Origin of the sequence: Hoylesella marshii DSM 16973 = JCM 13450, from assembly GCF_000146675.1 — a bacterium.
Classification (GTDB): Bacteria; Bacteroidota; Bacteroidia; order Bacteroidales; family Bacteroidaceae; genus Prevotella; species Prevotella marshii.
In genome coordinates, this window is the sequence record NZ_GL397214.1 from 1792361 (window position 1) to 1843317 (window position 50957).

A 50957-nucleotide genomic window follows, 5' to 3' on the forward strand; every position below is an offset into this window, starting at 1 on the left:
TAATATCCAGCTTACGCTTGTTTGCAGGGTTTACAAGTTTCTGATGAGCTTTATAATTAGTCCACTTCTCAGCTAATGCGCCTTCGGGAATCTTAGAATCTATTTGTACCATATTATTATTTGTTTAAGGTATTAAAGTGAAGTGAGGATTAAACATAACAACAAAGGCTGGGTGCACATTTGCAAGCAAACGCCAATATAACGATGAGGAATCCTAACATGAGGAATGTGGTATAAACGATTCCTATCATCTTCCAGCGGTTGAACCAAACCTTTCCGCTTACGCCCAAAGTTTGCATAGAACTCCAGAATCCGTGAGAGAGGTGGAACCAAAGGGCTACAATCCAAATCACATAAAGAACGACATAAACAGGATTAGCGAAAGTGTCTTTGATGTAAGCAAAACCATCTGCGGGATGGAACTTTGCTTCAAAGCCTACAATCTCAGCAAACATCATGTTATACCAGAAATTGAATAAATGGAGCAAAAGACCCAAACAGATAATCAAACCCAGAACAAGCATGTTCTTAGATGCCCATTCTACTTTCGGGTCAGATGCCGTAATGGCATACCGTTCATTACCTCTCGCCTTACGATTTTGTGCCGTCAAGATGAAAGCATAAACGATATGAATGACCGTAAGTGCAGCCAATGCCAACGTAGCAACAACTGCATACCAATTAGCACCCAGGAATTCACAAACCATATTATAGGCTTCTCCCGAAAAAAGTGCCACGATGTTCATTGACATGTGGAACGTCAAGAACAGGATAAGCGCAATACCGGTAACAGACATCACGACTTTCCTACCAATAGATGAATTGATTAACCACATAAATGATTAAGATTTAAATATTTAAATGTTAGAAATTATTTTTATTTTCTATTGTCATCAAGGTTTCATCATGCGATTGTCAAAGGTGCGGAATACCTATTGTTAGGTATAGAGGTACTACGCAGACGCTGCAAAAATACTATATTTTAATGATAAATCAAAGCATTTCTAATAAAAATTCGATTTAATTTGTTACTTTTGCGGAGAAATATTTTGGTGTGAATGAAATTCTATTACGATGTCCTTGTTATAGGAGGCGGACATGCCGGCTGTGAAGCTGCAACTGCATCTGCCAACATGGGTGCAACTACATGTCTGATTACTATGGATATGAACAAAATTGCACAGATGAGTTGCAACCCTGCTATAGGGGGAATTGCAAAGGGACAAATCGTACGGGAAATAGATGCCTTAGGTGGACAGATGGGCTTGGTAACCGATGCTACTGCCATCCAATTCCGCATGCTCAACCGTTCTAAAGGTCCGGCGATGTGGAGTCCGCGTGCCCAATGTGACCGCGAAAGGTTTATTTGGGAATGGAGAAGCATCTTGGATCACACCCCGAACCTCGATATTTGGCAAGATCAAGCCGAAGAACTTATTGTAAAAAATCATACAGCTGTAGGCGTCCGTACAATGTGGGGTGCCGAGATGTTTGCCAAAAGTATCGTTATTACCGCAGGAACGTTTCTCAACGGTGTGATGCACATCGGTAAAACGCAGGTTCAAGGCGGACGTCTCGCAGAACCGGCAGTACTGAAATTCAGCGAAAGTATTACGCAACACGGCATTCGAAAAGGGCGAATGAAAACAGGAACACCCGTCCGTCTCGATAAGCGCTCCATACATTTTGAAGATACAGAAATACAAAAAGGAGAATCAGACTTCCATCAATTCAGCTTTATTGGCAAGCCCCGAAAATTGAATCAGCTGCCTTGCTGGACATTCTATACCACCCCTCAATCCCACGAAGTGCTCCGCTTGGGGTTAAAAGATTCACCATTATATAATGGACAAATACAAAGTATCGGCCCAAGGTACTGCCCTTCCATTGAGACAAAGCTCATCACATTTCCTGATAAACAACAACATCCGCTTTTCTTAGAACCCGAAGGAGAGACAACCAATGAGATGTATCTCAATGGTTTCTCATCTAGTATGCCCATGGAAGTACAGATTGAGGCATTGCACCAAATTCCCGCACTTCGCGAAGCAAAGATATATCGCCCGGGTTACGCAATAGAATACGATTATTTCGACCCAATTCAACTCACACACTCCTTGGAATCAAAGGTAATCAGCGGTCTTTTCTTCGCCGGACAGGTAAATGGAACAACCGGTTACGAAGAGGCGGGAGGACAAGGGCTTGTTGCCGGTATCAATGCAGCTATTCATTGCAATAATGGTACACCTTTTATTATGCATCGCGATGAATCTTATATTGGAGTGCTTATCGACGATTTAGTAACAAAAGGCGTAGATGAACCTTATAGAATGTTTACTTCGCGCGCCGAATATCGTATCCTTTTGCGACAGGACGACGCAGATGCAAGGCTCACGGAACGTGCTTATCATTTAGGAATAGCAAAGAGAGAACGATACGATTACTGGCAAGAAAAGAGAGAGAACATTCAAAAGATTCTCAGTTTCTGCGAAAAGACGTCCTTAAAAGCAAAAGATATTAACTCTGCCTTAGAAAGAATTGGTACAACACCCATTCAGAGAAGTGCTAAGATAATAGACTTAATCGCCCGACCGCAAGTAAGTTTGAATGCAATAGGAAGCATCATCCCGGAACTCAACGATATACTGAATGCACCGAAAAACAGAAAAGAAGAAATCATTGAGGCTACAGAAATTCAAATCAAATACAGAGGCTATGTGGAACGAGAGCGAATCATTGCCGAAAAGATGCATCGGCTTGAAAACATCAAGATCAAAGACAGATTCAATTATATGGAAATGAATCAACTCGCGACAGAAGCCCGACAAAAGTTACAGAACATAAATCCCGAAACGTTGGCACAGGCAAGTCGCATCCCGGGAGTTTCCCCCAGCGACATCAACGTACTGCTTGTGTTGCTTGGAAGATAAAAAGTACTATCACAAAAACACGGTTTCACGTGAAACAAAACCATCATAATCAAAAGTATAAAACATTGAAAATGAATAACAAAACATTATTAAAGAACTTGAGATGTATTCCCGACTTCCCTATCAAAGGTGTCAACTTTAGAGACGTGACCACACTTTTCAAGAGTGCGGAATGCCTTCGTATCATGAACGAAGAGCTTTACGAACTTTACAAAGACAAAGGGATTACAAAAATTGTAGGAATAGAAAGCCGCGGATTCGTCATGTCTTCCGCACTCGCTCTTAAGCTCCGTGCAGGCATTGTCTTGTGTCGCAAGCCCGGAAAGTTACCTTGCGAAACCATACAAGAGACCTATACCAAAGAATATGGTACCGACACGATAGAGATTCACAAAGATGCTATTAACGAAAACGACACCATCTTACTTCACGACGACCTGCTTGCTACTGGCGGAACAATGAAAGCAGCCTATGATTTAGTAAAGAAGTTCAACCCAAAGAAAATCTATGTCAATTTTATCATTGAATTGGTAAACGAAGATTTGAATGGTCGCGCTGCTTTTGATGCCGGCACTCAAATAGACACTCTTATTCAAATATAAGACAAAAGAAGTACCACACATGCTTATACACTCCTCCCCCACACCCTTTCCTCTGCACCTTTCTTATATAAAGAGAATGGAACATGGAAAGTGTTGTGAAGGGAAGTACATAATGGAATATATATAACGCCCCTACACGTTTCACGTGAAACAAGCAAATAGCTAACACGTTTACAGAAAGGGATTTAGCTGCAATGCCTCAAAAGGAAAAAGAGAATCGGCTGGAACGTCTGAGGGAAATCGTTCAGAGCTTACCCAACATGCCCGGGAGCTATCAGTTTTACGATAGCTCTCATACCATTATATATATAGGGAAAGCAAAAGATTTGAAGAAACGGGTGGCCTCTTATTTCCGCAAAGAGGTGGATCGGTACAAGACAAAGGTACTTGTGAGCAAGATTCAGGACATTAGTTATACGGTTGTCAATACCGAAGAAGATGCCCTCCTCTTAGAAAACAATCTCATCAAGAAGTACAATCCCCGTTATAATGTTCTGCTGAAAGACGGAAAGACCTATCCGTCCATCTGTATTACCAATGAGTTCTTCCCCCGAATCTTTAAGACTCGTACTATCAACAAGAAGCTCGGCACGTATTATGGCCCGTATAGTTACGTCGGTTCCATGCATGCCGCCCTTGACTTGATTAACAAACTCTATAAACCTCGTACCTGTCGATTCCCCATTACACAAGAAGGCATCCTCAAAAAGAAATACAAGCCCTGTTTAAAATACCACATTCAAAACTGCGATGCCCCATGTATTGCTAAGCAAACCCATGAAGAATATCTCGCCAACATTGCCCAAGCGCGGGAAATTCTCAAAGGCAACACACGTGAAGTAAGCAAATATCTCTACAACGAAATGCAGCAGAAGGCTTCCGAACTCAAATTTGAAGAAGCCGAAGAGCTAAAGAAGAAATATCTGATTATCAAGAATTTCTGTGAAAAAAGCGAAGTCGTGAGTCATACTATCACCGACATCGATGTCTTTTCCATTGCCAATGATACCAATAAAAAGAACGCTTACATCAACTACATACACGTAAAAAACGGTGTTATCAATCAAAGTTTCACCTTCGAATACAAACGAAAATTAGACGAAAGCGATACCCATTTACTGCTGATGGCCATTCCCGAAATACGCGAACGCTTCCACAGCACAGCACGAGAAATCCTCGTTCCGCTCGAGATAGATTGGAAAATAAAAGATGCTCTCTTCGTTATTCCAAAGTCAGGAGATAAGAAACGGTTGCTCGATCTCTCCGAAATGAACTGCAAGCAATATCAGTTCGACCGGCTTAAGCAGGCAGAGAAGCTCAATCCCGAGCAGAAATTAGTACGATTAATGAAAGAGTTGCAAGAGAAGCTCAAACTCCCCAACATTCCCTACCACATCGAATGTTTCGACAACTCCAACATTTCAGGAACCAATGCTGTGGCCGGATGTGTCGTTTTCAAAGGCTTTAAACCCTCGAAGAAAGACTATCGCCGCTACAACATCAAGACCGTAGAAGGTCCCAACGACTATGCTTCCATGCAAGAGGTGGTCTATCGGCGTTATTCCCGTATGCTCGAAGAGGGAAGTACACTGCCCCATCTTATTATTACCGATGGAGGAAAGGGACAGATGGAGGTCGTCAGAACGGTCATTGAAGACCAATTAGGCCTTTCCATTCCTATTGCAGGATTGGCAAAAGACAACCGCCACCGCACCAATGAACTCCTTTGCGGCTTTCCCCCGCAAACCGTTGCCCTGAAAGTAAACAGCGAACTCTTCCACAAACTTACACAGATACAAGACGAGGTTCACCGTTATGCCATTACCTTTCATAGAGAAAAGCGCAGTAAAAACGCTTTACACTCCGAACTTGACCAAATTAAAGGTATTGGCAGCAAAACCCGTGATGCCCTATTGGGGAGTTTGAGAAGCGTGGAAAGCATAAAAGAAGCAAATATTCAAACACTTACAAAGATTATAGGACAAGCAAAAGCCCACCTTGTCTACCAATATTTTCACGAAGAAACGGCAGAAACTCAATAAATTAAGCTATCTTTGTAAAATCATCATTTCGTCGTTTCATGTTCAATCACATAAAGAATATAAATCCATTCGTAAGATGGAGAATGTAAAAATACTTACACATTCCACAACATTCCCCACAAATCACCCCACCCGTCGCACCGTTGTAACCCATAGCAACTGCCCATCATGAGAATTGTCATTCAGCGCGTATCCCACGCTTCCGTAACTATCAACAGTCAAGAGCAAAGTGCCATTGGTCAAGGGTTGCTCATCCTACTCGGTATTGGCAGTGAAGATACCATAGAAGATGCCGACTGGCTTGTGAAGAAAGTGGCAACGCTGCGTATTTTCAACGATGCAAACAACGTGATGAACCTGTCGGTAAAAGACATCTGCGGCGAGGTTCTCGTTGTCAGTCAGTTCACGCTCATGGCCTCCTATAAGAAAGGCAATCGCCCGAGTTACATCCATGCAGCCCCTCATGAGCTGTCTATCCCGCTCTACGAGCACTTCTGTCGGCAACTCTCGGCAGTCCTCGGAAAAGATGTTGCCACAGGTATCTTCGGTGCCGATATGAAAGTAGAACTCCTCAACGATGGCCCCGTAACCATCTGTATGGACACAAAAAACAAAGCATAAGCAACCTTTCACCATCGCGCAACATGCCCACCAAAACCCAAATAAGAGGCAATGACGACATCACGAGTTATCCATCAAAAGAAAAGACAATACACACAAGTATGCAACCAGATAGACATCCATCCATAGAAACAATGCTTTCGGCAGAAGAAATCCAAGAAAACCGCTCGCTCACCATAGCTGATGCCCAACTAGAGGTAGACCATTGGGTGAAAACCTATGGCGTAAGATACTTCAGCGAACTGACAAACATGGCATGCTTAACCGAAGAAGTGGGCGAATTAGCTCGCATTATCGCCCGCCGATACGGAGACCAGAGCTTTAAAAAAGGCGAGACCGACAACATAGGTGAAGAGCTGGCAGACGTGCTCTGGGTACTTATCTGCCTGGCCAACCAAACCGGTACCGACCTCACAGCCGAACTCAGAAAGAGCATTAGCAAAAAGACCGCAAGAGACAAAGACAGACATATCAATAACCCTAAACTCAAATAATTATGGCAATAACAAAAAACATTGAACCCGAACACCACCATCACCACCATCACGCCCCAGAGAAGAGCAAGTACCAAGAGGCACTCTCGCTCTACAACACCGAGCTTTCCGATGACGACGTACAGCAAGCGGTAAGAAAAATTATTGCCGAGAAAGTGCACCAAAATGACACTCCCGAGGTCAAACGGTTTCTTTTCGGCAGCATCGAACTCACTTCTCTCAGCACCACAGACAGCGATGAAAGCATCCTTGCTTTCGTTGAAAAAGTGAACCGCTTTGATGAAGTCTACCCCGACCTGCCCCATGTGGCCACCATCTGCACTTACCCGTGTTTCGCTTCCATTGTAAGCGAGAGTTGCGAGATAGAAGGTGTGGAAACAACCTGTGTCTCCGGTGCCTTCCCTTCCTCACAAGCTGTTATCGAGGTAAAGGTGGCCGAGACGGCATTGGCTATCAAAGACGGTGCCACAGAGATAGACATTGTGATGCCGGTAGGTAAGTTTCTCAGTGGCGACTACGAGGGCGTGTGCGATGATATCAGCGAGTTAAAGCAGGTTTGTGGCAGTGTTCCCTTGAAAGTCATCCTCGAAACAGGCGACATTAAGACTGCTTCCAACATCAAAAAGGCATCGCTGCTGGCTATGTATGCCGGCGCCGACTACATAAAAACATCCACAGGAAAGGAGAAAATCTCTGCTACGCCGGAAGCGGCATACGTCATGTGTCAAGCCATCAAAGAGTATTACGATCGCACCGGCATACAGATTGGCTTCAAACCGGCAGGCGGCATCAACACCGTTATGGACGCTATCACCTATTACACCCTTGTAAAAGAGGTATTAGGCGACAAATGGCTCACCAACAAATGGTTCCGTTTGGGCACAAGTCGCTTGGCTAACTTACTGCTGAGCGAGCTTGTGGGGCAGGAAACCAAGTTCTTCTAACGCGGTTACTTACCGTATATCTTATAGCAAAGGGGATGGAAAATACGGTTCCATCCCCTTTTTTCGTACTGTCCTGACACAGCGTAAACGTCAGAATCGGATGTGGAAAACACTATCACCCCATAAGGGGACAAACATCTATGTTCACCCCCTCCCATGCAAAAGCATAGCTTTTACCACGCCATCTCATAGCTTTCACGTCGTTCGAGCATAGCTTTCAGGCGTTCAAAGCTATGCTTTCTCAACCTCTTCCTTATCTCATTGTTTTTCAACAACTTGCTGTGGATTTTCCAAACGCTTTTCTTTCCGTTGTCAATACGTGAGCCGGCTCAGTGCGCTTCCAGCCAATTTGTGCCCCAGCCACTGTCGGCCACGAGCGGCACACGTAAGGGATAAGCCTGCTGCATCTCCTCCATCACGATACGCTCCACCCGTTCTTTCTCTTCAGGAAATACGCTGAAATTCAATTCATCATGAACTTGCAGTATCATTTTCGACCGTATTCCCTCCTTCATAAACCGACGATAAATGCGTATCATAGCCACTTTTATGATGTCGGCAGCACTCCCCTGTATCGGCGCATTAATGGCATTGCGTTCTGCAAAGCCACGAACGGTGGCATTATGACTGTTGATGTCGGGTAGATAACGTCGCCGATGGAAGATGGTTTCCACGTAACCATGCGTCCGAGCCACCTCTTTTGAATGCTCCATATAGTCCTTTACCTGCGGAAACATCATGAAATAACCGTCTATCAACTGCTTTGCCTCATTGCGGTCGATGTCCAATCGCTCCGCCAAACCAAAGACTGTGATACCGTAAATGATGCCGAAATTGGCACGTTTAGCCTTCGTTCGCTCATCGCGGGTCACGTCTTCTACTGCCCGTCCATAGATTTTGGCAGCTGTAGCGGCATGAATATCGTAGCCCTCTCTAAACGCCTCTATCATATGAGCATCGCCGCTGAGGTGTGCCATCACACGTAGCTCTATCTGACTGTAATCGGCCGAGAAAAACAAACATCCCTCTTCGGGTATGAAAGCCTTCCGTATCTCTTTGCCATCCTCCCCTCTCACAGGTATGTTTTGCAAGTTCGGCTCACTCGACGACAAACGTCCTGTAGCCGTAACGGTCTGATTGAAAGATGTATGAATGCGTCCTGTACGGGTATTTATCAGTTTGGGAAGAGCATCAACGTAGGTTCCGAGGAGTTTTTTCAAGCCTCTGTAATCCAATATATCACCCACTATCTCATGTTTGCCTCTCAACTGCTGCAACACCTCTTCACTGGTAACATACTGCCCTGTCTTGGTTTTCTTGGGTTTATCTATGATTTTCATTCTTCCGAAAAGCATGTCGCCCACCTGTTTGGGCGAAGCTATATTGAACTCACCGCCGGCCAATTCATAGATACGGGCTTCCAAATCGTGCATGCGTCGGGTAAGAATATCCGACGTCTCTTTCAGCGATTGCGTGTCTATACGCACGCCGTTCATCTCCATTTCAGCAAGAACGGGCACTAAAGGCATCTCTATCTGATAGAACAACTCTTCTGCTTCCACTTCTCGTAGCTTAGGTTCAAGCACGTTTTTCAGCTGCAATGTAATGTCTGCATCTTCTGCGGCATACTCGTACACCTGAGCCGGCGATAGTTCGCGCATACTCTTTTGATGCTTCCCCTTTGCCCCGATGAGCGTATCAATGTGAATGGTTTGATAGTTCAAGTACACCTCGGCCATATAATCCATGTTGTGGCGAAGCTCCGGTTGAATAAGATAATGGGCAATCATGGTATCGAATAAAGCACCGCGAAGACAGACTCCGTAGTTTCTGAGCACCTCTAAATCGTACTTCATGTTCTGCCCTACTTTCATAATGGCTTCGCTTTCGTACAATGGTTTGAAAATATTCACGATTTTCTCAGCCTCTTTCCGGTCAGCGGGAACAGGTACATAAAATGCCTGTCGCTCTTCAACGGCAAAGCTCAAACCCACCAATTCAGCGTCCATAGCATAGAGAGAAGTGGTTTCTGTGTCTATACTTACAGTTTGTTTTGTAAGAAATAAATCACAAACTCTTTGCATTTCTTCCTCATTTTCAATGAGTTTATAGTCATGTTGCACGGTTTTAATCGTGTCATAATTCGTTTTTTCAGTCACGTCCGCATGCTCGGTCGTATTTACAGCAAAGAGATCGAGTTGTTGGTTGGTGTTTATTGGTTTCTTTTCACTTTTATTTAATATTCTGTCGGCAAAGCTTTTAAATTCTAATTCGGTAAAAATTTCAGTCAAACGGGTATGGTCGGGTTCCACCAACTTTAACTCATCGAGTTGCAAGTCGATGGGAACATCCGTCCGGATGGTAGCAAGAAACTTCGACATCTTAATGTCATCGAGGTGTGTTTCGACTTTTGTTTTCAACGCACCTTTCAGTTCCGATGTCCTCGCCATTAAGTCTTCCACGGTTCCAAACTCGTTTATCAACTTCACGGCGGTCTTCTCTCCCACGCCCGGACAGCCTGGGAAATTGTCGGAAGCATCGCCCATGAGTGCTAAAAGGTCGATAACAAGTTTCGGAGAGCTAATTCCATATTTCTCCATCACTTCTCTTTCGCCCATTGTTTCGTAACCTCCACCATGTCGCGGACGAAAGATAAACACATTGTCGCTTACCAATTGCCCGTAATCCTTATCGGGAGTAAGCATAAAAGTCTCAACTCCCGCGTCTTGTGCCTGAGTGGCAAGAGTGCCAATCACATCATCTGCCTCGAATCCATCTACCTGAAGAATCGGAATATGGTAAGCCTTCAGAATGTCTTTGATAAGAGGAACCGACTTCCTAATATCCTCCGGAGTCTCCTCCCGTTGTGCTTTATACTGCGGAAAAGCCTCGTTGCGAAAGGTCAGACCATGGTCGAAAGCCACGCCGATATAAGTGGGTTTCTCTTTGGTAAGCACCTCATTCAACGTATTACAGAAGCCCATAATGGCCGATGTGTTCAGTCCCTTGGAATTGATTCTCGGGTTTTTAATAAAGGCATAGTAAGAACGGTATATCAATGCGTAAGCATCTAAAAGAAATAATTTCTCCATTTCAAAGCTGTATTTACACGTAAAATTACTAAAAAAATATCACTAATCCCGATAAAATCACTAATTTTGTATCACATTCTCATGCGTATGGACCTTTTATCGCTCATCCAACAGCCCATTCAAACAGACCTTGCCACATTTATTTCAAGGTTTAATGCATCGCTCGAACATAGCGACGGACTGCTTTCCATGGCCTTGGAACATATCAAGCAGCGAGGTGGGAAACGCATGAGACCCATCTTAATCCTTTTACTTGCTAAGAATTACGGCACCATTACCGATGCTGCACACCATGCAGCAGTAGGTTTAGAACTCCTGCATACTGCGAGTTTGGTTCACGATGACGTAGTAGACGAGAGCAGCGAGCGCAGAGGTCAGTCGTCTGTCAATGCCACTTACAACAATAAAGTGGCAGTGCTTGTGGGCGACTATATACTTTCTACCGCCTTGTTGCACGTGGCTTATACCCAATCCGACTACATTATCAACAGCTTGGCGCAATTAGGAAGAACCTTATCAAAGGGAGAAATCCTGCAATTAACCAACATCCAAAACGAAGAAATCTCAGAGGAAGTCTATTATCAGGTTATCGAACAAAAGACAGCCGCTCTCTTTGAAACATGTGCTGCCGTAGCTGCCAAAGCTGCCGGTGCCAGCAACGAGAGTATAGAAGCCGCCCGAAAATTCGGTCGCGACTTAGGTACCATCTTCCAAATACGCGACGATATCTTCGATTATTACGACTCTCGAGAGATTGGAAAGCCAACGGGCAACGACATGGCAGAGGGAAAACTCACCCTTCCTGTTATCCATGCGCTCCATGTTACGGCAGACCCCGAGATGCTGAAGTTAGGCAAAAAAGTGAAAAAAGGTAACATTTCACCCGAAGAAATTGCTACTCTCGTGGCTTTTACAAAGGCGAACGGGGGTATAGAATATGCCGAACAACGCATGAACGAATACCGTATCTCGGCTTTACAATTTATAGACAACGAGGTGAAAGACCCCGACATACGCGCCGCACTCATAGCCTATATAGATTTTGTGATAAAAAGAAAGAGCTGAAATATGCACCCATTGCCGAAACACACCCCATCTATACGCCCCGAAACAGCATGTGCTTCGAGGCCTATTTATTCTGTTTTTCCATAAAACTAAAAAAGTTTACAATGATTGTTCCTTTCCTATCAATTCATTACTTTTATATCTCTTCCATATTTTAACTATAAAAAAGCAACACAATGAAAAAGACATTTATTATTCTCTGCCTGTCATTCGCCGTATTAACGGCCAAAAGTCAGGGAGTTATCGGTACATGGACAGGAAAACTGACGGTACAAAACATGCAACTGACCCTTACTTTCCATGTAAACAAAGATGCCGACGGAAAACATGTTTGCACAATGGACAGCCCCGACCAATCGGTGAAAGGCGTGCCCACCACTGTGAATCTGCTCACCGACGACTCGCTGAACGTCTCCATTCCTTCCATCGCCGGCACCTACGCCGGTAAGCTCGAAGGAAACATACTGAAAGGTACGTTCACGCAGTTCGGTTGCCCTTTTAAAATCGAAATGCAGCGCGGAGAGGAACGCCTCTCACGTCCGCAAGAGCCGAAACAACCTTTTCCTTATCTCACGGAAGAGGTGAAGTTTACCAACGAGAAAGCCTCTGCCACATTCGCCGGCACCCTTTGCTATCCCGTAGGTTACAATGCCAAGAGCAAAAAGAAAGTTCCCGTGGTGTTGATGGTTACCGGTAGCGGACAAGAAAACAGAAATGAAGAGATATTCGACCACAAACCATTTCTCGTTCTCGCCGATTTCTTAGCAAGAAACGGTATCGCCAGCCTGCGTTACGACGACCGGGGAACGGCCGAAAGCACAGGAGATGCTACCCACTCTACCATGTTCGACAACGCCGCCGATGCCCTTTCAGGATTCAAATATCTGCAATCGCTCCGCCGCTTCAGCACTATCGGCATTCTCGGCCACAGCGAAGGTGGCTGCATTGCTTTCATTCTTGCCGCTCAAGGCCATCCCGATTTCATCGTAAGTTTAGCCGGTGTTGGCACCAGAGGCGACAGTCTGCTGCTCAAACAGCTTTATCTTGCCCTCTCGGCACAGTCTCCCAAAGCTGTGATAGACGACTATTGCAAAGCCATGAAAGATGTTTATGCCTATAAAGAAGCCCATCCTCACGTGGAAAATGCCGAGCAGGCATTGACCGATATCTTACAGAACGCCGGTGTAACGATGAGCCAACTGCAACGCACATCACTCCTCGAAACGCTTAAAAACGAAAATGCATGGTGGTTGAACTTCATCTCTACCGACATGGGAGAATACGTAGCAAAAACACGGTGCCCCGTGATGGCCATCAACGGCGCGAAAGACTTACAAGTGACCGCTAAGGACAATCTGGATGCTATCCGGCGTTTGCTCCCCTCCAACAAGGCAAATCTCATCAAGGAATATCCCGATTTAAACCATCTTTTCCAGCATTGTACCACCGGCCAGATACTGGAATACCGGCAGATAGAAGAAACTTTCTCGCCCGAAGTCATGCAAGACATCGTGCAATGGATAAAAAACCTACCTGTAGGCCATAAGTAGTTCCTACTGAAAGACCCCGTTTAAACGGATTAACAACACATCGGGGACATATATCCATACATGCGGAAAAGGCTTCAATCCAAAGGGTTGGCTACATAAGCAGCAAGACATGTAAAAACCATGGCTTACCCCTCTGTTTCTCAAAGCTATCCTTTTACATCCTCAGAGCTATCCTTTTACACGCTCAAAGCTATGCTTTTATCCACTTAAAGCATAGCTTTTTCATTTTTCTATCTATCCTATTGAATACCAATTATTTATGATTGATATTCAGAAAAGCCGAACATTGAAAAATAAAAGTCATCGAATAAGAAGGAAAAAGTTTACCGAAAAACGCATGGTAAGCGAATTGGCACATGGTAAAAAAACAGGAAAAAGAGGTCTGTTTACAAAAGTTTGGCGTAACTTTGCAACTTAAACTACATTCAAAAAATGAGGCTGACAAGCATTGTAAGCAAATTTTTTCTGCAAAGACAGAAAGAGTTGGAACAGCACAACCATGCCGCCGAGGCATTACAAAGCGAGGTACTGACCCATCTTCTTTCGCGTGCTAAAGACACGGAGTATGGACGCAACCATCTCTTCGGCATGACAAAAAGTTACGAAGACTTTGCCCAAAATGTACCCGTAAACAGCTACGAGTCGCTGAAAGACGACATCGACCGCATGAGACACGGTGCATCAGACGTGCTATGGCCTGGTATCGTGCAATGGTTTGCCAAGTCTTCGGGTACTACCAGCGAGAAAAGTAAGTTTATTCCCGTATCTCACGAGGGACTGCAGCATATCCACTATGCCGGCGGAAAAGACGTCGTAGCCCTTTATCTTCAAAATAACCCGCAGAGCAGGCTATTCGATGGCAAGTCGCTCATTCTGGGAGGAAGCCATTCTCCCAACTATAACGTGCAGAATAGTCTTGTAGGTGATTTGAGCGCCATTCTCATAGAAAACATCCATCCCTTAGCAAATTGGGTAAGAGTGCCTAAGAAAGAGACGGCATTACTTTCCGATTTCGAGGTGAAACGCGAGCGTATAGCCCGTGAAACGCTTTCAAAAAACGTGACAAACATCTCCGGCGTACCCTCATGGATGCTCTCTGTGCTACTGAAAGTTCTCGAATTAAGTGGCAAAAAGCATATAGAAGAAGTGTGGCCGCATATCGAAGTGTTCTTTCATGGTGGCATTGCATTCACTCCTTACCGTAAACAATACGAACAAATCATTGCTTCACCCTCTATGAAGTATATGGAGACGTACAATGCAAGTGAGGGTTTCTTCGGCATTCAGAGTGATCCGAAAGATTCATCAATGCTCCTCATGCTCGATTACGACGTGTTCTACGAGTTTATTCCTATGGAAGATTTCGGCCAACCCCATGCTACGGCAGTACCATTGTGGGGCGTTGAGCTTCATAAAAACTACGCCATGCTTATTTCCACCTCATGTGGACTGTGGCGATACCTTATCGGCGATACCGTGATGTTTACCTCCCGAGACCCTTACAAGTTTGTCATTACAGGTAGAACGAAGCATTTCATCAATGCTTTCGGTGAGGAACTTATCATAGACAACGCAGAGAAAGGCCTGGCCTATGCCTGCCTTCAGACGCAATCAGAGGTCTCTGAATACACAGCAGCTCCCGTTTATATGGACGATAAGGCAAAATGCAGACATCAATGGCTGATAGAGTTTGCCCGCGAACCTGAAGACTTAAACGCATTTGCTAAGATATTAGACGACAAACTGCAAGCCCTCAACAGCGATTATGAGGCCAAACGCTTTAAAAACATCACGCTTCAACCACTCGAAATCATCAAGGCACGGCGCGGTTTGTTCAATGATTGGCTGAAAAGCAAAGGCAAATTAGGCGGACAGAACAAAGTGCCAAGGCTGAGCAACAGCCGCGATACACTCGAACAACTACTGAAACTGAACGCTTGCCAACCTATTCAAAAACTGTAAAAGAATGCATCTCATCACTCATATGCAAAGCTGTCACCGCTTTCTTTGCGGCAAAATACATACTTCGAGGTTGCTTTTCATAGCCTTGGGGGCTGTCTTGTTGCTCGTTGTCTCTTGTGCAAAGATGGGTAATCCCGATGGGGGATGGTTTGATGAGCATCCCCCTAAAATCATCGGAACTTTGCCACAAGATGGTTCTGTGAATGCTCATTCACGCAAAATAAGAATCCGTTTCAACGAATATATTAAGATAGAAAATGCTACGGAGAAAGTGGTTATCTCGCCACCGCAGCTTGAAATGCCCGAGATAAAAGGGCAAGGAAAAGACATCAGCATAGAATTGAAGGATTCATTGAAGCCCAACACCACTTATACCATTGACTTTTCAGACGCCATTACTGACAACAATGAGGGTAATCCCTTAGGAAACTACACGTATTCGTTTGCCACCGGCAGCGTAATAGATACATTGGAAGTGTCGGGATACGTGCTCGAAGCCGAGAATATGGAACCTGTGAAGGGTATATTGGTAGGCCTTTACGACGACAAAGCAGACTCCGCTTTCCTTCAAAAGCCCATGTTGCGCGTTTCAAGGACAGATAGTAGGGGACGGTTTGTCATCAAAGGCATCGCTGCAGGTAAGTATCGTATCTTTGCCTTACAAGATGCCGATGGTAACTACCTATTCAATCAGAAGAGCGAAAAGTTAGCTTTCAATCACGACACCATTGCTCCCTCTATACAATCGGACATCCGTCAAGACACCATTTGGGTGGATTCGTTGCATATTAAGGATATTCACAGAGTGGGATATACACGCTTTCTGCCCGATGATATAGTGCTTCGTGCCTTTACAGAGGTACAGACCGACCGTTATCTGCTGAAGACCGACCGACCGGAAGCCGACCGTTTCACCCTTTATTTCAGCTATGGAAATGAGCAGTTGCCCATCATCCGAGGTCTGAACTTCCGCGAAAAAGACGCTTTTCTCTTAGAGTCATCACCCAAAAAAGACACGCTTACTTACTGGTTGCGTGACACTTTGCTCGTTAAACAAGACACGTTAAGGTTTGAAATGCAGTACCTTTCAACCGATACTACAGGTCTTTTAACCCATAAAACCGATACTTTGGAACTATTGGCAAAAACTCCTTACGCCAAAAGAGTGAAGCAACAAGCCGATGAATACGAGAAATGGAAGAAAGAAAAGGAAAAGGCAACGAAACGGGGGGAGAAATATAATACCGTGATGAAGGGCGAAATGTTGGAACCAAAGTATGATATTTCTTCACAAACAGACCCCGATAAGCCCCTTTACATAGAGTTTCCAAGACCTCTGCGCTTAGCCGACAGCACCAAAATACACCTCTATTCAAAGATAGACACTTTGTGGTATCGTGCTCCTTTTGCTTTCCGGCAAAAAAAAGATGCAGGTATCAGGTACTACAAGCTGATGGGCGAATGGCGACCCGGAGTGGAATACAGTCTTGAAATAGATTCTGCCGCCTTTTCAGACATATACGGAAAAACAAACGGAGCTTTCAAACAAGGCTTTAAAGTGAAAGACCTGAAAGAATATGCCACGCTCTTTGTGCATATAAAAGGTACGCAAGACAGCAGTATCATAGCAGAGTTATTAGACGCATCAGACAAAGTGGTGATGCGCGTTGCTGCCCAAAATGGAACAGCAAAGTTCTTTTTCGTCAATCCGGGTACTTATTATCTACGGGCGTTTGTCGACCGAAATGGCAACGGAAGCTGGGATACAGGCAATTATGCAGCCAACCTTCAACCCGAACCCGTTTACTATTTCCACGATAAATTGGAATGTAAAGCCAACCGAGACATGACCAAAGAATGGAACTTTACAGCCCTTCCGCTCTACCGACAGAAACCTTCGGCCATTACAAAGCAAAAGCCTGATACTGAAAAGAAAATAAAACAACAGAATAAAAAACGAGCACAAGAATTAGGAATCACCTATATTCCACAATCCTAACATAACCTATCAAACCATTATGATGAAACTTTTAAAAAATTATATTACCGCTTTCGTACTTCTGTTCCTGCCTTTCGTTGCAAACGCACAGTGCAGTTTTCACAATGAAGCCTTTCAATCCGGCGAGTTTCTCTCCTATAATCTCTATTATAATTGGCAGTTTGTATGGGTGAAAGCGGGAACGGCTTCGATGTCTACTGTCACCTCTACATACAAAGGACAGAAGGCTTATCGCGCCAGTCTCATTACGCGTGGCAGTCAGAAGGTAGACAATCTCTTTGTTCTTCGCGACACCTTGCTGTGTTATTCCACACTTGATTTAGCACCGTTGTATTTCCGCAAAGGAGCAAGAGAAGGTAAGCGATACACTGTAGACGAGGTTTTCTACACTTATCCAAACGGTAAATGCTTCATTACTCAGCACCGCCAACATAACAACGGCTCGCATTCTTGGGAAAAACATACGCTGAATGACTGTGTCTATGATATGCTTAATATCTTTCTCAGGGCACGTAATTTCAACCCAAAGAATTGGAAAAGCGGTTATGTGGTTAACTTCCCGATTGCCGATGGCAATGGAACGACCCCAGCCATGCTAAAGTATCGCGGTAAAACCATTATCAAAGCCGATAATAACAAGAAGTATCGCTGCCTTGAACTCTCATATATGGAGAAAGAAGACGACGACTACAAGGAAATAGTACGTTTCTTTGTAACAGACGATGATAACCATATTCCCATCAGATTGGATATGTTTCTGAAGTTTGGAAGTGCCAAAGCATTTCTTGTAACGATGAAGGGAGCACGCAACCCGCTCACTTCTATCACAAAGTAAGAAAAGCTGCTGTTTCTTAACAGCTTTCTTCTTTATTTTTCAGAGCATAGCTTTTACACGGTAAGAGCTATCCTTTTACACGCTCAAAGCTATGCTTTAAGACGATGAAAGCATAGCTTTTACATTTTTATCTCTATCCTATTGGTTTTCAAATATTTATAATTGATTCTACTACAATATAAATATGATTTTTTCAAACGAATGGAATCATTATAAAAAAAGATGCCTTTTACACTTTAAGCGCTTGGCTTTGACGGTGTAAAAGGCATTTTCTGTATGTCTCTTTCGCCAATAGGCAAAGGGAGCATGCACTGCTTTATTTCAAATAATACTTCTTAACGAAGTTCAAATCGTCGTCGAATTCATAGACGAGCGGTGTGCCCGTAGGTATTTCAACGCTTACGATGTCGTCGTCGGAGATATTCTCAAAATGCTTGATAAGCGAGCGCAGAGAGTTTCCATGAGCAGCTATCATGACGCGTTTACCAGCCTGTATGAGCGGTTTAATGTCGCTTTCATAGTAGGGAACGGTACGTGCGATGGTATCTTTCAAACTCTCGCAAAGGGGTACTTCTTGTGTAGGAACATCCCGATAAGCAGGATTTTTGCGCGAATTGTAAGGGTTTGAATCTTCCATCATAGGCGGACGGACATCAAAACTGCGTCTCCACAGGTGCACTTGTTCGTCGCCGTATTTCTCTGCCGTTTCTTTTTTATTGAGTCCGGAAAGTGCTCCGTAATGGCGTTCGTTCAGCTTATACGATTTGATAACGGGCAGCCATTCACGGTCCATCTCTTTAAGTATGATTTGCTGTGTATTGATAGCACGTCTGAGATAAGAGGTAAAACACACATCAAAGTCTATTCCTGCTTCTCTCAAAAGCACTCCGGCATGCTTTGCCTCAGCCCTTCCTTTGTCTGAGAGTTCTACATCGACCCATCCTGTAAATAGGTTTTTCTGGTTCCACTCACTCTCTCCATGGCGGATAATCACTAATTTTTTCATCTTACTATATTTCTTTTAGTTTTCAAGTGTAAAGGTACGGCTTTTTTTTCACTTACACAATAACCGGAAGAAACTATTTTAGATTTTTCTCGGTTTGACTTAACCGATTGAGAAATAAACTTTTAGCGAATTATTTGAGAAATAGAGGTAACGATTTGGAAACTGTGCGAATTTCAGCGTTTTGCGTTGCTATGCTGTCAAATAACTCTTCTCACTGCAAAGAGAGTCAAATAACTTAAAACACTCAACTTATAGCAATAATTTTCTTGCTTATGAAGGCTATGGTATATAGCGATTGGCATTTTACGTATGTTCAACGATATTGTTGTATAGATTTCTCAAATTTTGTTCTCTAACTTTGGGTTTTAATTGGCATTGCCATACAACAGATACTCGATAGCCAAGCCTTTCTAATTCTTGCGTTTTACGTTTGTCCCTTTCTAAATTATCCGCAATCTTCTTCTCCCAATATTCCAAATTCGTAGATGGTAAATGAGCATATTTACATCCTTGATGCCCATGCCAAAAACAACCATTCACGAATATTACAGCCTTGTACTTTTGAAGAACGATATCCGGAGTTCCCGGCAACCGTTTTACATTTTTTCGATATCGCAGACCTTGAGCAAACAGATATTTTCGGACGATCTTTTCCGGTTTTGTTTCCTTTCCTGTGACATGAGACATTATTTCCGAACGCTTTTCTTTACCGACCGTGTCTGCCATCTCTACTTAATAACGATTCGTTCTTTAAGATGATCCATATTTTCTTTACGACTTTTCTTTGCATAGCCGAGCTTGTCGCAAGTCGCTTCTATTTTCTGGCAAAAAATATCGGCATTTAGTTTGGTCATACATAGTTCATCATTCTCGTTTCGTTCCGTACTATGCCATAAAGCTTCATCATTTAAGGGATGTTGCGGTCGGAATGGGGGAATATTAAAGATTCTATTATCTACTTGTGTGATCCAAGATGCTCCGATTTCCGTCATCGCACCCCATGCACTCGGGGTGTTATCACTCGTAACGAATATGACGAAGATTTTTTGATTAGAATAACTTTCCACAAAGAAATCCCGTAAATAGTTATATATCGATGCAGTCCCTTCGGGAATGCGGCTAATTTCATCGTCACAACTCGTGTATAAGATATCTTCGGGCGGAATGTTATTAAATACTAAAAATGAGTATATCAAATCAGCTAATGCTTTGTCTTTAGAAGCGTGACTAATCAGTATTTTCTTTTTCTGGGAATCCACTACGGTTTTTAATCCTAAAGCATTAGCATTATTATTGATCGCATCGGATATGACTTGTTCGATCGTTTCTCTCGAAGAATCTGGTGCTAATCGTCCTATACTTTCAGCTGCATTTTCACTCACTATATTTCTGAATGTGTCGACGGCTTCTCTAAATTTTGCTTCTGTATTTTTTTGTTCATTCAATTTACGTTGCTTCTTCTCTCTGTTCTGTTCATTAGAAAACAAACCTCTTTTCCGAAGAATATCCGGAAGTAGAATAGTTCGCACGTATTTTATAACGGCCTCATATCGTGGGTCGTCGGACTTATAACCTTGCCTATTGCTCAATGCCATATCTGGAAGTTCCGATAATTCGAACAAATCGATATATAGTTGTCCAACTACATAAACTTCATTCAATTTATTTTGACCGACTATCGGCAAAATATTGAACTCTCCCATTTTTTTATTCGCATATAAGGATATGAAGTTGTCGGGGAAATCGGTAAGTGCCGCTTTACGCCCTCTTGTAGAAGCGTATGCCCCGATCCATCCCATTATTTTAAGCGTATATTCATGATCTTTTCCTGCATTGTCTTTCAGATTGATTGGCTCTGTATACGGCTCTCTATGCTCAACTAATTCAGTTCGTTTTGCCGGATATTGGTTAGGAATATTTTTTGCTAAATCGGAAAAGTCATCCCCTAAAGATATAAATGCACATAACTCTTTTGCAATATTTTCGTCAAAGGTGTCTATTGTAACTGTTTCATTGCCTCTGATTATGTGTATTTTGAAATTATCGTTGACTAATGGGAATATTTTTAACAAATTCCGTTTAACCGAATCCATAGATTTATTCAATCTGTATTGAGGATTCCTCATTACGATCGCTGTTCCATGCTCTTGAATATATACGAATTTTATATCATCATCGGCAATAGGTCGTAACTTATTCCCGTCTATCGGTCTACGAGATAAAACAAAACCGGATTTCTCGTTATCGCTGATAGTCATTACATCAACGGATTCGGAAACAGACAATGCCGCCAACTTACCAACGCCTTTTCGTCCCATTTTTCGTCTCTCTCCGGAGCGTGTCATAGATTCTTCTTCTTTAACTCGAGAGACACCGGCTACGTTCAAGAACTTCTTTACTTCTCCATTCTGATAAGACATACCATGCCCATCATCTTCGATTCTGATATCGTCTTTATTAGAAATGATATATACATTATGTGCATCTGCATCATACGCATTAGCGACAAGTTCGGCCAATACATAATAAAGATTCGTATAAAGATTCGGTCCCAACAACTCTAAAATCCGAGGATCGACATTAAGCTGATATTCTTTCATATAAATATTCATGGAGTTAGTTGACAATTCGCGTCAAATGGTATATAATACTCTCGGCTATGACTTCTCCCAGTCTCGGTGGAACGGCATTGCCGATATATCTCGATGCTTTGGTAATAGCGACATACTCTTCGTCAGCGAAAAATTTATACGTCATCGGGAAAGTTTGTATAAGAGCAGCTTCTCTAATGGAAATAGCACGATCTTGTATAGGATGTCCGAATCTGCCGTTGCCTAAACCAGTGCATTGAGTTGTCATAGTAGGGGCTGGTTTTTCCCAAACCATTCTACCGTAGACACTACCAAACGAGCGTCCGTTATCGGTTTTATGACACCGTAATTGTAAATCCTTCGGCCAATCTTTCCAACTGCCTCCGTACGGAGTATGATGAAGACGTTCGATATTTAATGGCGATAATGCTTTGGCTCTATGCAATGAATCGTTTTTATCGGTTTCTCCGGCTTTGAGTTCGGGTAAATCTCCGATCGTTTCTTTCACCGTCTTGTACTCGTTAGGCTTATGCGTCGGGTTGATCAACTCGATATTTCCCAATCGCGATGCTAATAACACCAATCTTTTCCTAGTTTGCGGTATTCCGTAATCGGGGCAATATACTGGATTTACCCACACATGATATTCTTCATTTTTCAAAAGATTCTCGAAATCGGATAAAACGGGCTTTTCTTTGAAAGATAAGATTTGAGCCACGTTTTCCATCGTAACGATGTCGGGATGAACAGCCTTGACCAATCGTCCGAATTCATATAATAAATCGTATTTATTCGGATCTTTCTTTTTGTTTTTGAATGCATACGACGAAAACGGTTGACAAGGGGCGCATCCTGCCAACACTCTAATAGATCCTTTGCCGTAGGCTGTGCGGATTTCATCCGGAGACACCGTTTTAATATCCTTATATATGAATTTTGCATTGTTATTCGTTTCATAAGCATACCGGCAGGTCGCATCGATATCATACCCTGCAAGGATATTGAATCCCTTGCTTTTCATCCCGAAACTCAATCCGCCGATACCGCAAAATAAGTCGATAACTTCAATAGATGGGAGCGATTCGTTTTTGATATTCTTTCCTTTCATAATCCGATTTCAAAAACAGAGTGTACTCAATTCGACAACCGATCTATTTCGGATTGAATCTGACCTATAACCTCTTTATTGGCAATTTCTCCATCTAAGCTGAATACGATAAACACATTACCGCCATATTGTTCTTTGAACGATTCGAAACTCGCTTTCATTCGCTCAGTCAGCGAATAACTACCGAAATTGGCACTCGCTGTTATCGGTTTGATTTGTATGCCTATGGCTTTATCTCCGATTTTTGCGATATAATCAATATCTCCAGTATGATCCAATTCGGGATCGCTTTCTTCGAAGTTGATATTAGGAAATACTTTAACCAATCCGTCATTGATTACAGACTTTTCTCGTATATAACCGTCATAAGTACGATTTATAGTCAGATTGTATATATAGTCAATGCAGTCCTGTTCTGTCAATTCACGAAAAGCTGCTTCCCATTCCGGAATCACGACTTCCGTAATTTTTGCATACAACCGTTCACCCAATTCATGGAGACTTTCGACTGTGATTTTCGTCGGATTTTTTCCTGCGGTATGAGCATTTTCGAAATACCATGATTGCCATTCATCGAACGAAGAAGGTTGGCAATCGCGAATAAGAGCCATTACAGCACCTACTTTATTCGGACGGGATAATTGGTATGTTTGGCAAGCATAGTTCAGCACGCGTTCCTTTTTCCCGAAATTCATTGAATATCTATCCATAACGTTATAGGTTTATCAGTTTCTCGAATTTGTTTTTATATTTGAAATCAAAAGAATAGTCCACGTCTGCCAAACCGTTTTTCAGCATATGTGCATTTATAAAAGTTTTGTTGTCTAAGTATAAGTAGCACAACAACAAATCTTTATCATCATACTTTATGGCATCGTAACGTAAAAAGACCTTCCTTCCTTTTGTCTTTTCCGCAAGAAATTTTGTCGCATTACCATTGACAGATGGCTTTTCTTTGATTCCGAGCAGTCGTATGGTAAGTCCATTGTTCAATACAATAGTATTTGGTGACAAGATCGTTTTTACAGAAAAATACTCTTCCCGTTCTTTCTTGTCTTTATCTATCCGTGAACCGAATTGCAATTTCTTAATCTCGATTTTGCTTTCCATTTTGTGTGGGTCACTGAATATATAAGGCAAAGTTTTCTTCTTTTCGTCCATGTCGAAAACAGATCTATCGTTCCTGTATCTATATTCTACATTGCCGAACGAAAAGGATGAAGCGACCTTTTCCTCATAGTATTTTTTATAATCGGGATTTATTTCATACCCGATAGAATTACGTTGCAGATTACGCGCTGCGAAAGCCGTAGTCCCGCTACCCATGAATGGATCGAATACCGTTTCTCCAGCAAAAGAGAACATTTTTATCAAACGGTGCGGCAATTCTTCAGGAAATACCGCAATGTGTCCGTCTTGTTTAGCCCCGCCGAAATTCCAATGGGAAGCAAAAAATGTATTCCATTCATCTTTTGTCATTTCCGAATATTGCTTTTGCTCAATAGCGGGAACGGGAGCCTTACCTTGTTTTTTGAAAATTAGGATAAATTCGTAATCTATTTTCAAAATACCGTTTCGAGGATAAGGAAAACTACCCATAACAGCTCCTCCCCCTGTCGTATTCATCGTTGTTTGCTTCTGCCAAATTACGGCTCCCATATAATCCATTCCGAGAGCTTCGCAAAAACGTATGATTTCGGTTCTTATGGGAATCACTTTATAACGTCCGTAATAGACGGAACGAGCGAATTGGTCTCCTATATTTATGCACAAACGGCAACCGTCATGCAATACTCGATTGCACTCCGCCCAGACCATATTCAGATTGTTGATATAACTTTCGTAACTATCATGAAATCCAATTTGCCCATCACTCCCATAATCTTTCAATTGCCAATACGGGGGCGACGTAATGATCAGATGGACGGATTTGTCCGGCATAAGAGAAAGATTCCTGCTATCTCCGTTAATAAGCGTGTGTATAGTCTTTATTTCCATTTCTATTGTCAATTATAGTCTTCAATGCTTTATCTGCAATGTTTTTATCGTCTCCGATAATTGCATTTATCTTATCCGCAATCCAAAGGCTCAACAATTCTTCCCGTTCGATATTCAAGATATCCGAAAGCAATATTACTTGCTCCTTTTTAGCTTGTCTGTCTCCGCGTTCTATTCGGCTATACATAGGGACATCTATATTCAAAGCCGAAGCCAATTGCTTTTGCAACAATCCGCTTCGGACTCTGGCCGCTTTGATCTTTTGAGCGAATAACATTCGAATATTTTTTTTAATTTGTCATTATTTGGCAAATTTACTACTTTTATTTCGTTTATGCACTATAGCAAGCCAATAATTTGGTTGACTTAAATATAGCGATTGTAGTACAGCTAATTATTTAGCTATTTCCACTTAAATTCCCCTACCTTTCCTTTGCGGTTGTATTGGTCGGCGTATGTTCTGCCTTAACTTCTCGAACTGTTCCTTGAACCATTCGGCAATGGGTTTTCGGTCGATGGCAAGAACCAGTTTCGTCCCGTCGGTGGGGTCTTTCAGCACTTGAAACCCTACCTTTTCGGTCGTGAATTTCCGTCCGTGTTCCTCCGAATAGAGTTCCCCCGCATACTCCAACGACTTTCCCTTGACGAGCGTTGCGGTCTGCCTTTCATCGAACCCGACAAGGCGGCAGAGGTTTTCGATACGGAGCATTTCACGGAAATAGGGAAACCATGCCGCCACCCTTGCTATTACCGCTTTCAGAAACGATATTTCCTGCTTGTGCCTTATGTCCTCGTCTGCGCACAGCCTCACGGTGTCGGTCGGTTTCTTGCGGTATCGCTTATTCGTCTGTTCCTCCCTTTTCCTGCGCTTTCGCTCTCCCTTGACGATGGGGACGAGCGTGACGTGTATGTGCGGCGTTTCCTCGTCCCTGTGCAGGTGAGCCGCCACGATGTTCTCCTTTCCGAACGTGTCGACGAAGTATTTTAGATTGTCGGCGCACCACTCGTCCAAACGCCCCTCTTCCTCTATCCGCTTCATGTCCTCGTGCGTTCCCGACACGTTGATGCGGATTGCCCGTACTTGGTTGCTTCCGATTTTGCGTGTCAGCCCCGCTTCTTCCAGTCTTCTCTGAACAGCCGCCGAACGGTCTTTCACTCCGTCGGGGTAGCCGATGAGCCTGCGGTTCAGGTGGATGCGTGTGGGGTCGGCGTTCTTCGGAATGATGAAACGCTCGATATGTACGGTCGTTCCGCTGTCGCTGCCGTGCGCCTTTTCCATGTGTAAAACTACGAAACCTATATATTCTTCCTTTCTTTTTTGGCTTGTGAAACAATGATTTTTTGTATCTTCGGGAGCGGCAAATGCCGTCCCCGATGGGGTGTGCAGAGGGGCTTGCCCCTTGCCTTATTGGAGAATTTTCAGCGATACATAATATTGCGGCTCGGAAAAATTCCTAATAAGTTACGGTATTTTCTCCATAAATACCCTGCGGCGTGCCGTCCGTCTGCCTTTCGGCTATGGCTGTTCCTGCCGTCTGCTTGCCCGTGACCCTACCTTATTTTTTCCCTTTCGGTCGGTCGGTGGGTGGCGAGGCGGTCGGATATAAGGTTTTCCCAATAAATACGCTCGCAGCGAAGCGAGAGGAAGATTTATCGGGAAACGGCGCAGCCGCTTGACCTTTTATCCGACATAAAGCCCCGTGATTGCTTTGCCTTTGTAGACGGAAATGATTGCTCCGCTTTGCTGTGCTCGGAAAATCGAATCTGCGTATCTGCACATAGTCAGTTATTAATAGATTGACTGACTTACAGATTCAATGATTCCAATACGACAGTACGACACGACTTCATGACGATATGACTGCTGGACTGCCGACATTCAGCGAAAGAAAAATCATGCTGTTCTCTTTTCGTCCGTGCATAATCCTTTCCAACAACACTTTGCGGACTTTGCCGCCCCGAACGACTCGATACGGAAAGCGAGGGCGGCTATCGTTTCGAGGTTAATAGAAAAACAAAGCGTAACGAACGCTCTATCAGCTAATTCGCTACGCTTTGCCCAAATTTACTTTTTCGCTATGTTTTTATTTTAATACATTGTATTTGTTGCCATAGGAAAACAGCATCCATCAAATAGAAAGACGTAAAAGTTTTTCGTTTTCAGTTTCATATCATTTATATATTCCTCTTTTTTCTTTTATAAAATAAGAATAGTATGATGATGATAGGCTGTGGATTGGTTGATAAGTTTTGATGAAAAAGTTTGTTTATTTGTTTATCAACATTTTGTAAAGAGTTATCCACATTGCTTTCTTATTTTTATTGTTTGATTATCAAGCTGTAGAAGGAGTTATCCACTATTTTAAAAAGTGGTGGATAACCGGATTGTGGATAATTTTTTAAGGATAGAAAGTGTGGAAAAAGCGTGGAAAAAAGTTTTCATAACTTGGGCTTTTTCCCTATTTTTATGAGATGGGTTCTTTGTATGTGGATAATTAGATGACTTATTCACAGAGTTATCCACACTGTTTTCCACACTTTTGTGGATAACTTTTTTACCTTGTTTGCTATGAAAAGGAAGTTTAACAAAACTCTTTTCAAATAGAACTGTTTGTGCATTGTAACTTTATATATTTGCATTGAAATGACAGAATAAACAGCTGTTATTTCCAGGATAACAACCTTGCCTATGTGTGGCAAAAAGGAATTGTCGTGCAGTAGGCAAGGATTTTTAGTAACCTTATTAAAGAAATATGTATGATGAAAAGCAATGTAATGGAAAATGAAGTAAGAGATGAGGCTATGGAACGAATCTTTGTAGAGAAAGAAATGGAACGGGAAGTAAAATGGTTGCTGAGCATTCATGCTGACGAGGGATGGTATTGGACAGGTACAAAGACGGCTTTGGCGGGTCTTCTCTATCATGTTTTCAGTCGTGGAACGCTGTATGATTCGAGTGGCCGTTTGCTTTCTTTCAAGTCGATAGTGAGGCAGGTGTTTGAAAATCTTCATCTTTCTGTGCCTAAAAATCCTACTTCGTTTGCATTGAGGGCTTATATATGTAAAGGTATCAAACAGCTTCCGCTGTTGGAAAGTTATCGATATGCCATGTTTGAGAAGAATTGTAAGAATCCGTTAGCAGTATTTCTCAGACAGGAAAAGTGAGCGAATGAGCGGAAAACGGTAAAGGGATTTGGATAGAAAGGAAAGGGATTTTCCTATTGTTATTTAGGAAAAACACTTTTGAAAGGTATTTTCCTCACGCTATCTTTGCATCGTAGACATCGGAAAAGATAATTTTCTGTATGTCAATTCAATGAAGTTTAACCCTTTTAAAACCGTAGAATGATGAAAAGATTTTTAATGATAACAGTATTGGGAGTTGCCGTTCATGCATCGGTAAGTGCCATGAGTTACAGAGAAGCACGGCGGGAAGCGTTGTATCTCACAGATAAAATGGCCTATGAGTTGGGACTTTCGGATGAGGAATATGATGAAGTGTATCGGATTAATTTGAATTATCTGCGTCGAATCAATACTTATGATGATGCTTATACATCGTGTTGGGATTATCGGAACTCGGCTTTAAGGGCGATATTCACTGCCAATCAGTGGGGTATATATGTGAATGCAGATGCTTTTTACAGACCCGTTTCTTGGCGAAATGGTGGTTTCTATCATCGAATTTACAGTCGTTATCCGGATAGAAGCAGCATGTTTTACCATCGGTCGCCTGACATGATGGAGAGAAGACCTCCTGTAATCATACGTGAATCACGACCTATGATACCTCGCGAACGCAGAGGTGACCATCATTTCGGTGGTTTTCGTTACAACGGATATCAAGATATGGACAGAAGAGAACGTAGAGATTTCGACAGAATGCCTGATATGCGCTATAGCGACAGACAACCTTACAGGTCTTTTGAAAATGAAAGCAGGGGTTTTAACCGTGAACGCGAAGAGAGACCGATGAGAGGTTTTGGTCGATAGTGGACAAACGGCAGAGTTCAAAATAAAGGTCAATGTGTCGTATTCATGCTCCATTCACCGGCTTTGCTCTGCATGTTTACCATGTCGCGGTATAAGCCGTCTTCACGCAGAAGGTCGTTGGGATGCCCTTGTTGGCATACGCTTCCATCTTTTAGTACCACGATTTTGTCGGCACCAGCCACAGTTCTCATACGGTGAGCGATAACGAGTACGGTCTTGTTGCGTATGAGGTGGGAGAGTGATTCCTGAATCATCGTCTCGTTTTCCACATCGAGTGAAGCTGTTGCCTCATCGAGAAGAATAATCGGAGCGTCTTTTAATAAGGCACGGGCGATGGATATTCGTTGTCTTTCTCCTCCCGAAAGTTCGGAACCGTTCTCACCTATCAGGGTATTCCAGCCTTGTGGCAGGCGTTCGGCAAAGACATCGCAATGCGCCATACGTGCCGCTTCGAGCACTTCTTCGTCAGTGGCATCCTTACGACCGATGCGTATGTTCTCCATCACAGTATTGTTGAAGAGCGTTACATCCTGAAAAACGATGGCATAGAGCGACATCAACGTCTCGGGATCGACTGTGGAAATGTCTGTTCCACCCACAGTGATGGTACCTTCGGAAATGTCCCAGAAGCGTGCTGCAAGTCTGGAAACAGTGGTTTTTCCACCACCTGACGGGCCGATAAGGGCTGTTACTTCTCCCTGTCGGGCTATGAAAGAGACGTCTCGAAGCACGGTTTCCGAGGTATCGTAGGCAAAGCTCACGTGGTTGAAAGCAATGTCGCAGCCATTGTGAGAGAAAGCGTCGGAGCCTTGTTGGATGGGATGTTCGAGAATGGTGTTCATCCTATCTGTCTGTACATTGAGCATGATGATGGCCGTAAGGTTCTGTAAAGCCGTCATCATAGGGTCGTAAATACGGGATGCTACGAGTAGAAACATAAAGAAACCGATGAGACTTAACGTGCCGTTTATCAAGAAAATGCTGCCGGCAAGAGCTACTGTGGCAATGCCGAATTTGAGCACTAACTGAACAGAACCTACGAAAACGGCCGTTCCAGCCTCACTGACAATGGCCTGTCGTTCTACCTTTTGTATTTTCTCCTGCAAGCCTTTCATATATGATTGTTCGGCATTACATGCACGCAAGTCGCGTAAGGTCTCCAAGCATTCTTGTATGCCGTCGGCACAAGCCATCTTAGCTGCCATCTGTTTGCGTCCCAAAAGGTTTTGAATCTTTGTCGAAAACAGAATAATCAGGAAGCTGACGGGTAATACCCACAGAGCAGCTAAGGCCATGCGCCAGTCGAAGAACAACAACCCGAGGCCTACAATGGCTGCTGAGAGTATGCCTCCTATGAGTTCGGGAATCCAATGAGACGAGGCTGTCTCTAATGTGGCGCAGTCTGCCATGATGGTGCTGGTAAGGTCGGAAAGGTCTTTTTTGCCGAAGAACGACAGTGGTAAACGTCTCAGTCGCTCTGCCAACGATACTCTGCGTACACCGCTTTCCACATAGGTCGTTAAGTAAGTGGCATTGTATTGCAGATAGTAAGTGAATACGATGAGCAACAGACATGCCACAGTAGCTATGCCATACAGGATTCGGTGCTGGGTGTTTACGTTACCCGTATCCAGCAGTTCACCCACTAAATAATAGAGCAAACCCACAGGAAACATGAGTATAAAGTTGAAAAGCATACAGGCTATGCAGCCTTTTATCAGGTCGCGTGCACCTTTCTCAGAGAGTGCATATCTGTGTTGCAGTGTTTTGATGAGTGTCATGCCGTGCCTCCTATGTTCCATTTAACCGATTTGTTATATTCATTCCATATCTTTGCATATACGCCCTGCGGTTTATCTTTCAGTTCAAGATGCGTGCCTGTTTCGCATATCTTGCCGTCGCGGAGCACGAAAATGCGGTCGGCGCCTACCACCGTTGAGAGCCTGTGTGCTATCATGATAACGGTTTTTCCCTCACCCATGGCCGAGAATGCCGCCTGCACACGCCGTTCGTTGTCGGGATCGGCAAAGGCTGTAGCCTCGTCGAGTATCAGTACAGGGGTATTTTGCAGCATCACGCGTGCGATAGCGATGCGCTGACGTTCTCCCCCTGAAAGGTATATACCGCCGGTGCCGAGTGTTGTGAGTATGCCATTGGGCATCTTCTCAATGATATCGTCGCATTGTGCTTTCGACAACACAGCCCTCACTTCATCGGGGGTAGCTTCCGGACGTCCCATACGTACGTTGTCGAGGATGGTACCTTTGATAAGTTTGCTGTCTTGAAAGACGAACGACACGTGGCGCATGAGTTCCTCTTTAGTGATGTCTCGCACATTGACTCCTCCTATCTCTACCGTGCCCTTGTCGGCATCCCAGAAGCGTGCGATGATACTTGCCAGCGTGGTCTTTCCCCCACCTGAGGGTCCGACGAATGCCACGTGTTCTCCTGCGGCGATATACAGGCTGATGTCTTGCAGGGCATCGCAGTGTGCCCCTTTGTACCTGAACGATACGTCGGTGAGGCGTATGCTGTTGTCTTGTGGCCGTTTTCCTTGGTTAGGTTCGGGGAGAGGTTGCATGTTTAGTACACCATTGATGCGTTCCAATGCCTCGGCTACAATCATTTTGCTCTGGCTCAGCAGCATGATTTTTGTGAGTATGACGGTGATAATAGGGGTAATGATGATATAATAGATGAGATTAAGCAGGAAGGTGCGGGTGATACTCTCTGCCGTCATAAGAAGTACTGTAGCAATGAGTAAGGCGAAGACACCGTTGATGCAAAGGGTATAGGCTATCATCGGTTTACGCAGCTTCAGCGTATAGGCGATAACCCATTGGCCGTAGCTATCGATAGCTTCCTTGAATCGTTTAAAGGAAAAGACGCTCTGTCCAAACGTCTTTACCACCGGAATACCGCGTACATACTCCACCGCCTCGTTAGACATACGGTCTAATGCCTGCTGGTATTCGGCCATCTGTCGCTTTAAGTCTTTGCCAATCATGAAGACATACAGGATAACGAAAGCCAGCACAGCGGGCACGAGTGACAGAAGTCCGAGGCGCCAATCGAAATAAAGCAGGAGTGCAAGTAGGCCTGCGGGCATGGCTAAACTGCCGGCTTTGTCGGGCAGATTGTGGGCGAGATACGTTTCTGTGGCTGCACTCGACTCGTTCACTATCTTACGCAACTTACCACTGCCTATGGGCGTGATAAAGCCCAACGGCAAAGTAACGATGTGCTGCATCAGACGAATGCGTATGTTGGCCGCGATGCGAAAGGCTGCAAGGTGTGAACAAATCAGTCCTGCGATGTAAACGACAATGCTCAGCAGCGCATATGCCAACGCCATCCATCCGTAGTGTGCCATGTTTACTGCCTCGTTGAAACGAGGTGCCACGGCCAGCGCCTCGTCTATGATGCGCCAAATATAGACGAATGGTACCAATGCCAGCAACGCACTGCCGGCCGACAACAGCCACGAGGCTATGGAAAGATACTTGTAAGCTCCGGCATATTGAAAGAGTTCGTGAAGCTCTGATGGATGTTTGTTTTCCTTCATATCATAGTATGATTAACTGATGAGAGCAAAGGTATGCCCTTTCTCACAACCAAACAATACCTAAAAATTATTATTTTAAATAGGTGTTCCTATCTATATGTTTCCTTGTGAACATCTATTTAATTCCCTTTCATTCTTTGTTTATTTCGGAAGAAAAGACTATTTTTGCGCCCAATATGGATGCAAGAATTGTCCTCGTATGGATGACCGCCCTCTTCTTTTTTACCGAGGGACGTGCACAGACCGACCACCCAGACAACACCCGCCCCGAAGAGGTGGAGGTGGATATGGACAACCCCACCTTTGTGCCGATGGTAAAGGTGGGCAAAGTGCTCAATGCCGGCGACAGCATTCCTTATATGGAACTGAACAACGTGTATGTCTACCCCACACCCGTGTTTAGCAGTGTTAAGCAGCAAATGGCCTACAATCGCTTGGTGTACAACGTGAAAAAGGTATTGCCCATAGCCAAGGAGGTGAACAAAATCATTGTCGAAACCTATGAATACCTCGAAACACTGCCCAACAAGAAAGCCAAAGACGAGCATCTTAAGCTGGTGGAAAAGAGTATCAAGCGCGAATATACGCCGAGAATGAAGAAACTCACCTTCGCCCAAGGCAAGCTCTTAATCAAACTCGTTTACCGCGAGTGCCACTCTTCATCCTATGAACTCATACAGGCTATCCTCGGCCCTGTGCGTGCTGGCTTCTATCAAGCTTTTGCTTGGTGCTTTGGAGCCAGCCTTAAGAAAGACTACCAACCCGAAGGCGTAGACCGGCTTACCGAGAGAATAGTGCTGCAAGTTGAGGCCGGACAGCTCTGATATCTCGCAGACAAGGTGCTCTGCATAGCCTTCAAACACCTCATCAACCACCCTTTCCCTCATCTATACGCGGGTTCGGAATAAGGATATTGCGGACTTTAAGCTCAGTAAGCGTATGATTGTGGAGTGTAGGACACCATAATTATGATGGCATGAGGTGGAACACAAGCCCCCAAAGTAGCATTGCAGGGCACATAGATGCCATAAAATGATGGTGTGATGTACGGAATACGTGCTGTAAGTGCACCATATGTTAGCCCAGCGCATCGCGCTGGGTATAGGACGTTCCCCTAAATGGAGCGCTGTAAGTGCGACAGAATCCCACAAACGATACGACTTGCCGCGAGAAAGGTTGCCGACCTTTCTATGTACAAACGTCATCTGTACATAGGACTAACGCCACCTGTGCAGGGTACAGATGCCGACTTATGAATCGTAACTTTATGACCCTGAAAGATTACAATCTCGAACTTTTGAGCATTGAATACTAAAAAAGCATCACAAAAACAGAGTGAAAAGTTATGGATTGAAAGCATCTTTTACGACTTTGTGGGTTACTTCTACCCCAGCAGTATATAATTTTCAGTCTGCGGCTGGCAGATTGAGTTTTTTACAGTACCTTTGCATGGATGGAACAAACCATAAACAGCTTTGAAATTATGGCACCCGTAGGCTCGCGCGAAAGCCTTGCCGCCGCCATTCAGGCCGGAGCCGATTCGGTATATTTCGGCATCGGGAAGCTCAACATGCGTGCCCATTCGGCCAATGCTTTCACCATAGACGACTTGAAAGACATCGCTGAAACATGCCGCCAATACGGTGTAAAGAGCTATCTCACGGTCAACACGGTTATCTATGATGAGGAACTGGAACTGATGCATGCCATCGTAGACGCAGCAAAGGCCTCGGGTATCTCGGCCGTGATTGCGGGAGACGTGGCGGTCATGACCTATTGCCGCTACATTGGGCAGGAGGTGCATCTCTCTACGCAGCTCAACATTACGAATATCGAAGCCCTGCGATTCTATGCCCGCTTTGCCGATGTCGTCGTGCTGGCTCGCGAACTGAACATGCAACAGGTGGCGCATATACATCATGAGATTGCCGAACAACACATCTGCGGACCGTCTGGCGAGCTTATCCGAATAGAGATGTTCTGCCATGGAGCCTTATGTATGGCCGTAAGCGGTAAGTGTTATCTCAGCCTCGACAATACGGGGCGAAGTGCCAACCGTGGTGCCTGTACGCAAATCTGTCGCAGAGGCTACACCGTGACAGACAAGGAGACGGGCATGCAACTCGACATCGACAACCAATACATCATGAGCCCCAAAGACCTGAAAACCGTGCGCTTCATAGATGCAATGATGCAAGCGGGCGTCAAGGTATTCAAAATAGAAGGCCGCGCAAGGGGACCGGAATACGTCTATACTGTGGTGTCGTGCTACAAAGAAGCCATACAAAGCGTGCTCGAAGGTACTTTCACGGAAGAGAAGAAAGACGAATGGGACAGTCGCCTCGCTACAGTTTTCAACCGCGGATTCTGGAATGGTTACTACCGAGGACGCACCCTTGGCGAGTGGACACGTCGTTACGGCAGCAGTGCCACCGAGAAGAAAGAGTATGTAGCCAAGGGTGTGAAGTACTTCTCTCGGTTAGGTGTGGCCGAATTTGTGGTAGAAGCGGGCGAGTTTTCCGTAGGCGATAAGTTGCTCATCACAGGTCCTACCACCGGTGTGGTGTACGTTCAACCCGAAGAGATACGCTTCGATTTGAAGCCCGTTGCCACAGCACGTAAGGGACAGCACGTATCTATAGCTGTGCCACAGAAGATACGCCCCAGCGATAAACTCTATAAATTGGTACCGACAAACGAGAAAGAAGGAAGATATGACGATTAAAGAAGCACAAGACGAAGTAATCGAAGAGTTCGACGGCTTCGCAGATTGGATGGACAGGTATCAGATGATAATCGATTTAGGTAACGACCTGCCCCCGCTCGACGAGAAATACAAGGTGGAAAGCAACCTTATCAACGGTTGTCAGAGTCGCGTCTGGCTGCAATGCGACTACAAAGACGGGTGCCTGCAGTTCTCGGCAGACAGCGATGCACTCATCGTAAAGGGCATTATCGCCCTCGTTATACGCGTGCTGAGCGGGCATACCCCGACCGAGATACTCGACACCCCGCTCTATTTCATCGACCGTATAGGCCTGAAAGACAACCTAAGCCCGACGCGTTCCAATGGGCTCCTCGCTATGATTAAACAGATACAGATGTATGCCTTGGCCTATAAAACCAAGGAACAACAATCCTAATGATGCGCAAACTACGTACCATCGAGATGCACCGCCTGACGGTGGAGGAGTTCAAAGAAGCCGAAAAACTGCCCCTCGTGGTGGTGCTCGACGACGTGCGTTCCCTCTACAATGTGGGTAGCGTATTCCGTTCGTGCGACGCTTTCCGCATTTCCGCCATCTATCTCTGCGGCATTACGGCATGTCCTCCTCATGCAGAGATACACAAAACAGCCTTAGGGGCAGAAGAGAGTATTGCATGGCGTTACTTTGCCACTGCCGAAGAGGCCGTGCGCAACCTGCAGACCAAAGGCTTCTTTGTCTACAGTATAGAGCAGGCCGAAGGCAGTACGAAGCTCCACCATCTTACCCTCGAGCGGAGACAAAAATACGCCGTAGTGTTGGGCAATGAGGTAAAGGGAGTGCACCAGTCGGTGGTAGACCTGAGCGACGGTTGCCTTGAAATACCGCAATGGGGCACTAAGCATTCGCTCAATGTGTCGGTAGCAGCAGGCATGGTGGTATGGGAATTTGCCAAACAACTGCTACAGCCCTTGCAGCCATAGTGAGGTGAAGAGTGCGGAATCGGAGATTATTCCACCACCACTTTCTTACCGTGATGGATGAAAATGCCGTGTGCGGGTGTCGTGGTGGGTCTTCCTTGCAAATCGTAATACAGACGGTCTGTCGATACATCTGCCTTGTCGGTGGCTATGCGGTCTATTCCCGTGGTGCCGCTTACCATACTTTCGGGCAGTTCTATCTCTATCTTGCCATAGACGGTAGCCCACGATAGACGACCGTCTGTGAATGCTTCTACGATACCGATGACGTCTGTTGCCGGTGCGGTGCATTTATAAATGTGGTTCGGTGCATCGTGCGTCATCGTGAACCTGATACCTTGATGCCCTTCCATCATAGGCGGCGTTTCACCGGATCGCGTACCCGTTTTCATGAGAAAGTTCTCCTTTACGGAATAGTTGCTCACATATTGGTCGTTCGGAATGAGAAGCGACGGCGTGCCGTTGTCGATGGTAAGGACAGCATGTGTCCATATGTTGCTGAAGATTCCGTCGATGCCTTTCAGATAGATGTCGTTGCCGATGGCTACGCACGATAGACGGCGGTCTACGGGGTCGGAACCATCGGAGTAATCCATGGCGGTGTAGTGTACAGTAGTGGTAAGGGCATCGACGGTTGTTTTGTTTATGAAGGAGGCACGGCGTGCCAGCCAATAGGGATGGGTCTGCCCCTCGTCGTCGTAGAAAAGGCCGTAGTTGATATCTTTTTCTGCAGAGATCACCCGTTTGCCTCCCACTGTTTTGACCTGCAATACGAGGTTGTCGGTTTTCGGAAGCCCCGTTGCCGGGTCAGTGACGGCGAAATACATCATCTGCATTTTGCTACCTACGCCAAACTGCACCCGCTCGACGTTCTGTTTGTTGGGAAAAGAGATGGTGCCCGCCGCCGCATCATACGTACCTTTGAGGTAGGCTCCGTAGTCCACCCAATCGCGCATGTACACCACGCCATCGGCATTGAAATAAAATTGAATCTCGCGCATGTTGCGCGTCATGTAGCCAAAGGGGGTTGCGCGAAGTTCATCATTCAGGTAATAATAGTCGGTGGGGTCGCCCGTCGGTTGCTCACCGATTTGCGGCTCTCCTGTCTGTGCTATGCCCTTGCACGGCAAGAGCAACAGCAGCCATAAGCATGCGAATTGTTTCATATGGGTCATTATAAGGGTTTTTGTTTACTCTTTGATACGTATCGCTGCGTTGGCGATGATGGCCGTTAGTCCACCTGTGGTGATGCCGGATGCGAAGATATTGCGCACCGCTTCGGGACATTGGCACAGTATTTCCGGTACCATCTCCACGCTTAAGCCCAATGAGAAGCTCACCGCCAGCACGAGTGTGGCCTTACGGTCTATCTTCTGTGAGGCGATGATACGGATACCGGCCGAGGCCACTGTGCCAAACATGAGCAACGTGGCGCCACCGAGCACGGGGTCAGGCATGATGGAGAACACCAGCCCTACGGCGGGAAACAGGCCTAAAACTACGAGCATGGCAGCTATATAGTAGCCTACATGACGGCTCGCTACGCCTGTGAGCTGAATCATGCCGTTATTCTGTGCAAAGATGGAGTTAGGGAAAGAGTTGAACACTCCCGCGAGGAGTGAGTTGAAACCGTCGGCAAGGATACCACCGGATGCACGTTTCGTAAACATGTCTCCCTCAACGGGTTCTCCTGAAATCATGGAGTTGGCCGTAATGTCGCCATAGGCTTCTATGGCCGTTATCATATAGATAATGCCCAGAGCGACGATGGAGGAGATGGGGAAGCTCACTCCGTATTTGAATGGTATGGGGAGGTTGAAGCCGCCGAAGGTATCTACGGCATCGAAATGCACGATTCCCATGAAGTAGGCTGCCACATAGCCTAAGACAAGACCTATCACGATAGAGCTCATACGCAGGTATCGGTTGCTGCTGCGATTGAAAATGATGATGGATATGAGCACGAGTGCGGCCAATCCGATGTTGCTTGCGCTACCGAAAGTTCCGTCGGCCATGGCCTTTGCTCCGCCACCGCAGGCATTGATACCTACCTTGATGAGGCTCATACCTATGAGTGTGACCACGATGCCCGATACCAGCGGCGTGATGATGCGTCGGGTGTATTTCAGCATTCTACTGATAACCATCTCTACTACCGACCCCACCATGCAGGCACCGAATACCGCCGGCAGACCGCCCGCCATACCTGCGGCGATAATGGGGCCTATGAACGAGAAGCTAGTGCCTTGGATGCAGAGCAGTCCTGCTCCTACACAGCCGATACGCCGGCATTGGATAAAGGTGGATAACCCCGATGCAAAAAGTGCCATAGAAACGAGGAAGCCTGTTGTAGGAACATCCAGTCTCATGGCACTTGCTATGATAAGTGGCGGGGTGACAATGGCCACGAAAATGGCTAAAAGGTGTTGTAAGGCGGCAAAAAACGCCTCACGAACGGGAGGCTTGTCGTGTAGGCCGTAGATTAATTCACGGGGTTGTGGTGTTTCCATTATCGAAGTTTTATTTCGCAATTGTCTAATGATTCCACAATGGCTAAGCTCTGCACGTTGATTCCTAAGCCACGCAGATAATCTCCGCCTGCCTGAAAGGCTTTTTCTATGATAAATCCCATGCCCTCTATCGTGGCACCGGCCTGCCGGCAAAGCTCAATAATGCCCTTGGCAGCATTGCCATAAGCAAGGAAGTCATCTATAAAGACCACGTGGTCGTCGGGTCTTAAAAACTCTTTGCTGATACAAATATCGTAGGAACGTTGCTTGGTAAACGAGAAGACAACGGCAGAGAGCATGTCGTTCATGGTAGACGGCTTCTTTTTCTTAGCGAATACGACCGGCAAATCGAGTAGGAAGCCCATCATAATGGCCGGCGCAATGCCTGATGCCTCTACCGTAAGAATCTTGTTTACCCGCGAGAGGTCGAAGCGTTTGGATAGCTCCGCGGCAATAGATTTCATCAGATTGGGGTCCATCTGGTGGTTGATAAAGCCGTCTACTTTCAGGATGCCTCCCGGGAAGCAACGCCCGTCGCTCAATATTCGGTCTCTTAATGTTTTCATTGCATTACAGGAGATAATGCATGCAAATATAGTAAAAAGATGGATAACTTGTATAAAACAGGGTTGCTTTTCTGCGGAGTAACCCTATTTATGGGTAAGGTATGAGGCATTGTACGCCATGGGTGCTAGTGTCGGATGGTGTTTCGCGCCTGTAATGCTTGCCTTGGTTACATTGGCAAATACTGTTTGCCACAAGAAAGGTTGCCGACCTTTCCCTGTACAAACGCCATCTGTACCGTGTACGAATGCCGACTTATCAATCGTCACTTTACGACCTTGAAAAGTTACAATCCCGAACTTTTGAGCATCAAATACTTAGGGATTAAAAGAAAAAGGGGTAGAAAAGTTTCGATTTATCACCTACTTTTTACGGATAAAGGTCATTTTAAGGCAGGTTTGCCTGTGTGCCATCGTGATAGGAGTGCGTTAAATCGAGGTAATGGAAGTTGTGTTGCCGGCGTTTCGGTGTAGAGGGCAACGTCATGAAATTACCATATTTCATGGACAGATAAGTCTGCGCCTGTGCGATGCCCTGTACGGGTTTGCCCTCAAAAAGATAGGTGGTGGGGGTATCGAGCCATGTTTTGGGGAAGCAAAAGTGCATGCCGTCGTCGTAGTCTGCCGCTTCTTTGCCGGTGCTGAGGGGGTAGCGTATCAGGATGTTGCGTATTTTCTGTTGTACACCTTGCAAAGTATAGAGGCGACGGCAGAGGAGCGGTACCCAACTGCTGGGGCCTCGGCCGTGTTTGTAAGGGTCGCGGAAGAGCAAGTAGAGCACACGTTTATAGTATTCGTATCGGGCAAATTGCCAGCGCTTAACCATCTTATTTTGCGGAACGCCGTCGATGGGGAACACGTCGATATACACACCACCGAGGTAGCGGAGGTGGAGCCGTTCGATAAGCGTGGTATCGGCATCTTGTATCTTTCCGAAAGGCAGAGGATAGGCGGGGTCAGTCTCGGCACAGACAAACTCGTAGGGTGCGGGCAGCCATTCGGCAGCATGGGCTGCGAGGAGGTCGTAGTCGGGGCGCGGCATGGCAATGTCTACGTCGTCGTCCCACGGGATGAATCCGCCGTGGCGTACGGCTCCGAGCATGGTACCTGCCCATATAGAGTAGTGCAGGTGGTGCTCTTTGCACACCGCGTCGATGGTAAGCAGTATCTTCAGGATGCGTGCATGGAGGGCGCGGATGTCGTAAGTTGCCATATTTCAGTAGAGGTGTGGGGGAATGAGCTGGCCGGCGTGGTTGAAGTCTTCCACCGTGTCAAGTTCTACGGAGAAGTACCGTGTGGTGTCTACCACCCGAAAGGAATGGCCTTTGGGTATCAATCGCTCGAAGGCTTTTTCATAGAAGACGTTTTCGAGATGCTCCTCGGTCATCATTTTGTTTAGTTCTCGAAACAATGCGGTGGAATAAGTGGCATCGATGTATTCGATGCCTACTGATTCGCCGATAGCTTGCTGCGGGTCGCAGGTCTTGGTGAGTTGGGTTATATCTCCGCGTGGGTTCACTACTACTTTCATCTCTTCGTCGCCCAAGGTATGGCGATTGACGGCCAGAGAAGAGCCTTTGCCAGAGGTGAGGGCAGCGAGGAGTTGCGGGTCGAACAGGATGTCGCTGTCGAGCAATAGGAATGGGTTGCCGTCTGCAACGGGTTTGGCCAGCCACAGAGAATAAATGTTGTTGGTGGTTTGATAGGCCTCGTTGTGGATGAAGTGGAGCGACAACGTGGGATAACGTTCGAGAAGGAACGTGCGGATTTGTGCTTCGCGATAACCCGTGACTACAACAAGACGGGTAACGCCCGCCGATACCAACGCATCGACAGTACGTTCCATGAGGGTGCGTTCGCCTATCTTAAGCAGACATTTGGGCACGGTGTCCGTGAGCGGTCGCAGACGTGTGGCCATACCGGCGGCCAAAACAACGGCTATCATTTCTGTGCTACACGTAGAATGGTGTTGCAGACGAGACGGTTTTGTTCGGCACGTCCCAAGGTAATGCGCATGTGTGAGTTGATGTCGGGTTCGTTCATAAACTTCACCTTATAGTCTTGCTCGGCAAACGCTTTCTGCAACGATTCTTTCAGAGATAGGGGATATTTGATTAAGATAAAGTTAGCTACCGACCGGTAAACCTTGAAGCCGGGCAGTATGCCTATCTCCTTTGTGTACATCTGTCGGGCTTCGTCCATCACGCGGGCTACTTCCCGATAGTGCGCGTCCGACTTCAGGGCGGCGATGCCTAACTCTTCGGACAGGCGGTCGTAGCCGAGATACATGTTGGCATAGCGCAGAAAGGCGTCCATTTCTCCGCCTTTTCCTACGAAACCGTAGCCGAGGCGCAAACCGGGCAAGCCGTAGAACTTCGACATCGTGCGGCATATCACCACGTTGTCGTGCTTCTCTACGATGCGTTTGATATAGGTTGCATCTTTGGAGACAAACGATGCGTAAGCCTCGTCTACCACAACGATGGTTTCGCGGGGTACTGATGCGATGATGTCTTCCATCTCATTGCTGGTTAGTCCGTTGCCGGTGGGGTTGTTGGGAGATGCCAACAGCAGCAGGCGCGGACGCTTTTGCTGGACCAAATCCTTGAGCTCTTCGAGGCGGTAGGCAAAGGTATCGGCCTCTTCATACATGGGATATTGCTCGGTAATGCCCTCTACTTCGTCGGCAATAGATTTGTAATACCACCATGAAAATTTAGGGATGAGCATGGTTTTGTTATCACCCTTGGTAAGGAAATAGTGTACTGTTTTCTTCAACAAATCCTCTGCGCCGTAGCCTACCATTATCTGGTGTTCGTCGATGTCATACAATTCGGAGAGGTATACAGAGAAGATGCTCTTCTTTCCTTCGTCGTAGATGCGGGTATAGAACGCGAATTTACCGATGTCGAAATGGCGGAAAGCAGCTGCCACTTCTTGTGACGGCTGGAAGTTAAACTCGTTGCGATCGAGATAATTCATATGATGTTGTGGTTTTAATATTTAGTTTACTTTGCCTGCAAAGGTAGTGAAAATAACACATAGTGCAAAACATTTATCCCTGCAAGTGGTGCGGAGTGCGTCTCGGTTGCCGGCTGCGTGCTCTGCGTGATGCCGGTTGCACGTTTAAAATAGGTAGCCGAATCCTATATTGAGATAGATGGGATACATGTTGAAAGTGATGGTTTTGAAGTCGTGTTTAAAGATGTCGTTGAATGCCCACGTAAAGTCGGCATTCATGGAAAAGCGTTTGAAGGCCCGCCATGAGCCGCCTATCTGTGCGCCCCATTGCCATCGGCGGAGGTTGTCGGTGAAATCGTAGGTGGCCGTTTTGCCATCAGTGAAAGCAATCTTCTGGCCTATGGGACTGTTTTCACGCAGGTAGCCGTCGGTAACATAGCCGGAGAAGTCGCCGTCGAGGCGGAGGGAAGCGTAAAGGCCTGCGCGTATCTTCCATGAAGAGTTGAATCTGTAATCGGCTGTGAGTGGCAGGGTGAGGAAGGTGCTGTTGTATTTTGTCTGCACATATCCTGTCCAGTAACCGGCCACGCGATTGCCTTCGTTGATAATTTCCATACCGTAGTTTTTCACCGTGGCGCCGGTTTTCATGCCTTTCTCTTCTACACGCAGACCGGCAGAGATTCCCCACCGAGCCTCCTGCCCGAGCCATTTGGTGACCACGCCTTCGAGCACGCCGTTGAACTTGGGGTTATAGTTTTCGATGCTGCGTATCTCTTCGGGCAGCGGCAGAGGAGAGGCACCACCGAGGTTGATGCCGGCCTTTACTTCGTATTCCCAGCCGTTGCGCTCGGAGTTGTATAGGGTGGCTGTGCGGTCTTTCTGTGCCGATGCGGTGAGCAGGGCGAGAATGAAGAGGGTGAGGGAGAGTGATGTTCTGCGTATCATAGGGCTTTGGGGATTATTCATAATACAGGTTCATTTCGTCTACATAGAGTGTGCTGCCCACAGCGCCGTTGAATTTTCCGCCATCGATGCTGGACGAGAGGACAATGGCTAAGCTATATCGGCCGGCTTTCAGCTTATCGGCATCCACTTCTTTGCCCTCCATTTTATGGAATGGCAGGACGAAAGGTTTCCATTCGGTGGTCTCTTTGGCATCGGAGATGCGTGCCATCATGACGATGTTTGGGCTGGTGAGCGAGTTCGTGCCGTCGAGATAAGGCACTTCGGTAGTGGTTTCAAATAGCACGGCATAGATATCGGGACGGTCTTTGCGGGCGAGTTCGTGTCCACTCTTATCGGTGAATTTACTGCCGGCAGTGTATTTGTAGTATCCAACCAATGTTTGGGGAATCTTGCGGAAAGGCAGACCGAAGTGCGTAGATTTCAGCATGTTGCCTAAATTGACCTCGAAGACACCTGTAAAGAGGTTGCCGGCGGCGATGGGAGCACCGAACATCGCACCCAACGCTCCTGTACTGAGCGTGGTCAGCTTTACGCATTTGCCCTTGTAACCGTTGTCGGCCTGCGAGGTAGGATAGTCTGTGGCGGGCGAGGAGGTATGGGTAATCATGTAGCCGGCGTTGCCGCTAGCCCATGTCATCTCCTCGCCTTCGATGGAGGTATCATAGAAGATGTGGAAGTATTTCTTGCCCTCGTGTTCGTGGTATCTGACGTTTTCAAAGTGATACTCGGTGGCTAAGTCGCCCAGCAGGAATGATACGGTATAGGTTTTCTTCCATTTGCCGTCTTGCGAGGTAACAGTATATTTCTGCGGTTGGGTGAAGTCGCGCACGGTGCCGCTGGCGGGTTCTATGGTGGCACCTCCGGTAAGGGTGAACTGTGGTGCCAGATGCGAGATGTCGCTCCATCGGTCTGCGTTTACATAGAGTTTCACCTCGTCGTTGGTAATCACGGGCATGCGGATGAGCAGGCTTTCGTCTACGATGCAGGAAAGTATGTCGGCTTCGGCATTGGGAGCCTCGTCTTTGATGCAGGAAGTCAGCGATAGCATAGCGAACAGAAGGGCTATCGAAACGGAATAAAAATGTTTTATCATCATATCGTTTTTATGAGTTATGCCCTGCAAAGGTACGAAATAAATGGAAGATACGGCAATTGGTAGGCGACAAGGAAGGGACTTGAAGTGTTAAAAAACGGAGTAAAAAGTGCTCAAAAATCCGACTTTGTAACTTACTGATTATCAAACGTTTGCAAAGGTGATAAATTTCCTGCGCATCTCGTTCAAACTTTCTGCGCACCAAGTTTAAACTTTCTGTGCAGAAAGTTTGGCCGACAACCGCATCTTTTTCGGTCGGGATTTAACAAAATTGTTAGAAAACATTAAAGTCATTCCTATCTATGTGGGGTTGAGATAAGCATTCAAAAGGGTAGGCTTGGGATAGAAGCAACGAAAGCAAATAAAAAAGAGAGGCAAACCGATGGTCTGCCTCTCTTTAACCCAAATCATTTATTAGACTCCTCATCTGTCATTTCAATATTGCTTCTATGGTTTCCTGTCATCTTTCATTCGCTTGTCGGCATCTTGTCTGCCGCCCTCTCTCAATGTAGTCCACTACGCTTTCGAGAAGACGGCAAACAATCTGAACGACAATCAAACAAAATCTGTACAGGATTTAATGGTCGATTTGGGTTTAAGGGATTGGATGGCTTCGGGTGAGCTATTGTTTCTTCATCATCAGCTGAACGGCTCGTTCGAGCTGTCGGTCGTTACCGTTGAGGAAGTCTTCGGGTGTGTTGTACACTTCGATGTCGGGGTTGAGTTGGGTATTTTCTCCATAGCGTCCGCGCATATCGCGGCATCCCACTTGCGGAATACCGAAGACCATACTATTGTCGATGAGCGTTTCCCACCATACGGCAGTCATCGTGCCGGCTATGGGAGCACCGACGAGTTTGCCGATTCCCAGCTCTTTGTAGACGAAGGGGAAGCCGTGTCCGTTGCTGTAATCGTCTTCGCAAATGAGCACGCACGAGGGTTTCACCCATTTGTTGAAGGGGTCGCGGCCAATGAATTTGCCTCGCGGAACGAACTCTTGGTACTGTTTGCCGCCGAGCAGGGTGCAGAGGTCATCATGCAACCAACCTCCTCCGTTGTGACGTTCGTCAACAATAACGGCATCTTTGTTGCGGTTCTCGTCGGAGAGGAGCTCGCGATAAACGGTGCGGAAGCTCTCGCTGTTCATCGCTTTCACGTGTACATAGGCTATGCGTCCGCCGGATAGACTGTCTACCATCTCGCGGTTGCGGTCTACCCATCGCTTGTAGAGGAGTTCTTGCTGGGCATATTTGGAGATGGGTTTAATGGTCACGTCGAAGCGTTTCTTGGTTGAAGGATTGTAGATGCTGATACGCACGGGCTTGTTTATTTTGCCATCGAGGAGGAAGTTGTAGTCCATCCCCTTTCCGATTTTCTCTCCGTCTATCTTCTCGATGATGCAGCCGGCGGTCACATTTGTCTTGCGCACGGCAAAGGGACCCCGTTTCAACACCTCTTCTATCTTGAGTCCGTCGCCATCGTATGCATTGTCGAAGAAGAGTCCCAAGCAAGCGGTTTGCAAGGTTGCGCCCGGAGCAAAGTAACGTGCGCCGGTATGCGAGGCATTGAGTTCGCCGAGCATCTCGCTGAGCATGTCGCGGAAATCATAGTTGTTGTTGATGTAGGGGAGGAAGCGTTCGTAGGTTTTGCGATAGCCTTCCCAATCTACGCCGTGAAGGTCGGTCACGTAGAACTTGTCTTTCACTTGCTGCCACACATGGTTGAAGATATACTGACGCTCGGCATACGGCTTGTAATTGAAGCGTGCTTCGAAATCGATGTTTGTGGTGGAAGACTTCGCGATGTCTACTTTCTTGATGCCGTTGCGTGTGTTCAGGAATAAGTTCTTGAAGTCTTTGTCGGCATCGAGTCGTCCTGCGCCGATTCCTTTGAGCACCAATTCTGTCTTTCCCTCTTTGAAGTCGTGTTTCCAGAGGTCGAAGTCACCCTCGAACGCAGCTTGGTAATAGAGTGTGTCTCCACCCGGGCTAAGGATGGCATCGCCCATGTTGGACGAATTGGAGGTGAGCCGTATGATGCGGTCACGGCAGTTGTCGAGGTCGAAAGTCAATGCTTTCGGCTCTTCTTTCTTTGCCGGCTTCTTGGCGGTCTTCTTGTCTTTGTCGTCGCCTTTCTTTTTATCGGCGGTCTGTTCTTTGGCTAATTCTTTTTCTTCCTTTGTCATGCGGAAGCGTTCGTAGGCATCGATATCGAAAAACATGATATACTCGTCTTCCTCGGCTCCCCAGCTTCCGTGGCTTCGGTAGCCAGCTCTGTCACTTTGGAAAATCATCGCCTTGCCGCCCAAAGCCCAGCGGGCGTTGCCGTCGTTGTAACCGCTTTGCGTGAGGTTGTGCAGCTCTCCGCTTCCAGAAGCGTTTACCAACGCCACGTCTTGGCTGTTCCAACCGCCGGTGCCCATGTATTCTGTCAATAACCATTTACTGTCGGGGCTCCACTCAAACCAGATATCTCCGTCTGAATACGAGTAGAGATACTTGCCGTCCATGACCGTTCTCACCGCTTTCGTCTTGATATCGACCACACACAGCGCAGCTCGGTCTTCAAAGAAAGCGATGCTTTTGCCGTCGGGGCTGAACTTCGGCAGCAAAGAGGTTTTGCTTGATTTCACCAATTGCTCTTCTTCTATGTCTGAAGCGTAAGCAAACGCTTTTTCGGAGCTGTTCTTCAATCGTGCGACATATATCTGCCACAGCCCGTTGCGTTCGGCTGCATACGTGAGACTTTTGCCGTCGGGCGAGAAGTTTACGTTGCGTTCTTGCTCCGGTGTGTCGGTAATCTGCTTGGTGGTCTTATAGTCTATGGACGTAACATAGATGTCTCCGTGGAGCACAAAGGCGATTTCCTTACCATTAGGCGACAGGGCTATCTCTGTGGCTCCCCGCGTTTTGATTTGTCGTTCCAAGTCTATGTCGTTGCGGTCGGTCACCACCGTGATGTTTACTTTCTGGGGTTGTCCTCCTTCCCGCATGGTGTATATCTCGCCGTCGTAGCCATAGCAGAGTGTCCCATCCAAGGAAACGGTGAGCGAACGCACAGGGTTACCCTTGTGGTGGGTGAGTTGTGTTTTGTTGCTGCCGTCGAGATGGCGTTTATAGACGTTGAAAGTGCCATCTTCCTCGCTCAGGTAGTAGTAGGCGTTGCCGTCTTTTGTCCACACCGGTGTGCGGTCTTCTCCGTTGAAAGAGGTCAGCTTGGTATATTGGTTGTCTTTGCAGAGCCATATATCACGGGTAATGGGTGAGCGATGATGTTTGCGAAATACGTCTTCATACCCTTTCTGGTCGTGGTAGAGGATGTCGCCGCGGGCGTTGATATTTACGTCGCACATGGGTGTAGCGGAGAAGAGGCGAGGTCGTCCGCCCTCAGTACTTATTTCGTAAACCTGCGGGAACATACGGCTTGAAAAGTAGATAGATTTCACCGTAGGCATGTCCGATGCCTGATAGAGGATATGCCCGTTGTCGCGGAAAGTCATGGGCACTTCGTCTCCGCTGTCTGTTGTCAGACGTTTGGGGCTGCCCCCTTCTTTGCTCATGACATAGATATCGAGACTTCCCTCGCGTGCAGAAGCAAAAGCCAAGGTCTGTCCGTCGGGGCTCCACACGGGGTAGGCATCGTAGGAAGCGTTTGTTGTCAGTTGCTTGGCGTTGCCCCCTTGGGTGGGAACTGTGAAGATGTCGCCCTTGTAAGAGAAAGCTATTGTGCGTCCGTCGGGCGAGATAGCACTGAAGCGCAGCCAGAGAGGTGAGGTTTGTGCAGCAGCTGTCAGTGAAAGAGAGAGTGCCGCAAGTGTGAGAATTTTTTTCATTGTATTGTGTTAGATTTTTGATAATGCAAATATAATGATTATTTTCCGTTCTTTCATGTGGCAGCACATGAATTTACAAGGTTTATTTGCCGCCCACTATTTTCTTAATGTCGTTCAGTTTGTTGAGTGCTTCCACGGGTGTAAGACGGTTGATATCCAGGCCGAGTATCTCGTCGCGTATCTGACAGAGCACAGGGTCTTCGAGTTGGAAAAAGCTGAGTTGCATGCCTTCTCTACTGCTGTTGATACGTTCGGCACTTGGTTTTTCAACCGTGCCCACATTGCTGTTGTCCGATTCGAGTTGCTTCAATATCACGTTCGCTCTCTTTACGATGCTCTTCGGCATACCTGCTATTTGCGCTACATGAATACCGAACGAGTGTTCGGAGCCGCCCTTTGCCAAGGTGCGAAGAAAGATGACTTTGTCGTCGAGCTCCTTTACGCTCACGTTATAGTTCTTGATTCGTGCAAAGTTCTTTTCCATTTCATTCAGCTCATGATAGTGAGTAGCAAACAACGTGCGAGCCTTTGCACGTTCGTTTTCATGCAGATATTCCACGATAGCCCACGCAATACTGATACCGTCGTAGGTAGAAGTGCCTCGCCCCAACTCATCGAAGAGTACAAGCGAACGGGGCGACACATTATTTAATATGTTGGCAGCCTCTGTCATCTCTACCATAAAGGTTGATTCACCCAACGAGAGATTGTCGCTTGCTCCCACACGAGTGAATATCTTGTCAACCAATCCGATGCGGGCGCTTTCCGCCGGCACGAAGCAACCTATTTGAGCCAGCAATACTATCAAAGCCGTTTGTCTGAGCAAGGCCGACTTTCCCGCCATGTTCGGGCCGGTTATAATCATAATCTGCTGACGTTCGGAATCCAGAAAGATATCGTTCGGCACGTATTTCTCGCCCAACGGGAGTTGTGTCTCTATCACCGGATGTCGTCCTTGTCGAATGTCTATTACATCCGAGTCATCTACCGACGGCATGATATAGCGATTTTCTTCCGACACTTTGGCAAAGGCGAGCAGGCAATCGAGGTGTGCTATGAGATTGGCATCTATCTGAATCTGCGGGATAAACTCCTGCATGGCCGTCACCAAGTCGGCAAACAAGCGGTCTTCTAATGAGAGAATCTTTTGTTCGGCACCGAGTATTTTCTCTTCGTATTCCTTCAATTCTTGCGTGATATAACGCTCTGCATTGGCCAATGTCTGCTTTCTCACCCAGTCGGTAGGCACATTTTCCTTATAGGTATTTCTCACTTCAAGATAATAACCGAATACATTATTGTATCCGATTTTAAGACTTGCAATGCCCGTTGCTTCCGCTTCACGCCGTTGTATCTCAAGCAGATAATCTTTACCGCTATAGGCGATGCGGCGCAATTCATCGAGTTCGCTGTTCACCCCATCGGCAATCACGCCCCCCTTGCTTACCAATTGGGGCGGGTCTGTACATATCTCACGCTCTATTCGTTCACGGATACTCTCGCAAAGATTCATCCGTTCGCCTATGCGGCGCAGGTTTTCATTCTCTGCATATAAGCAGGCCGTCTTTACAGGTGCAAGTGCTTGGAGCGCATTCTTAAGCTGTACTACTTCGCGGGGCGACACCCGACCTACGGCTGCTTTGGAAACAATACGTTCGAGGTCGCCCATACGATGGAACTGCTCATCCAAGCATTGTCTGAAATCGGGTTTCTTAAAATAGTATTCCACAATTCCTAACCGCTCGTTGATGGGCTTTTCGTCTTTCAGCGGGAACACTACCCACCGCTTCAGCATGCGTCCGCCCATCGGGGTCACGGTTTTGTCGATGATGTCGATGAGCGATGCCCCCTCATCATTCATGGGTGCCACCAATTCTAAGCTACGTATGGTAAACTTGTCGAGCCTCACGTAGCGGTCTTCTTCTATACGGGCGAGCGACGTGATGTGAGCAATATGTGTGTGTTGTGTCTGTTCTAAATACTGAAGAATGGCTCCCGATGCAATGATACCGCTGTTCAGATGTTCCACGCCGAACCCTTTCAAGTTCTTCGTGCCGAAGTGTTTCAGCAGTTTTTGCCGTGAATTTTGGTCTGTAAACACCCATTCGTCCATTTCAAAGGTGCAGTATCGTGTGCCGGAAAAGCGTGCGAAATCGCTTTTCCGTTCTTTGTTGTAGAGTATTTCCTTTGGTGCGAAGTTACCCAACAGCTTCTCTACGTAATCGATGGTTCCCTCGCCGGTAAGGAATTCGCCTGTAGATATATCAAGGAAAGCCACCCCGCAAGCTGTCTTTCCGAAGTGAATGGCCGCAAGGAAGTTGTTTTCCTTGTAATTCAACACGTTGTCTCCCATGGCCACACCGGGCGTAACGAGTTCTGTAATGCCGCGTTTAACGAGCGTTTTTGTGAGTTTCGGGTCTTCCAGCTGGTCGCAGATGGCCACCCTTCTGCCGGCTCTTATCAGTTTAGGCAGGTAAGTATCGAGTGCATGATGCGGGAAACCAGCCATTTCTGTGTCTTCTCTGTTCCCCCCGTTGTTGCGTTTTGTCAGCGTAATACCTAATATTTTTGCTGCTGCCACTGCGTCTTCGGCATATGTTTCGTAAAAGTCGCCGCACCGGAAGAGCATCAACGCGTCGGGATGTTTTGCTTTCAGGTCGAAGAATTGCTTCATCATGGGGGTCAGCCCCTTATCTTTGGTTGCCATTTCTCGTTAGGAATTTTGTCTACAAAGATAATGATTTCCTTGTGATTTCTCCCCAAAGAAAGCGTTTTTCCAATGATTGCGGCTTCGCAAAACAGTAAAAAATATCCTGCAATAGGGTTGCTTTAAAAAAGATTTCCTATATTTGCAGCATTCGTTTTGGTAAAGTTTTGCAGGAGAAGCGTCATCCGCAGGCTTTGCCGGAACTTCACACTAAACAACACCATTCATATGAAAAAAACGTTA

Annotated in this window: 41 protein-coding genes (1 of these 41 cut by a window edge); 18 read left to right on the forward strand and 23 right to left on the reverse strand. The window is 46.0% G+C overall.

The window, feature by feature from the left end; translation table 11 throughout:
• On the reverse strand, positions 1 to 112 hold the 5' portion of the coding sequence (locus HMPREF0658_RS07500; protein ID WP_006949849.1) for a fumarate reductase/succinate dehydrogenase flavoprotein subunit. The gene continues 1835 nt to the left of window position 1, outside the view; the window shows 112 of its 1947 coding nt (coding positions 1–112); the start codon lies at positions 110 to 112; its stop codon lies off the left edge, out of view.
• Between the two features lie 37 nt (positions 113 to 149).
• A complete protein-coding gene (locus HMPREF0658_RS07505) occupies positions 150 to 836 on the reverse strand; it encodes a succinate dehydrogenase/fumarate reductase cytochrome b subunit (protein WP_006949850.1) in 687 nt (228 codons plus the stop codon).
• A gap of 222 nt (positions 837 to 1058) precedes the next feature.
• Between HMPREF0658_RS07505 and mnmG the strand changes: the two genes are divergently transcribed.
• From mnmG to deoC, 6 genes are all read left to right on the forward strand, one after another.
• On the forward strand, positions 1059 to 2930 hold the full coding sequence (mnmG, locus tag HMPREF0658_RS07510; RefSeq protein WP_006949851.1) for a tRNA uridine-5-carboxymethylaminomethyl(34) synthesis enzyme MnmG: 1872 nt from the start codon (positions 1059 to 1061) through the stop codon (positions 2928 to 2930).
• Between the two features lie 71 nt (positions 2931 to 3001).
• The gene (locus tag HMPREF0658_RS07515) at positions 3002 to 3532 is read left to right on the forward strand and encodes an adenine phosphoribosyltransferase (RefSeq protein ID WP_024990952.1); all 531 of its coding nucleotides are present in this window, start codon (positions 3002 to 3004) and stop codon (positions 3530 to 3532) included.
• 194 nt (positions 3533 to 3726) lie between these two features.
• On the forward strand, positions 3727 to 5574 hold the full coding sequence (gene uvrC / locus HMPREF0658_RS07520; protein WP_006949853.1) for an excinuclease ABC subunit UvrC: 1848 nt from the start codon (positions 3727 to 3729) through the stop codon (positions 5572 to 5574).
• A 168-nt stretch (positions 5575 to 5742) separates the two neighbouring features.
• A complete protein-coding gene (gene dtd / locus HMPREF0658_RS07525) occupies positions 5743 to 6195 on the forward strand; it encodes a D-aminoacyl-tRNA deacylase (protein WP_006949855.1) in 453 nt (150 codons plus the stop codon).
• A gap of 134 nt (positions 6196 to 6329) precedes the next feature.
• A complete protein-coding gene (locus HMPREF0658_RS07530) occupies positions 6330 to 6689 on the forward strand; it encodes a nucleotide pyrophosphohydrolase (RefSeq protein ID WP_050748701.1) in 360 nt (119 codons plus the stop codon).
• A 2-nt stretch (positions 6690 to 6691) separates the two neighbouring features.
• The gene (deoC, locus tag HMPREF0658_RS07535) at positions 6692 to 7633 is read left to right on the forward strand and encodes a deoxyribose-phosphate aldolase (protein ID WP_006949859.1); all 942 of its coding nucleotides are present in this window, start codon (positions 6692 to 6694) and stop codon (positions 7631 to 7633) included.
• A 329-nt stretch (positions 7634 to 7962) separates the two neighbouring features.
• Here deoC and polA read toward each other — a convergent pair whose 3' ends face one another.
• A complete protein-coding gene (gene polA / locus HMPREF0658_RS07540) occupies positions 7963 to 10725 on the reverse strand; it encodes a DNA polymerase I (RefSeq protein ID WP_006949860.1) in 2763 nt (920 codons plus the stop codon).
• A gap of 87 nt (positions 10726 to 10812) precedes the next feature.
• Between polA and HMPREF0658_RS07545 the strand changes: the two genes are divergently transcribed.
• From HMPREF0658_RS07545 to HMPREF0658_RS07565, 6 genes are all read left to right on the forward strand, one after another.
• The gene (locus tag HMPREF0658_RS07545) at positions 10813 to 11790 is read left to right on the forward strand and encodes a polyprenyl synthetase family protein (RefSeq protein WP_024990953.1); all 978 of its coding nucleotides are present in this window, start codon (positions 10813 to 10815) and stop codon (positions 11788 to 11790) included.
• Positions 11791 to 11966: 176 nt separating this feature from the next.
• Positions 11967 to 13340, forward strand: a complete 1374-nt coding sequence (locus tag HMPREF0658_RS07550; protein WP_006949862.1) for an alpha/beta hydrolase family protein — start codon at positions 11967 to 11969, stop codon at positions 13338 to 13340.
• Positions 13341 to 13599: 259 nt separating this feature from the next.
• Positions 13600 to 13758, forward strand: a complete 159-nt coding sequence (locus tag HMPREF0658_RS11535) for a hypothetical protein (protein WP_006949863.1) — start codon at positions 13600 to 13602, stop codon at positions 13756 to 13758.
• Positions 13759 to 13772: 14 nt separating this feature from the next.
• Entirely contained in the window at positions 13773 to 15302 is a 1530-nt protein-coding gene (locus HMPREF0658_RS07555) for a GH3 auxin-responsive promoter family protein (RefSeq protein WP_006949864.1), read from the forward strand.
• Positions 15303 to 15306: 4 nt separating this feature from the next.
• Positions 15307 to 17301 (forward strand): Ig-like domain-containing protein, encoded by a 1995-nt coding sequence (locus HMPREF0658_RS07560; RefSeq protein ID WP_006949865.1) that lies wholly within the window; start codon positions 15307 to 15309, stop codon positions 17299 to 17301.
• Positions 17302 to 17320: 19 nt separating this feature from the next.
• Entirely contained in the window at positions 17321 to 18136 is an 816-nt protein-coding gene (locus tag HMPREF0658_RS07565; protein WP_006949866.1) for a DUF3108 domain-containing protein, read from the forward strand.
• Between the two features lie 316 nt (positions 18137 to 18452).
• On the opposite strand, the gene gpmA is transcribed toward HMPREF0658_RS07565, so the two are convergent.
• From gpmA to mobV, 8 genes are all read right to left on the reverse strand, one after another.
• On the reverse strand, positions 18453 to 19142 hold the full coding sequence (gene gpmA, locus HMPREF0658_RS07570; protein ID WP_006949867.1) for a 2,3-diphosphoglycerate-dependent phosphoglycerate mutase: 690 nt from the start codon (positions 19140 to 19142) through the stop codon (positions 18453 to 18455).
• 303 nt (positions 19143 to 19445) lie between these two features.
• Positions 19446 to 19868, reverse strand: a complete 423-nt coding sequence (locus tag HMPREF0658_RS07575) for a very short patch repair endonuclease (RefSeq protein WP_006949868.1) — start codon at positions 19866 to 19868, stop codon at positions 19446 to 19448.
• Positions 19869 to 19870: 2 nt separating this feature from the next.
• A complete protein-coding gene (locus tag HMPREF0658_RS07580) occupies positions 19871 to 21742 on the reverse strand; it encodes an ATP-binding protein (protein WP_024990955.1) in 1872 nt (623 codons plus the stop codon).
• Positions 21743 to 21758: 16 nt separating this feature from the next.
• Positions 21759 to 22841 (reverse strand): DNA cytosine methyltransferase, encoded by a 1083-nt coding sequence (locus HMPREF0658_RS07585; protein ID WP_006949870.1) that lies wholly within the window; start codon positions 22839 to 22841, stop codon positions 21759 to 21761.
• Positions 22842 to 22867: 26 nt separating this feature from the next.
• A complete protein-coding gene (locus tag HMPREF0658_RS07590) occupies positions 22868 to 23551 on the reverse strand; it encodes an MjaI family restriction endonuclease (RefSeq protein WP_238305573.1) in 684 nt (227 codons plus the stop codon).
• A 4-nt stretch (positions 23552 to 23555) separates the two neighbouring features.
• Entirely contained in the window at positions 23556 to 24839 is a 1284-nt protein-coding gene (locus HMPREF0658_RS07595; RefSeq protein WP_006949872.1) for a DNA methyltransferase, read from the reverse strand.
• Positions 24808 to 25116, reverse strand: a complete 309-nt coding sequence (locus HMPREF0658_RS07600; protein WP_006949873.1) for a helix-turn-helix domain-containing protein — start codon at positions 25114 to 25116, stop codon at positions 24808 to 24810. The genes HMPREF0658_RS07595 and HMPREF0658_RS07600 overlap by 32 nt, the downstream gene beginning before the upstream one ends.
• Positions 25117 to 25251: 135 nt before the next feature.
• Positions 25252 to 26139: a MobV family relaxase gene (gene mobV, locus HMPREF0658_RS07605; RefSeq protein WP_024990956.1), complete on the reverse strand. Its 888-nt coding sequence runs from the start codon at positions 26137 to 26139 to the stop codon at positions 25252 to 25254.
• 1457 nt (positions 26140 to 27596) lie between these two features.
• On the opposite strand from mobV, the gene HMPREF0658_RS07615 reads away from it, so the two are divergent.
• A complete protein-coding gene (locus HMPREF0658_RS07615) occupies positions 27597 to 28004 on the forward strand; it encodes a hypothetical protein (protein ID WP_006949877.1) in 408 nt (135 codons plus the stop codon).
• 180 nt (positions 28005 to 28184) lie between these two features.
• A complete protein-coding gene (locus tag HMPREF0658_RS10690) occupies positions 28185 to 28832 on the forward strand; it encodes a hypothetical protein (RefSeq protein WP_006949878.1) in 648 nt (215 codons plus the stop codon).
• Between the two features lie 29 nt (positions 28833 to 28861).
• Here the strand turns inward: HMPREF0658_RS10690 and HMPREF0658_RS07625 are convergent, their stop codons facing one another.
• Positions 28862 to 30634, reverse strand: a complete 1773-nt coding sequence (locus tag HMPREF0658_RS07625) for an ABC transporter ATP-binding protein (protein WP_006949879.1) — start codon at positions 30632 to 30634, stop codon at positions 28862 to 28864.
• Entirely contained in the window at positions 30610 to 32397 is a 1788-nt protein-coding gene (locus HMPREF0658_RS07630; protein ID WP_006949883.1) for an ABC transporter ATP-binding protein, read from the reverse strand. Before HMPREF0658_RS07630 ends, HMPREF0658_RS07625 begins: the two co-directional genes overlap by 25 nt.
• A gap of 203 nt (positions 32398 to 32600) precedes the next feature.
• Between HMPREF0658_RS07630 and HMPREF0658_RS07635 the strand changes: the two genes are divergently transcribed.
• The 4 genes from HMPREF0658_RS07635 (at position 32601) to HMPREF0658_RS07650 (ending at position 36085) form a co-directional block, all read left to right on the forward strand.
• The gene (locus HMPREF0658_RS07635) at positions 32601 to 33221 is read left to right on the forward strand and encodes a DUF4294 domain-containing protein (protein ID WP_374188095.1); all 621 of its coding nucleotides are present in this window, start codon (positions 32601 to 32603) and stop codon (positions 33219 to 33221) included.
• Between the two features lie 629 nt (positions 33222 to 33850).
• Positions 33851 to 35122 carry a peptidase U32 family protein gene (locus tag HMPREF0658_RS07640; RefSeq protein WP_006949885.1) on the forward strand — a complete coding sequence of 424 codons (1272 nt, stop codon included), beginning with the start codon at positions 33851 to 33853 and terminating at the stop codon, positions 35120 to 35122.
• Positions 35112 to 35540 (forward strand): SufE family protein, encoded by a 429-nt coding sequence (locus HMPREF0658_RS07645; RefSeq protein ID WP_006949886.1) that lies wholly within the window; start codon positions 35112 to 35114, stop codon positions 35538 to 35540. Before HMPREF0658_RS07640 ends, HMPREF0658_RS07645 begins: the two co-directional genes overlap by 11 nt.
• Positions 35541 to 35542: 2 nt before the next feature.
• The gene (locus HMPREF0658_RS07650) at positions 35543 to 36085 is read left to right on the forward strand and encodes an RNA methyltransferase (RefSeq protein ID WP_024991123.1); all 543 of its coding nucleotides are present in this window, start codon (positions 35543 to 35545) and stop codon (positions 36083 to 36085) included.
• A 26-nt stretch (positions 36086 to 36111) separates the two neighbouring features.
• Here HMPREF0658_RS07650 and HMPREF0658_RS07655 read toward each other — a convergent pair whose 3' ends face one another.
• From HMPREF0658_RS07655 to mutS, 10 genes are all read right to left on the reverse strand, one after another.
• A complete protein-coding gene (locus tag HMPREF0658_RS07655; RefSeq protein ID WP_024991124.1) occupies positions 36112 to 37248 on the reverse strand; it encodes a hypothetical protein in 1137 nt (378 codons plus the stop codon).
• A 24-nt stretch (positions 37249 to 37272) separates the two neighbouring features.
• Positions 37273 to 38592 (reverse strand): nucleobase:cation symporter-2 family protein, encoded by a 1320-nt coding sequence (locus tag HMPREF0658_RS07660; RefSeq protein WP_006949889.1) that lies wholly within the window; start codon positions 38590 to 38592, stop codon positions 37273 to 37275.
• Positions 38592 to 39158: a xanthine phosphoribosyltransferase gene (gene xpt, locus HMPREF0658_RS07665; protein WP_006949890.1), complete on the reverse strand. Its 567-nt coding sequence runs from the start codon at positions 39156 to 39158 to the stop codon at positions 38592 to 38594. Before xpt ends, HMPREF0658_RS07660 begins: the two co-directional genes overlap by 1 nt.
• Before the next feature lie 385 nt (positions 39159 to 39543).
• Positions 39544 to 40368, reverse strand: a complete 825-nt coding sequence (locus HMPREF0658_RS07670; protein ID WP_006949891.1) for a LicD family protein — start codon at positions 40366 to 40368, stop codon at positions 39544 to 39546.
• A 3-nt stretch (positions 40369 to 40371) separates the two neighbouring features.
• Positions 40372 to 41100, reverse strand: a complete 729-nt coding sequence (locus tag HMPREF0658_RS07675; protein WP_006949892.1) for a phosphocholine cytidylyltransferase family protein — start codon at positions 41098 to 41100, stop codon at positions 40372 to 40374.
• Complete coding sequence (locus HMPREF0658_RS07680; RefSeq protein ID WP_006949895.1) at positions 41097 to 42137, reverse strand: pyridoxal phosphate-dependent aminotransferase; 1041 nt, start codon at positions 42135 to 42137, stop codon at positions 41097 to 41099. The genes HMPREF0658_RS07675 and HMPREF0658_RS07680 overlap by 4 nt, the downstream gene beginning before the upstream one ends.
• A 144-nt stretch (positions 42138 to 42281) precedes the next feature.
• On the reverse strand, positions 42282 to 43061 hold the full coding sequence (locus HMPREF0658_RS07685) for a porin family protein (RefSeq protein ID WP_139047742.1): 780 nt from the start codon (positions 43059 to 43061) through the stop codon (positions 42282 to 42284).
• Between the two features lie 13 nt (positions 43062 to 43074).
• On the reverse strand, positions 43075 to 44178 hold the full coding sequence (locus tag HMPREF0658_RS07690) for a PCMD domain-containing protein (protein ID WP_006949901.1): 1104 nt from the start codon (positions 44176 to 44178) through the stop codon (positions 43075 to 43077).
• Positions 44179 to 44797: 619 nt separating this feature from the next.
• A complete protein-coding gene (locus HMPREF0658_RS07695) occupies positions 44798 to 48007 on the reverse strand; it encodes a S41 family peptidase (protein WP_006949902.1) in 3210 nt (1069 codons plus the stop codon).
• A gap of 82 nt (positions 48008 to 48089) precedes the next feature.
• On the reverse strand, positions 48090 to 50714 hold the full coding sequence (gene mutS, locus HMPREF0658_RS07700) for a DNA mismatch repair protein MutS (RefSeq protein WP_006949905.1): 2625 nt from the start codon (positions 50712 to 50714) through the stop codon (positions 48090 to 48092).
• Positions 50715 to 50957 lie beyond the last annotated feature (243 nt).

Bases quoted from the DNA above. Each gene is read 5' to 3' on its own strand.
- HMPREF0658_RS07505 (WP_006949850.1), bottom strand. From the start codon at position 836: ATGTGGTTAATCAATTCATCTATTGGTAGGAAAGTCGTGATGTCTGTT.
- mnmG (WP_006949851.1), top strand. From the start codon at position 1,059: ATGAAATTCTATTACGATGTCCTTGTTATAGGAGGCGGACATGCCGGC.
- HMPREF0658_RS07515 (WP_024990952.1), top strand. From the start codon at position 3,002: ATGAATAACAAAACATTATTAAAGAACTTGAGATGTATTCCCGACTTC.
- uvrC (WP_006949853.1), top strand. From the start codon at position 3,727: ATGCCTCAAAAGGAAAAAGAGAATCGGCTGGAACGTCTGAGGGAAATC.
- dtd (WP_006949855.1), top strand. From the start codon at position 5,743: ATGAGAATTGTCATTCAGCGCGTATCCCACGCTTCCGTAACTATCAAC.
- HMPREF0658_RS07530 (WP_050748701.1), top strand. From the start codon at position 6,330: ATGCTTTCGGCAGAAGAAATCCAAGAAAACCGCTCGCTCACCATAGCT.
- deoC (WP_006949859.1), top strand. From the start codon at position 6,692: ATGGCAATAACAAAAAACATTGAACCCGAACACCACCATCACCACCAT.
- polA (WP_006949860.1), bottom strand. From the start codon at position 10,725: ATGGAGAAATTATTTCTTTTAGATGCTTACGCATTGATATACCGTTCT.
- HMPREF0658_RS07545 (WP_024990953.1), top strand. From the start codon at position 10,813: ATGGACCTTTTATCGCTCATCCAACAGCCCATTCAAACAGACCTTGCC.
- HMPREF0658_RS07550 (WP_006949862.1), top strand. From the start codon at position 11,967: ATGAAAAAGACATTTATTATTCTCTGCCTGTCATTCGCCGTATTAACG.
- HMPREF0658_RS11535 (WP_006949863.1), top strand. From the start codon at position 13,600: ATGATTGATATTCAGAAAAGCCGAACATTGAAAAATAAAAGTCATCGA.
- HMPREF0658_RS07555 (WP_006949864.1), top strand. From the start codon at position 13,773: ATGAGGCTGACAAGCATTGTAAGCAAATTTTTTCTGCAAAGACAGAAA.
- HMPREF0658_RS07560 (WP_006949865.1), top strand. From the start codon at position 15,307: ATGCATCTCATCACTCATATGCAAAGCTGTCACCGCTTTCTTTGCGGC.
- HMPREF0658_RS07565 (WP_006949866.1), top strand. From the start codon at position 17,321: ATGATGAAACTTTTAAAAAATTATATTACCGCTTTCGTACTTCTGTTC.
- gpmA (WP_006949867.1), bottom strand. From the start codon at position 19,142: ATGAAAAAATTAGTGATTATCCGCCATGGAGAGAGTGAGTGGAACCAG.
- HMPREF0658_RS07575 (WP_006949868.1), bottom strand. From the start codon at position 19,868: ATGGCAGACACGGTCGGTAAAGAAAAGCGTTCGGAAATAATGTCTCAT.
- HMPREF0658_RS07580 (WP_024990955.1), bottom strand. From the start codon at position 21,742: ATGAAAGAATATCAGCTTAATGTCGATCCTCGGATTTTAGAGTTGTTG.
- HMPREF0658_RS07585 (WP_006949870.1), bottom strand. From the start codon at position 22,841: ATGAAAGGAAAGAATATCAAAAACGAATCGCTCCCATCTATTGAAGTT.
- HMPREF0658_RS07590 (WP_238305573.1), bottom strand. From the start codon at position 23,551: ATGGATAGATATTCAATGAATTTCGGGAAAAAGGAACGCGTGCTGAAC.
- HMPREF0658_RS07595 (WP_006949872.1), bottom strand. From the start codon at position 24,839: ATGGAAATAAAGACTATACACACGCTTATTAACGGAGATAGCAGGAAT.
- HMPREF0658_RS07600 (WP_006949873.1), bottom strand. From the start codon at position 25,116: ATGTTATTCGCTCAAAAGATCAAAGCGGCCAGAGTCCGAAGCGGATTG.
- HMPREF0658_RS07615 (WP_006949877.1), top strand. From the start codon at position 27,597: ATGATGAAAAGCAATGTAATGGAAAATGAAGTAAGAGATGAGGCTATG.
- HMPREF0658_RS10690 (WP_006949878.1), top strand. From the start codon at position 28,185: ATGATGAAAAGATTTTTAATGATAACAGTATTGGGAGTTGCCGTTCAT.
- HMPREF0658_RS07625 (WP_006949879.1), bottom strand. From the start codon at position 30,634: ATGGAACATAGGAGGCACGGCATGACACTCATCAAAACACTGCAACAC.
- HMPREF0658_RS07630 (WP_006949883.1), bottom strand. From the start codon at position 32,397: ATGAAGGAAAACAAACATCCATCAGAGCTTCACGAACTCTTTCAATAT.
- HMPREF0658_RS07635 (WP_374188095.1), top strand. From the start codon at position 32,601: ATGACCGCCCTCTTCTTTTTTACCGAGGGACGTGCACAGACCGACCAC.
- HMPREF0658_RS07640 (WP_006949885.1), top strand. From the start codon at position 33,851: ATGGAACAAACCATAAACAGCTTTGAAATTATGGCACCCGTAGGCTCG.
- HMPREF0658_RS07645 (WP_006949886.1), top strand. From the start codon at position 35,112: ATGACGATTAAAGAAGCACAAGACGAAGTAATCGAAGAGTTCGACGGC.
- HMPREF0658_RS07650 (WP_024991123.1), top strand. From the start codon at position 35,543: ATGCGCAAACTACGTACCATCGAGATGCACCGCCTGACGGTGGAGGAG.
- HMPREF0658_RS07655 (WP_024991124.1), bottom strand. From the start codon at position 37,248: ATGAAACAATTCGCATGCTTATGGCTGCTGTTGCTCTTGCCGTGCAAG.
- HMPREF0658_RS07660 (WP_006949889.1), bottom strand. From the start codon at position 38,592: ATGGAAACACCACAACCCCGTGAATTAATCTACGGCCTACACGACAAG.
- xpt (WP_006949890.1), bottom strand. From the start codon at position 39,158: ATGAAAACATTAAGAGACCGAATATTGAGCGACGGGCGTTGCTTCCCG.
- HMPREF0658_RS07670 (WP_006949891.1), bottom strand. From the start codon at position 40,368: ATGGCAACTTACGACATCCGCGCCCTCCATGCACGCATCCTGAAGATA.
- HMPREF0658_RS07675 (WP_006949892.1), bottom strand. From the start codon at position 41,100: ATGATAGCCGTTGTTTTGGCCGCCGGTATGGCCACACGTCTGCGACCG.
- HMPREF0658_RS07680 (WP_006949895.1), bottom strand. From the start codon at position 42,137: ATGAATTATCTCGATCGCAACGAGTTTAACTTCCAGCCGTCACAAGAA.
- HMPREF0658_RS07685 (WP_139047742.1), bottom strand. From the start codon at position 43,061: ATGATACGCAGAACATCACTCTCCCTCACCCTCTTCATTCTCGCCCTG.
- HMPREF0658_RS07690 (WP_006949901.1), bottom strand. From the start codon at position 44,178: ATGATGATAAAACATTTTTATTCCGTTTCGATAGCCCTTCTGTTCGCT.
- HMPREF0658_RS07695 (WP_006949902.1), bottom strand. From the start codon at position 48,007: ATGAAAAAAATTCTCACACTTGCGGCACTCTCTCTTTCACTGACAGCT.
- mutS (WP_006949905.1), bottom strand. From the start codon at position 50,714: ATGGCAACCAAAGATAAGGGGCTGACCCCCATGATGAAGCAATTCTTC.